The sequence below is a fragment of the Corynebacterium striatum ATCC 6940 genome, from assembly GCF_000159135.1.
GTDB lineage: Bacteria > Actinomycetota > Actinomycetes > Mycobacteriales > Mycobacteriaceae > Corynebacterium > Corynebacterium striatum.
The window spans coordinates 1-56,519 of record NZ_GG667531.1; the positions used below are offsets into that span (position 1 = coordinate 1).

Sequence of the window (56,519 nt, forward strand, 5' to 3'; positions counted from 1 at the left end):
TTGCTAACCTAAAATTCCTGAAGGGGAGTAGCTCCTCCGCGGCCCCCATGGCGGCGGATGGATGGTCGACATACTGGTGCCTATGCGCCCGGCCACCCAGCTTGCGAAATTCGTGAGTGAGCGATACCTTCGGTCCGTAGCTCCTACGTTGACCGGTCCTCCCCAAACCGCATACGGATGGCCGTGTCACGCCGACTAACCGAAGGTATCTGTATGGCACTCCCTTCCGAGCAGCTCCTGCTTGAGCGTTTCATGAAGCTGTCCATCGCGACGGCTGTTCTCACCATTGTCTTAAAGGTCCTTGCGGCCATGCTTACTGGTTCCGTCGGCTTCCTGTCTGACGCTTTGGAATCCGGAGTCAACCTCGTTGCCGCAGTCGTGGGCTTCATCGCCCTTCGTATTGCCGCGAAGCCGGCTGACGCGAACCATCAATTCGGCCACGGCAAGGCCGAGTATGTTTCCGCGTTGGTAGAGGGTGCGATGATCTTTGTCGCCGCAGCACTCATCATTTATACCTCTGCATTGCGCTTGCTCAACCCCCAGCCCTTGGAACAGCCAGGCATTGGTCTGGCGCTTTCGACGCTAGCTTCGGTTCTTAATCTGGCTGTCGGTCTGGTGTTGCTGAAAGCGGGCAAGAAATATCGTTCGGCAACGCTTCGAGCCGACGGCCATCACGTGCTGACTGACGTGTGGACTTCTGTTGGCGTCCTCGTGGGCATCGCGCTGGTTGCCCTGACGGACTGGCTGTGGCTCGATCCGATCGTCGCTTTTGCAGTGGGCATCAATATCCTGTGGACCGGTTACAAGCTGCTCAAAGAATCCTTGAGTAGCCTGCTTTCCGAGTCCCTGCCCAAGGAAGAGCACGCTGAGCTTGATGCGCGACTTACTGAGCTTGAGGAAGAATTCGGCGTGTTGTTCACGTCGCGGCGTACCATCGCATCGGGCCGTCAGCGCTTGGTCTATCTCACCATGGACGTGCCTGGTGAGTGGACAGTTCTTGCGGCCCACGACATCGCGGATCGCATCGAGGACAACATCGACGAGCTTTTCCCAGGCGCCGAAGTGTTCATCCACGTCGAGCCCGCCGGCACGGTGCATCGCCGCATCTTGCGCATGCCTTAAGCGGGTTCACGCAGGCTAGCCACGGCCATACCGTTTTCCATAGCCCACAGGCATGCTGCTACAGGCGCAGCGCCTTCATGGCCGCCATGCCCGTGGTGATGAGCTTCTGGAAGCGCTGCGGCGGCAGTAGCTCCGAGGGCGCCAGCGGGTGCAGCTTTTGCTCGGCTACGGTGCGCTCATTTGCCCACAGGCGCATGCCGGTAATACCGTGGCGGTGATTGAGGCCGGACTCCTTTACGCCGCCACCCGGCGCGGCAATAGAACCATATGCTGCGGCAAAGCCCTCGTTGATATTGACCATGCCCGCTTCTAACTGGGAAGCAACCTCCCAGCCGTGGCGGGAGCTGCCCGACCACACTGAGGCGCATAGGCCGTAGTTCGTGTCATTTGCTGCGTGGATGGCAGCAGCATCAGAATCGACCTCGTACACAGCCAACACTGGGCCGAAGGTCTCGTTAGCGAAGAGCTCCATTTCCTGCGTTACCCCAGTGAGCACCGTGGGCTCAAAGAAAAACGGACCGAGTTCCGGGCGATGCTTTCCGCCGTAGACAATGGTTGCGCCCTTGTCCACAGCATCGCGCACATGGGCTTGGACGACGTCGAGCTGCTTTTGCGAAGTTAGGGAGCCGATAGTTGCGGCATCGGAGAACGCCGCGCCCAGTCTCTGTTCGTCGAGGGCTTTCGTAAGCGCAACGAGGAAGTCCTCATAAATGTCTGTGTGCACGTAGGCACGTTCGGCGGACATGCACAGTTGACCCGAGGACGAGAAGGCCGTGCGCACGGCGCCGCGAGCGGTGGGCTCAAGGGGGGCGTCGTCAAGCACCAGCATTGGATTCTTACCGCCGAGCTCCAACATTGTGGGGATGAGACGTCCGGCCGCCTGGGCAGCAATGGACTTGCCCACCTTGGTGGAACCAGTAAAGGAAAGACCGTCGACGAGGGGGACCAAGGCGTCGCCCACCTCCGCGCCGTTGCCCGGAACTAGCTGCCAGGCAGCCTCCGGAAGACCGGCCTCAATCGCCAGCCGGCGGACCAAGATTGCCGTCAGCGTGGTCTGGGAATCAGGCTTGTGAACCACAGAGTTGCCAGCAGAAAGCGCCGCCAGCACGTCGCCCACGCCCAAGGAAAGCGGATAGTTCCACGGGGAGATGAGCCCCACGACGCCCAGTGGGTAGTGCTGGGTGCGCGTCTTGGTGAGCACCGGCAACGCGCCGGGATGGCGCGCCGAGCCAAAGGCCTTGCGTATGTTCACGCCATAAAAGCGCGCGCAGTTATAGAGGTCCATCACCTCGTCGTAGGCGTGCGAGCGGGACTTGCCGTTCTCAGCCTGAATGAGGTCGAGGATGAGCTCTTCATGTTTCCGGATTAGGTCGTGGAGCTTGAGCAGTATGCGCCCGCGATTGCCCTGGCCCACCCCGGCCCGTGCGGTGGTGACGGCAGCGGCGACGTCCTCGGGCGCGGCCGTGGGGAAGGAGAAAAGCTCTTCACCCGTAAACGGCATGAGTGCTGTGTGTTGAGCGCCGGAACCGCGCACGTCGCCTACCGGGTTGGTGGCCAGGAAATCAGAGACGCGCGGCGGGAGATGAGCATTAGTGAAAGTTTTCATGGGGTCTATAGTGCCAGAAATCTATTGTGATATATGTCGCAATCTTGGTGTGGATGTGAATAGTCATGACTTCATGGCTACGCTTTCAAAAACTTCGAGCCCGCAGCTCCGGGAAACTATCGCGCCACTCGTCAGGCCCGGCGAGGTGGCTGCTCCTCTTGGTGTCATTGACATTGTCGCCTTCAACTTCAACGCGGAACAAATGCTGACGCGTGCGGGTGGGCTTCCTATCCGCGTGGCGTCAAAGTCCTTGCGCAGCGTCGCCGCGTTGCGCCGGGCTTTCGAGCACGACGGCTACCAGGGAATCCTGGGGTTTAGCGTTCCCGAGGCATTGCGCCTCTACGAGGAGGGGTTTCGCGATATCGTCGTGGCTTATCCCAGCGTTCACCGTCCGGCCTTGGCGTGGTTAGGTGCCGACGCTGGTGTACGGGAAGCGATTACGGTCATGGTGGACTCCGTGGAGCTGCTCGACCTCCTCGCGCCGGGTATGCGAGTGGCCATCGACATTGACTGCACCTTGCACCTGCCCGGCGCGGTCATCGGTCCGCGGCGCTCACCCATCCGCACTCCTGAGCAGGTGGACCAGCTAGCCCGCGAGATTCTCAAACGGGATCTTCGCCTAGTGGGCATGATGGCCTACGAAGGCCAGGTGGCCTCTGTGGCAGACGGGGAGAAGGGGGCCGACTGGCGCCATCAAGCGTTGGCTGCGCACTAAAGCTATGGAGGATCTCGCGCCTGCCCGCGCCGGGATGGGCCACCGTCAACTCGGGCGGCTGGATTGTCTCCGGCCCGCCTGCCAAGGACCGCGTTCCCGTGCCGGTGTGACCAAAGGGCTTGAAGTACTCCGGAACGGAGGGCGCCGGCGAGGTGCAGTCACCGCTGCATGGCCCGGCTGCTAACGACCTGTTCGTGGAGGACCTCGTGTGGTTCCGTCACGCCAAGGCTGGCGAGATGACCGAGCACCTCGACGGGCTGCTGGCAGTGGATGAGAACAACAACGTTAAAAATTGGGATACCTATCGCGGAAAGGGCTGGACCTTCAGATGCGCAAGTTAATCGGCGCACGTGGCGCCAAGAATAAGGGCTTTAGTAACTGGTCGGGCTCCGTGCGCACCAACCCGCGGGAGTTTCTGCAGCCTCGGTCAATTGAGGAGGTATCCCAGGCAGTGCAGCGCGCGGGCAGCGTGCGTACCGTCGGCGCGGTACATTCCTTCACACCGGTGGCGGCCGGTGATGACGTGATGATGAACCTGGATCACCTAAGCGGCATGGTTAATGTGGACAGGCAGCTTAAGCGCGTGCGATTCCTGGCGGGAACCCGCCTGCGTGACGTGCCGCGTTTGCTGCGGCCATTTGGCTTGGCTTTGGCTAACCAGGGTGATGTTGATCCCCAGTCGCTGGCAGGCGCGATCTCCACGTCAACCCACGGCACAGGTATTGGTTTCACCGGCTTCGCGGGTACGGTCACGGGCCTTAGGCTTGTCGACGCCGACGGTCAGCTGCGTAGCTTCTCCCTCGACGAGGACCCGGAACAGCTCAGGCTCGTCGTGGTCAGCATTGGTGCGCTCGGCGTTGTGGTTGAGGTTGAGGTGCAATGCGTCGACGATGAGATCTTGGGCAACGGCGCCTAGGCGGCGTTATTGGGTATTGGGCGCGTGGTGCCGCGGACTATCCCGTCCTTCAATAAGTTTGCTACCTCGGTGATTTCGCACAATCGCTACCGCGCGAGCGCACACGAGGTCTTTGTTTCGCCGCGTCGCGTGCGTTTTCATGAGATGGAGTACACAGTGCCGTTGGCGGACGGGCCTGAAGCGGTGCGAGAGATCTGACGTTTTATTGATGCACAGGGCTGGCAGATTGCTTTCCCGCTGGAGCTACGCACCATGGCACCTGACGACGTCGCGTTGTCTACCGCCAACGGCCGCGAGTCGATGTACATCGCGTTCCACGTCCCGCGTTTCAAACCCCATACGAATACATGCCAAAGGTGGAACCCATTCTGAAGGATGTCGGCGGCCGCCCGCACTGGGGCAAGCTGAACACCTTGACGCGGGCAGACTTCTCCGCGCTGTATCCGCGCTTCGACGAGTTCTGTGCCCTGCGTGAGCAACTGGACCCGCAGTGGCACTTTGGTTCTGATTACACGCGGAGGGTCTTCGGTTAGAGCGTAGTTGTTCCCGTAAATGAAAACCATTATCATTTGCGGAATGACTACACCCGTGACTGTTCTTTCTGGATTCCTGGGCAGCGGCAAGACCACGCTGCTCAACCACCTGCTGGCTAACCGACAAGGCCGCAAGCTAGCCGTCATCGTCAACGACTTCTCCGAGGTAAACATCGACGCGGCGCTCGTTGCAGGGGAGGGCCACCTCGAACGCGGCGAAGACCGTTTCGTGGAGTTGTCCAACGGCTGCATCTGTTGCACCCTGCGTGAGGATCTCGTAGAGTCCGTTGCCCGCCTCGCGCAATCGGGCAAGTATGACCAGATCATCATTGAGTCGACCGGCATCTCCGAGCCGATGCCGGTTGCCGCCACTTTTGAGTGGGAATTTGAAGACGGATTCAAGCTGCAGGACTACGCGAACATTGACACTATGGTTTCTTTGGTTGATGCTTCCACGTTCATGGACCAGCTCCGGCGGGGCCGCAGCCTCGTTTCGCAGGGCATCGAGGCCACCCCGCAAGACGATCGGACAATCGCTGATCTCCTCGTGGACCAGGTGGAGTTTGCCGATCTCATCCTCATCACCAAGACCGATCTCGTCGAACCTGCCGAGACCGAGCGCGTCATCGCCACGGTCAAGGCGATGAACACCCGTTGCAAGGTAGTTCCCGTGACCAATGGCGTCATCGCTACGGAGCTCATCCTGGATGCCGGCCTCTACAACCTCTCCACGGCTGCGGCCTATCACGGCTACGCGGAAGAGCTCGCCAACCCTCACACCCCGGAGACCGAGGAGTATGGCATCTCCTCCGTGGTATTTCGCTCCGATAGGCCGTTCAATCGTGAGCGACTGCTCAAGGCGCTGCGCGCGAGTACCGGGCTGGTTCGCTCCAAGGGGTATTGCTGGATCGACACGGACTTGCGCGTGGCCCATGCCTGGCAGCAGGCGGGCCCTAACCTGCAGATCCAGCCGGCCTCACTGTGGGCCTCCAATGGAGTGACGCCGGGCTCTGAGGTCGTGCTCATCGGTGTGGAGTTCAACGCGGAGGAGACGCTGCGCAACTTCGAGGACGCAGTGCTTTCCGACGCCGAGGTAGCCGCTCTGCTGCCCAGCTAGTGCCATGCGCCGATTAAGGGTCTGATACCGTTTTAGAGTTCGTTTTAACTCCATATGCGTCAAGAAGGTGTTTCCTACGTCCGCTGAGCAGAAACTCATCACCCCAACATTCGTCTTTGCATGGCTGGTTAATTTTGCCCAATTCATGGTCTTTTACCTGTTGGTGACGATCATGGCTTTGTATGCGGTGCAACAGTTTGGTGCATCAGACACAGCAGGCGGCTTTGCCTCCAGCTCCTTCGTGGTCGGTGCGACCATTGCGCGACTGTTCTCGGGATATCTGGTTGATGCGGCAGGACGTAAAAAGTCCCTCTTGGTCTCGTTGGTTCTCGTGACCGTGGCATGTGCCGCGTATTTTGTTGCGCACTCGTTGGCACTGCTTATCGTCGTGCGCATCATTCATGGCCTGGGGTATGCGGTGGCGTCGACTGCCGTCATGGCCGTGGCACAGTCCGTCATTCCTGACCATCGCCGTGCTGAGGGCACGGGCTACTTTGCCTTGGGAACTACCCTTGCCACCGCTTTTGGCCCGGCGGCAGGACTGGCTATCGTCGGTGCGAGTGGCTACAACACCATCTTCGTTGTGGTGCTCAGCCTCACGGTATGTGCCTTGGCTTTGACACTGGCACTCAAGATTCCTACGCAGGAGCGCCCCAGCGTGACCTTTAGCCTGGCCAACATCGTCCACCCGGCGGTCGCGCCCTTTGGCTTCTTCATGCTTCTCATCGGCGTTGCTTATGCAGGCATCATCACGTACCTCAACGCTTATGCTGACGCGTCCGACCTGGCGACGGGCGCCAGCTTCTTCTTCATTGCCTATGCGATTGTCAGCCTCGCGATGCGCTTTGTCTTGGGCCGTGTCCAGGATCGCCACGGCGATAACGTCATCTTCTACGGTGCACTCGCTTCGTTCATGATTGGTCTCGTGGTGCTTGCTATCGCAGTAGCTGACTGGGAGGTCGTCATCGCGGGTGCTTTGGTTGGCTTGGGCTATGGCTCCATCATGCCGGCGGCGCAAGCGGTGGCCGTGCGCCTCGTGGCTCCGCACGAGATGGGCGCGGGTATTTCGACGCTCTTCTTACTCCTCGACATCGGAATCGGCTTTGGCCCTGTGGTCTTGGGCATGCTGATCTCTGCGCTGGGCTACTCCGCTATGTATTGGGTGCTTGCCGCAACCGTGGCCGTGGCGACGGTGCTGTACTACTTCGTGCATGGTCGGCGCGCATACGGCGAAACAGTGCACGTTACGGCTGCCACTGCTTAGCTCCTCGGTCTGCGGCTGGCGCAACACAGCCATTTCTTAGCGACCTGCGCAGCGTGAAACTTCAGTGCGGAAACTCCTGGGGCGGATGTCACAGTAATTGCTTACACTAGGCGGCACATGGTCAACGACTTTGCAGTTATACGCGACAGGAGACTGCCATGGAAAAGCCCGATACTTTCAATTTCGCCCCGCTGGTCGGAGTGGCGCTAGCAAAGCCGCGTCCGCTCAAGCTCAAGATTCGCAGCCGCAAAAAGCTACCGCATCTGGAGGCGCATACCCTAGACATCGCGTCTTTCGAGGGAGTACAGTTGCAGATGACGATGAGAGAGCTCATCGAATTCGCTCCTGCCGAACATGGCATCATCATCGATGGCAAACGCCTTTCCGCGCAAGAGGTGGATGAGCTGCGTCCCCAGGCCCGCACTCAACTTGAATCCGCGCGTCAGTGGGTCGAAGAAAAATACGGCGTTGCTCCTGCCGCGCCTGTTAATTACCAAGAGGGGCCTTACGACGGCCCCATCGACGCCGACCTGCCAGAGTTCGTACTGCGTGCATGCGGCGAAATCTACGAGGTCAGCGGGGAACTGCCAGCAAGCAAACGTGCAGAATTCTTGGATGCCCGTTATCGCAAAGACGATCCCCGTGGAGCGTGGCTCTCGCTGCACGGTAAGGCAGGACCTAACGGTTTTGTCCTCAGACCTAACTTTGCTTACCGCCCGGCGTGGTCGGTACAACCTAGCCCGCAGCAGTGGGTGGCCGACATAGAGACTTTCCCGCGCACCGCGGAATGGATTCCCGATTGGCTCGTGATTCAACTCCAGGAGGCACAGTAATGACTTTCGTTGATACTATCGACTGGGCGAGCCATGACCCGGAAGCCGTATTCTTCGATGCATCGCGTGTCCGTGACACTGCCGAAAGAGTTGAGGCACTCACGGCGATGCTTGAGTTCGGTTGGGCACCGCCAATCAAGCTGCTGCCGGAGCTGGCGGACAACCCAGAGCTCTGCGCGCAGGACGCCCCAGTCATTGAAAAGCTCATCGCTGCAGGCGCCGATCCCAACGCTGTCAATCGCTTTGGCGAAACCGTCTGGGTTCATTTGGTTCGCTCCCTAGCGTCGGATGAGGAGCAGTGGCCGGTGTACCAAGCGTTGCTGACTGTTGAGCCGGACCTTCAGATCAGCGCACGAAGCCTGTTCAATCCACTGCTCAACAAGCGCCACTTTGGCCTCCTAGCCTTGTTGCGCCCTTATCTTCCTGCACAATCGATCAGCGTCCCAGTCGATCCTGCGACTTTGTGAGCCTCCGCGTCGCTGCAGTTGCACTGCTGGTTAGCGCAGCATTGGCGGGCCACGTGGGTGCCACACAGGTGTGGAATACGTAACTTCGCCCGCACAATCGGGGCACGTTCGTGGTTGCCGGAGTTGGTGCTGCGTAAGCTTGCGCCTATAGAACGCAACGCGTAAATGAATAAAACACGACCCAAAGGAAGTAAGCAGTGACTCGCCGGATCGTCCAAGCGCCCCAACTATCTTCATTGCACCTGGAAGTGCGGGAAGGCCTGGGACTGGACGCGAGGGGAGTGTTTGAAAACGAGTGGTTCTCCGGCGAGTTTGAGCGCAACCTTCAAGGGATGTCACTGACTGGGTGCATGGTTGCTGATTCCTCACTCGACGGAATCGACCTTTCCTCATCCACTTTCACCGAGTGCGAGCTGACCGGCCTCGATGCGCCGGGATGGAGGATGGCGCGCACCGTGCTTCGCGACGTCGAGGTGGCTGATTCCCGCTTTGGCGCTGCAGACTTCGCCGAAGCGGACCTCTTTTCGGTGAAGTTCAGTGGGTGCAAATTCGCCTGGACTAACCATTCTGGTGGAACATTGCGGGATGTCCTCTTTGAAGACTGCGTATTCGACGAAGTCGATTTGTCCCAGGCGCAGGCCCAACGCGTGGCCTTCCGGGGCTGCCGCGCGCGGACCCTGCGGGTGGATGCGGCGCGGATGAAAGACGTGGACTTCCGCGGCCTCGACTTCGACGCTATCTCTGGTGTGGGCTCCCTCAAAGGCGCGGTACTCACTAACACACAGGCCATCCACCTGGCACCTGCCATGGCGGCCTTTCTGGGGGCGATCGTCGACTAGCGTACAGCCCACCGCCGACCGCCGCCGACCGAGTCCGACCGCCGCCGACCGAGTCCGACCGGTGCCGACCGAGTCCGACCGGCACCGAGAGTAACCGCAGCAAAACGAAGAAGACACCCCACTCAGTGAGGTGCCTTCCTGTGTTAGTGCCTTAGTTTCTTAGGCGGTGACGGACTCGCGATCCTTGGTTTCCATGAGGTCGGAGACGCCGTTCTCGGCAGCGTCCCAGACTTTTTGGTCCTGGATGCCTGCGCGCTTGGCCACGATGGTGGCGCACAGTGCTTGGCCCGTGACGTTGACTGCAGTGCGGCCCATGTCGATGATTGGCTCGATTGCCAGCAGCAGACCAACGCCGGCGAGCGGCAGACCCAGGGTGGACAGGGTCAGCGTGAGCATGACGGTTGCACCGGTGGTGCCCGCGGTAGCAGCAGAGCCGATGACGGAGACGAAGATGATGAGTAGGTACTGCGTCAGAGTCAGGTCAATGTTGTAGAACTGAGCGATGAAGATGGCGGCGATAGCAGGGTAGACCGAGGCGCAGCCATCCATCTTTGTGGTAGCACCCAGCGGGATGGCGAAGGAAGCGTACTCGCGCGGAACGCCCATGGCCTGCTCGGTGTAGCGCTCAGTCACCGGCATAACACCCATGGAGGAGCGGGTAACAAAGCCCAGGGAGAACACTGGCCAGACGCGCTTGTAAAAGCCCATGACCGGAATCTTGTTGAAGGCAAGAACTGCTGGGTAAACCACGCCGATGACGAGTGCGAGGCCCACGTACATCGCGAGCACGAACTTGCCCAGGGAGCCCAGCGCGTCCCAGCCGTAGGTGGCCACTGCCTTACCGATGAGGGCTGCGGTACCAATCGGAGCCAGGCGGATGATCCACCACAGGACTACCTGGATGACCTTGAGGAAGGACTCGGTAAAGCGCAGGAATGGGTCGGCAGCCTTGCCGGCCTTCACTGCAGCAATACCCAGTGCCAAGGAGATGACGAGCAGCTGGAGTGCGCCGAAGCCCAAGGACACTTCGCCGTCGTCAAAGGAGGCCTTCAGGCCGATGAAGTTGGACGGCACCAGCTGTTGCAGGAACGCAGTCCAGGAGCCGATGTGGGAAGGCTCGGCTGCGCTGGCGGCATCCACGGTGGTGCCCACGCCCGGCTTCATCACGAGTGCGACGAGGATGCCCGTGATAACGGAGAAGAAAGCGGTGATGGCAAACCACACCAGGGTAGAGATAGCCAGCGAGGCGGCGTTAGCTACCTTGCGCAGGTTAGCCACGGAGGTTACCACTGCCGCGAAGATGAGCGGCGGGACCATCACCTTGAGTAGCTGGACATAAGCGCTGCCCACGCCGGTGAGGGTCTGGGTGAGCCAGGAGCCCTTCTCATCGTCGGCAGGCAGACCAGCATCCATGCCAGATGCAATGAAACCCAGGATGAGGCCGATGATAAGGCCCGCGATAACCTGCGCGCCGAAGCCGGTTGCCCAGCCTGGCAGCTTGCGCGATTGCGTTGCTTTTTGAGTCACGAAAATTCCTTTTATTACGAACTTGTGAGAGTTCGGCGTTGTAGACAACTTTGTACGTATTTGAACTGTCTAGTCCATTGATTATGGACTGGTCGGTTCACTAATGACATCAACACTGTACGGCGTTTATAAATTCCCGTGCAACTATTGTGGGCTCGGACTCATGGTTGGGGCGCCCGGGGCATGCAAGGGGCGCTCCGTCAACCTTCGGGCCGCGTGGTGGTGCGGGTGATTTGAAAGGGAAATATCCTTCCGAAAACTTGCTGGAGCGAGGGGAATATCGGGAGAAACGGGTAAATCGGAAAAATACTTCCTGTTTTGTGATTTCGAGGCTATTTTAGAGTTTGAAAAGCGTAAAAGGGAAGGATATTTCCGATATGAATCGCATCGATGGCTGGTTGTCTGAACTCGGAACCGCACTGCGGGAAAGCCGAAAGGCGTATCAATTGACTCAGGAAGAATTGGGCGAGTTGGTGGGAGTGAGCGACAGAACGGTCCGAGATGTGGAGCTGGGGACCGGAAAAGCCAGCTTTTCCACCGTGTTAGAACTGCTCAGCGCGGTGGGGCTGCGTGTTGAGGTCGTGAACGCATGACGACTAATGCCGCTGAGCGGGAACTGCGATTTCGCCGGGCTGCTCTTGAACTCTGAGAAGAGCCGCGAAAGAATTACGGAATTCGCTTCGTCCACTCCTCGGTGGAGTACTTCTCGGAAACGAGGCGCTCGGCCTCGGCAAGGGGGGCGTCGGAAAGCGTGGCGTCCTTGGCGCCGTAGCGAGTGGCGAACTCGCGGGCCATGGTCTCGATGATCTCCTCGCGCGCCACGCCGGTCTGGCGGCGCAGCGGATCCACGCGCTTCTTGGCGCTGGCCAGGCCCTTGGAGGAGACCTTTACCTTGCCGATGCGCAGCACTTCCATCATCTTGTCGGCGTCGATGTCGTAGCTCATCGTGGTGTGGTGGAGCACCGCGCCCGCGCGACGCTTCTGCGCAGCGCCGCCGATTTTGCCGCCGTCGGAGGTGATGTCGTTGATCGGCACGTACCAGGCGTTCACACCGTGCTTGGCCAGTGCAGCAAGCACCCACTGGTCGAGGTAGGCATAAGAAGCCTCGTAGGAGTAACCGGCCACCAGGGACTCCGGGGCGTAAATGGAGTACGTGATGCAGTTGCCGCCCTCCATGAACATCGCGCCACCACCGGACATGCGGCGGACCGGGGTGATGCCATGCTTGTCGACGCCCTCCTGGTCCAGCTCGTTGGCATAGGACTGGTAGGAGCCGAACACGACCGCTTTGTCGTCCCACTCCCAGAAACGCAGCGTCGGACCACGTTTGCCCTCAGCCACCTCGTTGAGGATGACCTCGTCGAGCGCCACGTTCACTGGGGTAGGCAGCACGCCCGGCTGGAGGATCTCCCACTGGTGGTCTGTGAAGTCGGTGCCGCCTGAGAGTGCACGCTTAACAGCTACGGCCAAGTCGTGCGTGGAAAAGCCGTGGAGGGCTACAGGATGCTCCGCCTCAATCTTTGCGAGTGCGGCATCGAGCCGCGCGGTGATCTCTTGCGCGGAATCAGAAACCTTGGAGCCCTCCAGCGTGGGGCCGAGAGTCTCGAAGGCCTCTTCCGGCTCAAGGAAGAAATCACCCGAGACCTGCGCGGAGGAGATAGTGCCGTCGGTGACCTCGATGTCTATGACAAGGAGCTTGCCGCCCGGGACTTTGAGTTCGAAATGTGTTGGGTTATCCATACTTTGGTCAACGCTGTAGGGCGGCTGATTGTTCCAGAACTGGAGGCTCTAAGTTAGGCACGCCTTTCTAGCTTTAGGGGCTAGGTAGCACTAACTTTGACTGTATGTCTAAATTTAGTCCTCTCAACTGGCCAGTAGTGCGCCAGGTGCGTTCCAAGGACGCCTTCGGCAGGGACTTGAGCACCCAGTCGAAGAAGAGTAAAGAGCTCCACGGCAGGACCGTTGAGGCGGATCGCGTCGTGCAGTCTGTGTGTCCTTATTGCGCAGTGGGCTGTTCCCAGCGCGTTTATGTCAAGGACAACAAGGTCATTCAGGTCGAAGGCGACCCTGATTCCCCAATCTCGCGTGGCCGTCTGTGCCCCAAGGGCTCTGCTTCCGAGCAGCTGATCAACTCTGCGACGCGCCTGACCAAGATCAAGTACCGTGCGCCGTACTCCTCCGAGTGGGAGTATCTCGATACCGAGACCGCCATGGACATGATTGCCGATCGCTTTGTGGCATCCCGCAAGGCGCACTGGCAGGACACCGACGAAGAGGGCCGCACCCTCAACCGCACCATGGGCATCGCTGGCCTGGGTGGTGCGACCTTGGACAACGAAGAGAACTACCTGATTAAGAAGCTGTTTACCGCCACGGGCGCGATACAGGTCGAAAATCAGGCTCGTATTTGACACTCTGCCACCGTTCCCAGTTTGGGAACTTCGTTTGGCCGCGGCGGCGCAACCCAACCGCTGCAGGATATGGCGAATGCGGACTGCATCGTCATTGAGGGTTCTAACATGGCCGAGTGCCACCCAGTGGGCTTCCAGTGGGTAGTTGAGGCCAAGAAGCGCGGCGCGCGCATCATCCACGTGGATCCGCGCTACACCCGTACTTCGGCTTTCGCGAACCGCCACATCGGCATTCGCGGCGGTACTGACGTGTTCCTGCTCGGCGCGATCATCAAGTACATGCTCGACAACGAGCTCTACTTCCACGATTACGTGGTCTCGTACACCAACGCCTCCTCCATCATTTCCCCCGATTACCAGGACACGGAGGACTTGGATGGCCTGTTTTCTGGCTATGACCCAGAGACCGGCAAGTACGTCACCGACTCGTGGCAGTATGTCCGTAAGCCGGAGGGTTCTTCGTGGAACGTGGAGAAAGACGAGACTCTGCAGCACCCGAACTCGGTGTTCCAGATTCTCAAGCGTCACTACTCCCGTTACACCCCGGAGATGGTGGAGGAGACCTGCGGTATCTCGCAGGAGGACTTCTTCTATCTGGCTAACTCCATCGCGGATAACTCCAAGCCGGATCGCACCACGTGCTTCGCATATGCACTGGGCTTTACCCAGCACACCCTGGGCGCACAGTTCATCCGTACCGCTGCGATCCTGCAGCTGCTGATGGGCAACGTCGGCCGTCCGGGTTCGGGCATCATGGCGCTGCGTGGACACGCGTCCATCCAAGGCTCAACCGATATCCCGACTTTGTTCAACTCGCTGCCGGGCTACCTGCCGATGCCACATGTGGCTCTGCAGAACTGGAAGCAGTACGTGGACAGCTTCCGTAAGGAAGACCAGAAGGGCTTCTGGCAGATCGGTGAGAACTACGCCGTCTCCCTCATGAAGTCCTACTGGGGCGATGCTGCGACCAAGGACAACGAGTGGGGCTACAACCTCATGCCACGCATCTCTGGTGCGCACTCCACCTATGAGACGCTCATGGCCATGCTCAAGCACGAGGTTGAGGGCTACATTGTCTTTGGCCAGAACCCAGCGGTGGCACAGTCCAACGGCGGTATGCAGCGCCGTGGCCTGGCTGCGCTGAAGTGGCTTGTGGTCCGTGACTTCCAAGAGATCGAGACTGCGTCCTTCTGGAAGGATTCGCCGGAGATTAAGAACGGCGAACTCAAGACCGAGGACATCGGCACCGAGGTCTTCCTCATGCCGGCTGCTACTCACGTGGAAAAGGCGGGCACCTTCACCCAGACGCAACGCATGCTGCAGTGGCGTTTCCAGGCGGTCACGCCGCCGGGTGAGGCCACGAGCGACCTGTGGTTCTTCTACCAGCTAGGTAAGAAGATCAAGGAGCGCCTGGCTGACTCAACCGATCCGCGCGATCTTCCGGTACAGAAGATCACCTGGGACTACCCAGAAAACGAGGAAGGCGAGCCGGATTCCGAGGAGATCCTGAAGGAAATCAACGGCTATTACCTCGACGGACCGAAGAAGGGCCAGCTGTTGCCGGCCTTCGTCGAGATGAAGAACGACGGCACCACCTCCGGCGGCTGCTGGATTTACACGGGCGTCTTCAAGGACGGCATCAACCATGCCGCCAAGAAGGTCCCGGGTGCCGAGCAAAACGAAGTTGCTCTGGAGTGGGGCTGGGCATGGCCGGCCAACCGCCGCCTCCTGTACAACCGTGCTTCCGCCCGCCCAGACGGCACTCCGTGGTCGGAGCGCAAGAAGTACATCTGGTGGGATGAGGCCAAGGCCGCGTGGGTCGGCGACGACGTCCCTGACTTCCCAGTCAACAAGGCGCCGGACTATCGCGCGCCTGTCGACGCCGTCGGTCCTGCAGCGCTCGATGGTGATGACCCATTCATCATGCAGGCTGATGGCCTGGGCTGGCTGTTTGCGCCGAAGGGGCTTTCCGACGGCCCGTTGCCAACGCACTACGAGCCGCATGAGTCCCCAGTGCACAACCTGCTCTACAAGCAGCAGCAGTCGCCGACGCGTCTGACCATCAAGCGTCCTGACAACTTGTCGCGTCCTGAGCCAGGGGAGCCTGGTGCAGAGGTATTCCCGTTCGTGTTCTCCACGTATCGTCTGACCGAGATGTACACCTCCGGTGCAATGTCGCGCCGCCTGCCTTACTTGGCAGAGCTACAACCGGGCTTGTTCTGCGAGGTTTCCAAGGAGCTCGCGCAGCTGCGTGGTCTGACCAACGGCGATTGGGCGACCATCGTCTCGCCACGTGGCGTCATCGAAGCACAGGTGCTGGTCACTGGTCGTGTGCAGAAGCTGAAGATCAACGGCGAGGACTTCCACCAGATTGGTATCCCGTACCACTACGGCGAGTCCGAAACCACGGACGTGGCTGGCGACGGCGCGAATGACCTGCTCGGTCTCACGCTTGAGCCGAACGTGTGGATCCAGAACTCCAAGATTGGTGCTTGCGATATCCGTCCGGGTCGTCGTCCGCGCGGACATGCACGCATCGAGCTTCTCAAGGAGTACCAGGACAAGGCTCACCTCGACCTCGAGTCCGGCAACCAGCTGCTCGATGTCGGCGACGCATTCACACTAGAAGCGAGCGATAAAAACGCGAAGTCCATGGATGAAAACACCGGCGCTGATGACACCGCCGGCAACGTAGCCGACTATGAAGGCAAAGAAGGGTAGGTGAGTAGAGCTCATGGCTAATTTGCTTACTGAAAAAGCCGATCAGCACGGCTACGAGTCCTACAACCGCATGGCTTTCTTTACGGACACCTCGATCTGTATTGGCTGCAAGGCCTGCGAGGTGGCTTGTAAGGAATGGAACCGCAACCCGGTTGAGGGCTATGCGGTCACCGGTGACTCTTATGACAACACCGGTTCGCTGGGCGCGAATACATGGCGTCACGTGGCCTTTATCGAGCAGGACAATGATCGCATCGAAAAGGCACGTGAGGAAGGCCGTCAGTTGGTCTCCCTCGGCATGCCGGGGGTTGGCACCCAGCCCGCCGCGGTGGATACCACTCCGCCGGATACCGGCGATTTTCGCTGGCTGATGTCCTCCGACGTGTGCAAGCACTGCACCAACGCCGGTTGTTTGGACGTGTGCCCAACGGGCGCGCTGTTCCGCTCTGAGTTCGGCACCGTGGTGGTCCAGGATGACGTCTGCAATGGCTGCGGCACCTGCGTTGCCGGCTGTCCTTTCGGCGTTATCGAGCGCCGCGACGACGGTGGCGTGACACTGAAGACCGATAAGACCGCCACCGTGGACTACCAGCACGATGATCACGCGGGCATCAACGTCTTCAAGAAGCTCGCGCAGCTCAAGCCGCAAGGCGAGGACCACACGCCGGGCGAGAAGATGCCGATTAAGAATCTCGGCGTCGCTCAGAAGTGCACCATGTGTTACGACCGCCTTAAGATCGGCGAGCAGCCAGCCTGCGCCAAGACATGTCCGACTGACTCCATTCAGTTCGGCCCGTACGAGGAGATGCTGGCCGCAGCCGAGGCGCGCGTCAAAGTTCTGCACGAGCAGGGCCTGACCGAGGCACGCCTGTACGGCGCCAACCGCGAGGACGGCGTCGGTGGCACCGGCTCTATCTTCCTTATCCTGGATTCGCCGGAGGTCTACGGCTTGCCGCCAGACCCACGCGTGCCCACTGCGGACCTGCCGCAGATGTACAAGACCGCAGCTAAAGCTATCGGCGGCATGGCCTTGGCTGTTGCCGGTGCGTTCGTGATGGGAGGCCGCAAGTGAGCGAATTCGACGAGTACCGCCCGCCGCAAGAAGAGCGTGCGAACCGCTACCGCAAGTTTGATGGCACCAAGCCGAAGAAGAAGCGTAAGCGTCCTGGCGCCGGTGCGCAGGATGGTTCCAAGGAAGAGCGCATGGCGGAGGACTTCGAGTTCTCCTCCTACTACGGCAAACCCGTGGTCAAGGCTCCGCCATGGGAGTGGCCGATTGGCGCTTACCTGTTCCTAGGCGGCCTTTCCGGCGGCTCCGCTTTGCTGGCCGCCGGTGCATCTGCCACGAAGAATGAACCTTTGGCGTGCAGCACCCGCATTGCTGCATTCAGCGCCGCCGCTGGTGGCTCAGTATTCTTGGTCCTTGACCTTGGCCGCCCTGAGCGCTTGCTCAACATGTTCCGCGTATTCAAGGTGACCTCGCCGATGAGCGTGGGTTCGTGGATTCTGGGCTCCTTCGCCACTGCTGCGTCGTTGCCTGCATTGTATGAAGCCGACAAACTCACTAAGCAGAAGCTGCCGTTGCCGCGCTTTGCCCGCAAAGCACTGGGCGCTGCGGCTGGTCCTGCTGGTGTTGTTGCCGGTGTGCTGGGCGGTCCTTTGGCGGGCTATACCGCAGTGCTTTTGGGCAACACCTCGAACCCGACGTGGAACGACGCCAAGAAGCACCTGGCTTATGTCTTTGTTTCCTCGGCGTCGGCGGCCGCGTCTGGCTGCGCCATGGTGTTCACCCCAGTCGAGCATGCCGGCCCAGCCCGTGCCTTGGGCATGGCCGCCGCTGCTAGTGACTTGGCCGCGACCAAGATCATGGAAGAGAACATGGAACCAGAGACCGTGGCTCCTTTGCACAAGGGCAAGCCAGGCAAGCTCATGAAAGCCAGCGAGTACCTCATCGCCGCTGGTGGCGTGGGCACCGCCGTGGCAGCGGCCACGAAGTCCCGGACCCTCTCCGTGCTCTCGGGCCTTTCGCTCATGGCGGGTTCCGCCTGCACCCGTTTCGGCGTGCTCAACGCGGGGATCGAGGCGGTCAAGGATCCTGCGACCACCATCGAACCACAAAAGCGTCGCGCCGCGCGCAAGCGTGCGCAAGAAGGCCTGGCCCACTCGGTGGTCACCTCCAAGCACTAAGCCGCGCTTGCTTCTCGCGCTTTTGCGCGAAAACCCTCAAGCCGGGGCAGACCCTGGAAGTAACCACTGATTGCCCGCAGGCCTATCGCAACGTGCCGGATGACGCCTCAGCAGCGGGCCACGAGCTCATCGGCGGGCCCACCCGCGAGGGCGCGCGCATGACGTTTGTGTTCCGACGCGGCGAGGAGATCCTTGGCACGCACCCCACCGCGGAAAGGTCCGGGTGGGTATCACGCCTGTTTAAGAAGAAGGCCTAGACGGTCCAGCAGGCCACGGCCGAAACCGCAGTCTTACTTGATGGTGATGAAGGCGCTGTCCTCAGAACCATCGTGAGCCACGGTGCGTCCGATGACCGGGTAGCCAGGGACCTCACCGATGAGCAGCAGACCGCCGGAAGTCTGTGCATCAGCGAGGAAGACCAGCTCTTCTTCGCTCAGGCCAGCCTCGTTGGTTATATGCGGGTGGACCCAGTCTAGGTTGCGGCGGGAGCCACCGGGGATGAAGCCCTCGGCCAGCGCTTCCTTGGCACCCTCGACGGTCGGCACAGCGCTGAAGTCGAGCTCAGCAGCGACCCCGGAGGCACGCATCATCTTGTAGAGGTGACCCAACAAGCCAAAGCCCGTGACGTCGGTAGCCGCCGAAATGCCAGCCTCCACAGCTGCGCGGGAAGCGTCCCTGTTGAGTGTTGTCATCGAATCGACGGCAGCCTGGGAAACCTCGCCCGTAGCCTTGTGCTTGTTGTTGAGGATGCCCACGCCAATGGGCTTGGTCAGCGTAATCGGCAGACCCGCCTCAGCGGAGTCGTTACGCATGAGTTTCTCCGGCGCCACGATGCCGGTCGCTGCCATGCCGTAGATTGGCTCAGGCGAGGTAATAGAGTGGCCGCCGGTAACCGAAATGCCGGCCTGCGTTGCCACATCCATGCCGCCGCGCAGCACTTCGCGGAGGATATCTAGGGGCAGGACCTCACGCGGCCATCCCACTAGGTTGATGGCGGTTACCGGGGTGCCGCCCATGGCATAGACGTCGGAAAGAGCATTAGCGGCAGCTACTCGACCCCAGTCATAAGGGTCGTTGAGCATCGGAGTAAAAAAGTCGGCCGTGGAAATAACAGCGAGGCCGTCTTGAATCTTGACTGCGGCGGCATCGTCGCCGTCGTCCAAGCCGACGAGCACGTTGGGATCGGCCTTGCCAATGAGGCCCTCAACTGCCGATTCCAGCTCGCCGGGAGGGATCTTGCAGGCGCATCCGCCACCTGCTGCGAATGAGGTTAACAAGATGTTAGTCATGCAACTGAGTCTACAACCCCAGCGAATGCCCTACCCATCGTCTAAAAGCAGCAGCGAAGGCGCGCGGTAACGGAACTTAAGCCCAGCAGGCCACATCGCCGGGCACCTCACCTAGAGATTGACGTGTTTGTGCGTTCAAAGTGAAGCATGGCACCAAGGGAAGGGCTCCTACGTGTAAGCTTTCGCAACGGAGGCGTACGTGTCCTGGTGGGCGCCCCGGTCTTCAAAACCGGTGAGGCCGAGCATCTCGGTCTGGCAGGTTCGATTCCTGTCCGTCTCCGCCAAAACCTCTCGAGCTGGCGCCCGCCATGTCGCGCCCGTTTATCTTGCGATTGTGGCTTCTCTGGCTTCGATAGCTTTAAATCAAGGAGCGATTGTGACAGGCCACAGTGATTCGCGGCAGCAAGATGAGCGCCGCAACATCCCGCGTACCGACGAACTTCTCCGCCTTCCAGAGACTAAAGCTGCGAGGCGTAGGCTTGCGGAACATGCGCTAAAAGCACTAATTAAAGGCGTGGTTGGCCGCGCTCAGCGTGCTGAGATCGCCCCGCAGGATGTGCGCGCAGAGGTAGCACGCGTACTCGCTTCGGCCCGCCCGTATAGCCTGCGTCCAGTGCTCAACGCCACGGGGGTCATCGTCCATACCAATCTTGGGCGTGCATCGCTGCCAGAGGTTGCTAAAGCAGCGCTTTGCGACGCCGCTTCTTACACAGACGTCGAAATGGATCTGCCCGCTGGAGTGCGTTCCAAAAACCGTGGCCGCGGCGCAATCTCTGCACTGCTTGCCGCATGCCCAGGCGCCGAAGATGCCCTCGTGGTTAACAATGGTGCATCCGCATTGCTGCTGGCCACGGCAGCACTTGCGCCGCAACAAGAGGTTATCATCTCCCGCGGCGAGCTCATCGAGATTGGGGCTGGATTCCGTCTGCCAGAGCTTATTGAATCCTCGGGTACCCGACTCAAGGAAATCGGCGCCACGAACCGTACCCACCTCAGCGACTACGAATCCGCGTTGAGCACCCACACCGGCGCAATCCTGAAGGTGCATCCCTCCAACTTCCGTATCGAAGGCTTCACCACCTCCGTGGACGTGCCGCAGCTGCAGCAGCTTCTAAAACGGCACAACAAACAGCTAGGTGCGTCCGGCGAGCGTGTACATCTCATCGTGGACCTAGGCTCGGGGCTGCTTGTACCAGACCCGGCTCTGCCCGAAGAACCAGATCTGCAGGCGCAGCTGGCGTCTGGTGCCGACGTGGTTATTGCCTCTGGGGACAAGTTGCTCGGCGGCCCACAAGCCGGAATCATCTTGGGTACCAAGGAAGCGCTGTCCAAGATTAAGAAGCATCCGCTGGCCCGCGCGGTGCGCATCGACAAGCTGCGCCTGAATGCACTCGAGGCGGCGATTAATGCGCCATCGAATGCGGTCCAAGACAGCTTGCACATCGATCTAGCGGAATATGAAGGACGGACTCAAGACATTGCCGCCGCAGTAGGTGGGCAGGTCACAACTCACGCTGGACGTGTGGGCGGCGGCGGTGCGCCCGAGTACCCTCTCGAAGGCTTCGCTGTGTCTTTGCCGGAGCAGTTCGCGCAGCACCTGCGTACAGGTGAACCAGCAGTCCTGCCACGCGTACATCAGGGGCAGTGTCTTGTCGACGTGCGCTGTATCCCGCCAGCGCAGGATGCTCAGCTCATCGATGCCATCCTCGCCGCACAACAGGCACTCGCCGCACAAGGGGAGAAGTAGATGTTCGTCGTCGCAACGGCAGGCCACGTTGACCATGGTAAATCCACCCTGGCCAGGGCACTTACCGGCATGGAACCTGATCGTTGGGAAGAGGAGAAGCGCCGCGGCCTCACCATCGATCTGGGCTTTGTGTGGACGCGTCTGCCCTCCGGCGCAGATGTCGCCTTCGTGGACGTGCCGGGCCACGAACGTTTTCTTGGAAACATGTTGGCTGGCATCGGCCCCGCGCCCGTGGTGCTCTTTGTGGTTGCAGCAGATGAGGGCTGGCAGGCCCAGTCCACCGATCACCGCGATGCGATTGCAGCTCTTGGCATCAGCCACGGCTTGGTGGCCTTGACGCGTGCCGATCGTGCCGACGTGGCGCGCCGCTTGGAGGTCGAGGCGGACGTGCGCCGCCAGCTGCACGGCACCGCGCTTGCCGACGCCCCCATTCTCACCGTTTCCGCCAAGACCGGCGAGGGCATCGATGAGCTGCGTGCCGCGCTTGATGAGATTCTCGCTGCCGCACCGAGTCCCGACACCGAACAACGCGTGCGACTGTGGGTCGATCGCTCATTCAGCGTTAAGGGCGCAGGAACCGTAGTTACCGGCACGCTCGCGGCTGGCACCTTGAGAGTTGGTGACAGCCTCGAGTTGCTCAACGCGTCTGGCACAGAGCCCATTGAGGTCCGTGGTCTCCACAGCGAGAACACCGCAGTGGAGGCTGCCACACCCGTGACACGCGTGGCGGTCAATCTTCGTGGAATCGACGCCGAAGCGATTAGCCGAGGAGATGCCTTGCTCAGCCCCGGCACGTGGCGACAGGCAGAGCTCTTCGACGTTCGGCGCACCTCCGGCGATGCCCTTGACGCAATCGCGCAGGATTTGGTGGCTCACACTGGTACCGCTGGCGTCGAGGCGCACGTTCGCCCGCTTAGCGCCGACTTCGCAGGCATCCGCCTGAGTCAGCCGCTCGCGCTAGAGCTTGGCGACCGCTTTGTGTTGCGAGGCCCCGGCGCACGCCACGTGCTCGCCGGCGTCGAGGTCGTGGACCTGAACCCACCGCAGCTGCGGCGCCGTGGCGCGGCAGCGCGCTGGGCCGAGCAGCTCGCCGGGCAACAAGATTACAAGAGCCCCGCCTTGACCCTGCAACAACGCGGCTACGCCCTCATCGAAGACTTGCGCCGCGATGGCTACACCGTGGACGCCCCGCCCGCCGGTGTCATCGCGTTTAGTAAGTGGTGGATTACCGCAGCACAAGTGGGGCAGTGGAAGCAGCAATTGAGCGGCGCCGTAGCCGATCACGCCGCCGCGAACCCCCTCGCGGTGGGCCTGCCTCGCGGCGCGGCACGCGACGCCTTGGGCCTTAGCGAAGATGCATTGCTCAACCTTGCGGTGGCGGCAGCCAAGTTGGAATCCGTCGAGGGCGCAATCCGGGTGCCTGGTGCTGTGGCGTCGCTTGGCGCTGCGGAGGAGGGCGTCGCCAAGCTAGAACAGCGACTCCACAAGGAACCCTTCGCCGCGCCAGAAGCTGCGGATCTTAAGGATCTGCGTCTGGGGAGCAAGGAGCTCGCCGCAGCCGAGCGTGCCGGGCGAATCCTGCGCCTGAAGGACGGCGTCGTGTTGTTGCCCTCGGCCGTGGCTGAGGCGCGCACTCGATTGCAAGGCATCGACCAGCCTTTCAGTACGTCCCAGGCGCGACAGGCGCTGGGGACTACCCGCCGCGTGGCCATCCCGCTGCTGGAATATCTGGACGAAAAGGGCGTTACCCGCCGCTTGGACGAGGCTCAGCGCGAGCTGCGCTAGCTGGGCCTAGTCAAAATAGGCGTGGATGCCGGTGGCCGGAATCGTGCCGCCAGACTCACCAAAGTTGGCAAAAAGCGTTGAGCCGGAATAGAACAAGTTTTGGGTATCGAAAAGCGGCACGACCTTGGGCTGCTTTTCCTCAACCTCCAGCGTTTCCAGATTGACCTTGTAGCGTTCGGTGGACTCCTGTGTTTGGCCAGTGGCCAGGTAGAGTGACATGCCATCCGAAATCGCGGAGATACCCTCTTCCTTGTAATCCTCGGTTTCAAAGATCTTGGTCATGTCTTCGTTCGAGACTTCCTTGATCATTTCCCCAGATGCGAGGTCGATCACGCGGATTCCCTCGTCTTTATCCAACAGAGTGAGCTTGTTGCGCACCACAGTGCCGGTAGGGCTCGTGACCTTGGCGGGGTCATCGGGGTTGGCGGTGGGGAAGGCGTCGCCAAGCATGCGCGCGCCATGAGCCTCATCATAAACAAAGGTGGGGCGTGCCGCGTTATCCGAGATGCCGACCACAAAGTCGTTGTTGTGGAGGAACGTGTAGCCCTTTGTCTCCTGTGGCAGTTCCCCGTCGATGAATCCAGGAGCATTGGCGTCGACCAGTACCTTTTCCTCACCGCTCAGCGCATCGATGAGCAGGAGCTGGTCGCCTTCCTCGCCCGTCCGCTGAACTAGATATACGTATGTCTCACCCAGTGGAAACTCCTCTAAGCGGTGCTGCTCACCGCTAGCTTTAGGCTGCTCAAGTATCTTGGTTGTGGCGTCAGCCAGGGAGAGCGCGAAGATGCGCGGGGCCGCGGACTTTGCAACATCGGACTGGGAAAACACCAGTTCTTCGCCAACCTGCGAAACAGCAAAATCGGACAGCTTTGTGCCTGTAAATTCTTGGGGCAAATCGAAAGGCTGCGTGACCAGTGGCGTGCCATTGTGGCCGTCGAAGATGTAGAGCATCGGCCCAGTGACGTCATTGCCGTTGGACGCATAAGGAACGGTGGCCACGGTGGCAAAGACGTTTTTGCCCTCAAACTTGATGGGCGCGCACATACCGTCCCACGAAGAAAGGTCGGCCTTGTCGAGACCGTAGTCGACCTCAATTTCGTGGTCCTCCAGCGTCTGGGAATCCGCAATGGCCTGGAAGGTATCTCCTTTGAAATCGGGGCACTTTTTTAAGGCACCAGAAGCCAACGGGGCGCCATGTGCGGTGGGCAGGCCGTACTTGTCGGTGCCCAGGCCCTTAGCCACCTCGGAAGACACAAGATCGCTCATCGCACGGGTGATGGGTTCCCTCGGCTTCTTTTGATGCAAACCCTGAATGATTCGGGAGTTGGCAGATTCACTTTCGCCGCAGGCAGAAAGCAGTAGGCTGCTGGCCACAACGACGGCGCTCAGGCGTACCAAGCGGCGATGAGAAGAAAGCATGAAGGACCTTTCGTATCGGTTTAAAGTGCGGCGACCTAAGCGGGTTATTTGCGGTGGTTGCCACCGCGGCGGTGGGCGGCGTCGCGCTGGGAGCGGCGGGCCCTTACGCGGGCCGATTCGGAGGAGAAGCGGCCCGGTGCCGCAGCTGTGGGTAAATCGCGCCACGCTAGCGTTTGCTGGCCTGGCATGTGACTGACAAGGTCTGCTAGCTCTGCGTGCGCTTGACTTGGAGCAGCGGACTCCGGCTGGGCGGCGGGCTCTGGCCGGGCTGCCACGGGTTCTGGTTGGGCGGCCACGGGTTCTGGCTGTGCAGTAACGGGCTCCGGCTGCGGAGCAGTGGGGCTTGCGATGTGACGCATGCCGTGCGGCAAGTCAGCGCTGAAGTCCGCGGCGTCGAGGCCGGTCTCCCATGCCATGAAGGTGGCCGGCTCTACGGTGGCGGGTGGAATTGCTGGGCGGGATGGCGGAATGCCTAGTACCGGGACGCTGGCCGCAAAGAACTCAGTGGCGTCGGGGGAGGGAACGTCGACAGCAAGGCGCCGATCCGCGCTAAAAGCGCGGGCCGCAACCGTGGTGCCCTGGCCAGCTGCGCGCTCCAGAATGGCGTTGAGGTGCGGCTGCTGGCCAGCTGCGGCCACACCGCCCAGGACCGTGCCAGGAGTCGCAGCCACGATGTCGCCCTCCACATCATGCAGCGTGACAAACAGCTGTTGCGTGCCCATCTGGTCCAGCTGGGCGTCATTAAGCTGGCCTGAAGCCGTATCAACGAGCAGTCCCAAGCCCCCGCAGAGAAGCACCGAACCGGCTGGCTGGTCATTGTTAGGAATCATCCATGGCGCCAGCCCCAAGCTCACAGCGACGTCCACGCAGCCTTCCGTAGGGAGGATCTCAACCGTGGCCCGAGTAGATAGCTGCAGCCCTGAGGCACGCACGCGGTCGAGGGCGGGGTAGTCGGCGGCCTCTTGTGCATCGAGGTATCCCAGGATGCCAAAGTGGCTGCGCACGCGCCAACCACCGGTAAAGGCGTCAGCCTCCAAAGTCACGTCGAGCGCGAGCGGCGCTTCACTTAGCGTGGGCAGGGAGAGCGCGGTGGACAGCACTACGTTGTCGAGCACCGCAACGTGTTCGACACCAAAGTAGCTTTTCGCCAGCGGATACAAGTTTCCGTTCAACGGCGCCTCCCATGTTGTCCTGCACTAAGGATTGTATGTATCTCTAGCCTACGCACCTCGCAGTCGAGCAGGCACAGGCTGGTGTTCTATAGTCAGAGATGATGTACTCGCTGTCCACCTTAGCCATGGCTTTTGGCCTCACGCTTTTCGCCGGCTTGTCGACGTCCATCGGTGCCGGCATCGCAGTCAGCAAACGCAACCCTGGTCCGGCCTTCATGGCGGCGGCACTTGGCCTTTCTGCAGGTGTGATGCTCTATGTATCGTTCATGGAGATCCTCCCCACCGGTCTTGACCAGCTCACCGAGGCCTATGGCAGCGAGAAGACCGGCACCTGGGCGTTGGTATTGGCCTTCTTCGCGGGCATTGCGGTTATTGCGATTATTGACCGTCTGGTGCCGGAGGAGATTAATCCGCACGAGCCCGCGACTACTGAGGAGGCGGCGCGCCGCAAGCGCTTGATAAAGACTGGCGTGTTCACCGCGTGTGCGTTGGCGTTCCATAACTTTCCGGAGGGCTTCGCCACATTCCTCGCGGGACTAGAGGATCCGCGAATTGCGATCCCGGTTGCGGTGGCTATCGCAATTCACAACATTCCCGAAGGCATCGCCGTCGCCGTGCCCCTGCGCGAGGCAACTAGTTCGCGCGCCAAGGCCTTTTGGTGGGCCACCATTTCTGGTCTGGCAGAGCCAGTGGGTGCGGTAGTTGGTTTCCTCCTGCTGCTGCCTCTGATGGGGCCGGCCACGATGGGCTTTAGCTTTGCTGCCATCGCCGGCATCATGGTCTTTATTTCCTTGGACGAGTTGCTGCCCACGGCAGAGGAAACAGGGGAGCACCACTACGCCATTTACGGGCTCATCGCCGGAATGGCGATCATGGCGCTTTCCCTGTTGATGTTCTTATAAGGCGCGCCGCCTGTGTTGGCGCTGCTTAGGCGTGGGCGTCCTTGCCCGCGGACTTCTTCACGGCCATGATCACCGTGACGATGACAGCGCCGAGCAGGAAGCCGAAGAGCATGGAGAAGACGGTGTCGGCGGTCCAGGCGAGTGCGCCGTTGGAGATGGACTCGGTCAGGTGGTGAATGAAGCCATAAGGCTGCTCAGCACCGAACTCGTGGATTCCCTTGATGACGATGTGGCCGCCCACCCAGAGCATCGCGGCGGTGCCAATGACAGAGATGATATTCAAAACAATCGGCATGCCCTTGACTAGGAGGTTGCCCAGAGCGGACTTCCCGTTGTGGCGCTCTAGGAGCTTAATACCCAAATCATCCATCTTGACCAGCAAGCCCACGGCGCCGTACACAGCCAAAGTGATGGCGATGGCCACGACCACAAGCGTGCCCAAACGCAGCCAGAAGGGCTCGTTGATGACCTCGTTGAGAGAGATCACCATGATCTCCGCGGACAGGATGAGGTCGGTGGTGATGGCGGCCTTCACCAGCTTGTTCTCGGCGTCGGGGTCCTTTTCCTTGGGTTCCGCGTCCTCTTTATGCTCCTCGTGCGGCATGAAGTGGTGGAAAATCTTCTCCGCGCCCTCGAAACACAGGTAAGCGCCGCCGCACATGAGGATTGGAGTCAATGCCCATGGCGCAATCCAGGAAAGCAACAAGGCGATGGGCAAAATGATGACAAGTTTGTTGATCAGGGAGCCCTTGGTGATGCGCCAAATCATTGGCAGCTCGCGGGCAGGGGTGACTCCCGCGACGTATTGGGGGGTTACTGCGGCGTCGTCCACGACCACGCCCGCCGCCTTCACGGAGGTCTTACCGGCAAGAGCTGCTACGTCATCAACGCTGGCAGCAGCGGAGCGGGCGATGAGTGCGACGTCGTCAAGCAGTGCAAAAAGTCCACCAGCCATAGGTGTTATGCATCCTTCATTTGGAGAGTAATTTATCTCTCCATACTCTACGCACCTATTCAGCCGGAGTCAGGCTGACAGATTCAGCCCAGGAAAGTTCGATGCCCAGCGTGCGCAACCAAGCCATTGCATCATCGCCGTAACGAGTGATGCCCTCGACTGCAGTGAGGGTGCGTTCCATGGCGCGCTCGGCCTCCTCCGCGGAGATGAGGCCTGCGGAGGTGGCGGCGGCCAGCTCGTCGATGTCGAGGACGTCGATGGGCTCGCCGGTGTTAGAAACCAAGTCGACGTACAGATCACGCGTGGTCCACACACCATCGGTGTTATCGATGTCAGCGACATCGAAGTAGAAGTCTTGGCGCGCGTCCACACCCTCGCGGAAGTGGAAGATGTTTGCCCGCAAACCCAGTTTCGGAAGCAGCCATGACTCGAGGTAGCCGAAGCGCGGGTGATTGGCGCCGCGGGCCATGTAGAGGCCGAAGTCGGTCTCACGGTAGGTGTCTACCTCGCGGAGGAATCCTTTGGGGTCAACGTTGACGTTGCTTACCGTATTAAAGGTTTCTTGCTTGACTGGATGCAGGTCTGCGCTCATTAAATCACCTCTAGGAAGGCTGCGGTGGGCGGGAAGCTACACGTAGATTCTTGAGTGTTGACGGAGCCGGACAAAAGGGCCACGACTGTGCCCTTGCCAGTAACCGCGCGGCCCGAAACCGTGGTGGGGCCATCTTGGTTGATCCCGTTATTGAACAGTGGAGTGATGCCGGACTGGAAAGTGTCCAGGTTGAACCACCGTACGTTCATGTTTCCCTGCTCCTTGGCGGCAGGCGAGGTTCCCATTGCGGTGAAGAGGAAGACTGCTTCGCCCTCGCCGGCGCCAGGCGCAGGCATCTGGGTGGGGCCGGGGACCGCGATGGCGGAACCCACAGAGTTGGCTTGGCCGCCGATGCACTGTGCGGAGACAGTAGGCCAGTAGAACTGGCGGAAGGCGGGGCCTTGGCCCTCAGGCATTGCTACGCCGGCATCGCCTCCCTCACCCATGGAAAAGGCGAGGCCGGAGAGGATGGCGCTGCGCAGCTCCTGGGGCATCCAGGGTTGTGCGGCGAATTCGCGGATGCGGTTCTGGGTGTCTTCTTTCGGGCGGCCGAGCTCATCCAAAGGGGAGAGTGCAGCGGCCTGGGCCTCCAGTGAGGATAGGTCCGGCGCGTCTGCTTGTGCGGGGGCGACAAGTGGTGCGGCTAGACCGATGAGCGCCGTGGTGGCGGCAGCAATAACTCCGGAGCCCGCGCGGAGGCGGGGTCCGTGGTTGTGCTGAGCGCGTTTGGTGGTGCTCGGAGTGCTCACTGTTATCAGAATCCTTGTGTTGGGTGCAGTAGGGATTGCGGGCTTCGGCCCGGCGAGGTGCTTGGAAACAACGCTCGTCACAGAAGTCACAATAGTATCTGCAGTAACAATATTCACTTTTTCCTTGCGGTCAAGACCTAAACCTGACTGCTACGTCATATTTCGTTCGCGTATATCGTTTCGTTACAAAACCCTGGAACTTGTGTTTCTACAGCTCTTCATGCGCTTCAATGCTGCAATTCAAAGGGTGTCAGAGTATATTTAGACCCCGTTCAAAAATCTTCGCGCTTTCGCGCTCCCATTTTGCTTTTAAGGAGCACCCCACCAGTGACTAACACCGAGTTCCGTAACGTCGCCATCGTCGCCCACGTTGACCACGGTAAGACCACCCTCGTCAACGGCATGCTGGAGCAGTCCGGCGCATTCGGCGACCACGGCGAGCACACGGACCGCGTCATGGACTCCAATGACCAGGAGCGCGAGCGCGGCATTACCATTCTGGCGAAGAACACCGCCATCCACCGCAAGGGCCTTGGCAAGGACGGCGGAGACCTCATCATCAACGTCATCGACACCCCAGGCCACGCCGACTTCGGCGGCGAGGTTGAGCGCGGTATCTCCATGGTCGACGGCGTTGTGCTGCTTGTCGACGCCTCCGAGGGTCCGCTCCCACAGACCCGCTTCGTCTTGACCAAGGCGCTGGAAGCCAAGCTGCCGGTCATCATCTGCGTGAACAAGACCGACCGCCCGGACGCTCGTATCGACGAGGTCGTCAGCGAGTCTCACGACCTCCTGCTCGAGATCGCTTCCGGCCTTGAGGACGAAGAGGCAGCAGCTGCTGCTGAGACTCTGCTGGACCTGCCGGTTCTTTACGCTTCCGGCCGTGAGGGCAAGGCTTCTACCGAGAACCCAGGCGACGGCAACGTTCCTGCGGCTGAGGACCTGCAGGCGCTCTTCGACGTTATCTACGACGTCCTTCCGGAGCCTTCCGCTTCCGTCGACGGCCCGCTGCAGGCACACGTTGCCAACCTTGACTCCTCCGACTTCTTGGGCCGTATTGCTTTGCTGCGTATCTACTCCGGCAAGATCAAGAAGGGCCAGCAGGTCGCTTGGATTTCTTGGGACGACGAGGGCAACCAAGTTACCAAGAACGTCAAGGTCGCTGAGCTGCTGCGTACCGTTGGTTTCGAGCGTCAGCCGGACATCGAGGCAATTGCAGGCGACATCATCGCTATCTCCGGTATCCCAGATATCATGATTGGCGACACCATCGCTGATGTTGACAACCCCGTCGCACTGCCGCAGATTCACGTCGACGAGCCAGCAATCTCCATGACCATCGGCGTTAACACCTCTCCAATGGCAGGCCAGGGCGGCGGAGACAAGCTCACCGCACGTATGGTCAAGGCTCGCTTGGACCAGGAGCTCATCGGTAACGTGTCTATCCGCGTTCTGCCGACCGAGCGACCTGACGCTTGGGAGGTGCAGGGACGCGGCGAGATGGCTCTGTCTGTTCTGATCGAGAACATGCGCCGCGAGGGCTTTGAGCTCACCGTGGGCAAGCCGCAGGTTGTTACCCAGGTTGTTGATGGAAAGACGATGGAGCCTTACGAGATGCTCACCATCGACTCCCCGTCTGAGCACCAGGGCGCAATCACCCAGCTGCTCGCTGCTCGCAAGGGCCAGATGCAGTCCATGGACGTCCGCGAGGGTGACTGGGTTCGTATGGTCTTCCGTATCCCAGCACGTGGCCTTATCGGCTTCCGCACCCAGTTCCTGACCGAGACCCGCGGTGCAGGTATCGCGAACTCTATCGGTGACGGCCTGGATGTTTGGGCTGGTGAGATCAAGTCCCGCGCTACCGGCTCCCTGGTTGCTGACCGCTCCGGACAGATCACCGCATACGCTCTGCAGCAGCTGGCCGACCGCGGCGACTTCTTCGTCGAGCCAGGTATGGAGGCTTACGAGGGCATGGTCGTGGGCGCTAACAACCGTGATGAGGATATGGACATCAACATCACCAAGGAAAAGAAGCTCACCAACATGCGTTCTGCTACTGCAGATGCAACTGTGACCTTGGCGAAGGCTCGTACCCTTTCTCTGGATGAGGCCCTCGAGTTCTGTGGCACCGACGAGTGCGTCGAGGTTGCCCCTAACGTCATGCGTGTGCGCAAGGTCGAGCTGTCGGCTACCGACCGTAAGCGTGCGGCTTCTCGTGCAAAGCAGCTCAACAAGTAAGAGCTAGCAAGGCGCGGTCCCTTGAAAGGGGGCCGCGTTTTGTGTTTTCCGGGTCGGCGGGCGCAGCTTGTGTGCACAGTGCGAAAAGGGTGTTCCCAAATTGTGCACTCGAACCATCTAAGGCCCTGAAATTGACCAAACAGGCCCGCAAAGATGGTTCGAGTGCAGCAGAGCAAGAACCAAACTGCTAGCTTCTGCCCCAAGACAGGGAGAACTTGGGGGAGAGAATCATGGAACCTGGCCTTAGCCGCTCACAATTGGCAACGCTCATTCGCAAAGGCGAAATCACCAGGGTCGCACGGGGAGTTTACGCTCGGGGCAAGCCCACACCACGAGAGGCCCTCGCGCTGTTGCAATCCAAACATCGCTGCTGGGCCACGGGAACTACCGCAGCGCAGCTGCTAAAAGGTGAGGAACTCAGCTTTCCGGTGCACATCGCCGGCCCTAACAAGATGCGCAGTGGCCTGCTGTTTCGGTTCACGCGCAGCCAAGTCGTCGACTACACCGAGGTCAACGGGCTGCGGGTGCATAACCCACTCGTGGCAGTCTCCTTTCTTGACCACACCTCAGCAGTGCAGATGTTGGAGGCCGTCTATAGCGGCGCTAAGGGAAGGCGCAGGCTGGAGGAGGAGAGGCGTCGTTTAGCACGGATAAGCAAGCGCACCCAAAGGGCACTCTCAGACGCCGTTCTCTTTACGGACTCCTCAGCCGAGATAAAGGTTGCGCGGGCGCTCAAGGCGGTAGGCCTGGACGTGGAGTGCAACGTATTTATCGGGGTCTACCTGTGGGACATCGTGCTAAAGAAGCAGCGCATCGCCATCGAGATTAACGGTCGCAAGTTCCATTCCGGCCTCGATACCTGGATTAAGGACCACTGGAAGAACAACGATGCCATCGTGCGCGGCTGGCGAACGCTGCGCTACACAGGCCATTGCGTGGCGCATCATTTGCCGGCGATTGTGGAACAGGTACGCACCTTCGAGTATCCGGACTTCAGCAGCGATAGGCACAAGCTGGTCCGCACCTGGCACCTAGCCATCCTGCGGATGTTGGAGCCGCACTTGTTTTGGCACTGAGCGTTCCCAACGTGCACTTCGACCATCATTGCGTACCCACAGCCCCGCAAACCAGCAGAAAGATGGTTCGAAAGCAGCACAAGCTCAATAGCACGCCAATCACTTACTGAGCATTAACGCCGACTAGAGTAGTGCTAGTTCAACCAAGAAAGGCAGGCCTTCCGTGCAGAAGCTGAGCGCAGCGACTTTGATCGCATCCATGTGCGTCTTGACCTCCTGCATGGCCAACCCGGGTCCTCCACCGGTGGAGGAAAAACCCGCAGCCGAGAGCACGGAGACGGAAACGCCGACTCCTGTTGAGGAGGAAGAGAGCACCGAGCGCGAGACCGTCGCCATCGGCGTGGACCCACTCAGCAGCGGCCTCAACCCGCACCTTGTGGCAAATAATAATGAGTTAGTCAGCCAAATCGCCGAGCTCGTGCTACCTTCTGCCTTCCACGGCGAGCACATGGACACCGACGTCCTCGCCAGCGCCGAAGAGGTCCAGCCACCCGAGGGAGTGGCACAGCGAGTGGTCTATAAAATCGCCTCGCCCGCCCAATGGTCGGATGGCACGCCCATCAGCGGGAGCGATTTCCACTACCTGTGGACGCAGATGACCTCCACCGCAGGCGTCAGCGATGCCGCAGCCTACTACGCCATCAAAGAGGTCAATACTTCCTCGGCCGGCCGCGTGGTGACGGTGGATTTCAGCGAGCGAGTAGCCGATTGGCACAGCCTGTTCGCTCACTTGCTGCCCTCCCATCTTTTGCAGGACGCCGAATTTACTCGAGCGCTCGCAGACGGAATCCCGGCATCCGCTGGGCGTTATTCCGTCGCAGGCGTCGACCGCGGCAGGGGAGTCATTACCCTCAACCGTAACGATCGCTTTTGGGGAGCTGACCCTGCGCTTGTCGACGTCGTTCAGCTGCGCACCGTCCGCAACACCGGCCAGGCCGTCAATATGCTGCGCTCCGGTCAGGTGGGATTTGTCGATTTCACCCCAGAACAAACCTCCCTGGAGAACCTCAGCCTGCTCAGCAACGTCAATGCCGGAACCGTAACCCGCGGCAGGCAGCTGCGCCTGCACCTGTCCGCGCGACAGTCTGCATTACCGGACGAGCGCCAGCGACGCGCCCTAGCCTCGCTCATCGAAACCGACCAAGTAGCCCGCCTGGCCGCCGGCCGCGCTTCGGAGCTGCGCCCTGGCCAAAACCCTGTCAGCGGGGATGTGGAGCTCGCACCGCTGCGCGAGCGCGCCGGACGCAAGCCTTTGCGCATCGCCGCGGACCCCACCAACTCGGAGGCTATGGCCGCTGCACGCACCATCGTGGACGTCCTCGAAGCTCAGGCGATTGGCGCAGAGGTCGTATCCGAGCGCACCCAAACCATCACCGGCACGCTGCTGCCTCGCGGTGAGGTCGACGCCTTGGTCTCCTGGGAGTCCCTCGCCGTCAAGCCCGCAACAATGGCTAGCCACTTCTTATGCGAAGAGGCTGGAATGGTATTCAGCGATTTTTCTGGATTCTGCCCCGAGAACTCCGAGGCAACCGTCAGCGAGATTCTCTCTGGTCGCATCTCCCCGGAGGAAGGTCTGGAGCGAGTCCGTAAGCTGAACGCTGAGCAGGTGCTTTATGTCCCGTTGATGGACGAGGTGCGTATTCACGCGTTGGGCAGGGGTATCGTAGGGCCCGGTCAAAGCATCGAGGATTGGGATGCAGGGCTAGTTACAGCACCGACGTGGAGGAAAGATGAACAATAAGGATTTACAGGGCTACCGCGTGGTGGCTGTGCACGCGCATCCAGATGACGAGGTGCTGTTTACCGGCGGAACGCTGGCGGATATGGCTGCCCGCGGCGCCGATGTCACGGTGATTACCGCGACCCTCGGTGAGGAGGGCGAGGTTATCGGCGCTCCTTACCAAGGCCTATGCGAGTCCGATCAACTCGGTGGCTTCCGCGCTCGCGAGCTTTCCGACGCCCTGCGCATCCTCGGTGTGCAGGGAATCCAGCTCGGCGGCTTTGGCTACTTCCGCGATTCCGGCATGGAGGGCTCGCCGGCCCACGACAATCCCCGCGCGTTGGTCAACCGCGTGGATGAAGCAGTGGTGCTTCTCAAGGAACACTTCGCTCAGATTCAGCCACACATCGTTTTGACTTACGGCCCGGACGGCGGTTACGGTCACCCGGACCACATCGCCGTGCACAAGGCAGTTCACGCTGCGGCGGATCCGCGCCAGCGCATTTGGTGGGCCATCTTTGAGCGCAGCGCCCACTACGCCGCGCTCGAGCAGGTGGTCGCGCCGCAGGGCTGGGCCAAGCCAGACCAGGCGTACCTCGACAACTTCACCAACGAGTCACATGCGGTAGAGCATGCGCTTTCCGACGCCGCCCTCGCCGCCAAGCGCGCCGCCATGGTTGCCCATGCCACGCAGATTTGGGTGGCTGACGCAACAGTTACGGAGACGAATCCCGAGGCAGCCGTTGCGGGGATCGTTGACCCTGAGGTGGCTGTTGGTGCTTATGGTTTGTCGAATCTGCTGGTGATGCCGTTGCTGCGCGCCGAGCACTACCAGTTGGGTCAAGGCGAGCCAGCCATCAGCTTGCTGGAGGGGCTGTGATTTTAAACCAGTTCACGCGGGGCGAGCAGGTTACCGGCTTGGTGTGGTTGGCAGTCGGTGCATTGACCTCTTTGGTCTTGGAGGTTGTCTACCTCACGGCGCGCCTTCCACTGCCCGACGGCGCAAGTGTGGCGTTTCCCATCACTATTGTTGTGGCCTGGTGGTTCAATGGAGTGCTCACGCGCACAGCGCGGCTGTGGAGTGATAATGCCTACATTGGTCTCGTGCCTTTGGCTGCTTGGTTACTTGGCTACTTAGCATTCGCGCTGGGTGCGGCGGTAACTGGGGATATGTGGCTGGCAAATAATATTCTTTCGCTTCTGCTGCTGATAGCTGGAATCGGTGGCGGAATTTTCCCATTTTTCAAACAGAAGTGACATACTGTTAAACATCCCAAAACCCGTGAAAACAGGAGTTTTAGCACCTCATGACTTACACAATCGCGCAGCCGTGCGTCGATGTGATGGACCGCGCTTGCGTTGAAGAGTGCCCAGTCGATTGCATCTACGAAGGCAAGCGCTCCCTGTACATCCATCCTGACGAGTGCGTGGACTGCGGCGCTTGTGAACCTGCTTGCCCGGTCGAGGCCATTTTCTACGAGGATGATGTTCCGGACGAGTGGATCGATTACAACGACGCAAACGCTGCGTTCTTCGATGACCTGGGCTCTCCAGGCGGAGCAGCCGCGCTCGGACCGCAGGACTTCGACGCCCCGATGATTGCTGCGCTTCCGCCGCAAAATCAGGATTAATTTTAAATTCCCGGCCCATTCATGCGCTGGCGTGAACAAGGCCGGGGTTAATTGTTTGCTAGCCGCATATTCATCGCCATAACGCTCAAGGAGTTTTAGACTCATGGCTCGCCAACCGCTCGGAAACACACTGCCTGACTTCCCGTGGAATTCTCTTGCAGACGCGAAGAAGAAGGCACAGTCGCATCCGGACGGAATCGTTGATCTGTCTGTGGGCAACCCTGTGGACCCGGTTGCTCCGGGCGTCCAGCTGGCGCTGGCTTCAAATGCGGAGGCTCCTGGATACCCGACCACTGCAGGTACGGCCGCTCTGCAGGACGCGATTCGCGGCAATGTGCATCGCCGCACCAATGTGGAGCCAGAGGCTATCGGTGTGCTTCCTGTCATTGGTCTGAAGGAAGCCATCGCTTGGCTGCCGACGTTGCTCGGCATGCGCGGTGAGCGGGTGATTATTCCGTCTGTTGCTTACCCGACCTACGAGGTTGGCGCACTCATCGCCGGGGCGACTCCTGAGCGGAATGACGACCCAGCCGCGTTCGGCGATGCTGCGATGGCATTTGTGAATTCTCCCTCCAACCCCACGGGCAACGTCTTGAGCGTGGAGGAGCTGCGCGACGTGGTGGCTTGGGCACGTGAGAACGACGCTATTGTGGCCTCCGACGAGTGCTACTTGGCGCTGGCCTGGGACGATGACAAGAAGCCGGTCTCCATTTTGGATCCACGCGTAAACGACGGTGACACCACGGGTTTGATTGCTATGCACTCGTTGTCGAAGTCCCACAACTTGGCGTCTTACCGCACCGGTTTCTTCGCTGGCGATCCGAAGCTCATCGCGGAGCTGCTGGAGCTGCGCAAGCACGCCGGTCTCATCGTGCCGGGGCCGATTCAGGCGGCGATGGTTGAAGCTCTCAACGACGACGACTCCGAGAGCTTGCAGGTTCGTCGCTATGCTGCCCGCCGTGCGAAGCTGCTGCGTGCCCTAACGGAGGCAGGCTTCCGCATTGAGCATTCTGAGGCCAGCATGTACCTGTGGGCTACCCGCGATGAAGACTGCCGCACGACGGTGGACTGGCTGGCTGAACGCGGTATTTTGGTCGCCCCTGGTGACTTCTACGGCCCAACGGGGCAGAAGTTCGTGCGCATCGGCTTGAACGGCACCGACGAGCGTATCGACGCCGCTGTTGCCCGCCTCGCGCAGTAAATAGGTCGAGGGCCTGCCCATGGCTTTTCGACCGCCAGCGCGGGAGGGGATAAGCCCGCGGAAGGCGGTGCTGCATGGCACCGTTCCTGCCGCGCCGCAGTATTGGGCGGCCGAGGCTGGGGATTCTCCTTTTCCGGCGGGTGCACTCTTAGAGCCCGGAACGCGGCTGGAGTGCCCTATTCCTGCGTGGTACCACCCAGAGGTCCCGCCGGAGCCGCCCATTCCTTTCGACTATCAGGTGCTCTATGCCGATGAGCATCTTCTTGTCGTTGACAAACCGCATTTCCTGCCCACGACGTCGAATGGACGAATCGTGCGCGAGACTCTGCAGACTCGCCTGCGCGTGGATATGGACAATGATGAGATTGTTCCGTTGCATCGCCTCGATAGGCTCACGGCTGGAGTTGTGGTGTGTTCGGTGAACCCACGCACGCGTGGGCTGTATCAGCACATGTTCCAGGACAGGCAGATGCACAAGACTTATCGCGCTCGGGTGACGCAGCCACTCCAGTTTGAGGGCATGGTGACGCTGAGGATGGCTAAGCCGCACGGAAGCAGACAGGTTGTCGTGGATCCGGCGGGTACGCCGACGCAGACTTTTGTGCGTGCGAGCGGCAAGGACGTGGAGCTCCAACCGCTGACCGGGCACACGCATCAGCTGCGGGTCTTGTTGAACCACTTGGGTAGTCCCATCTGCGGGGATGACACTTATCCAGTGGATAAAGGGCTGGATCTCTATGACTTCTCGGAGCCTTTGCAGTTGGTACACGAGCGCTTAGAATTTATCGATCCGATATGTGGCGCGCGGCGTCAGTTTTTCGCTGCGCAAGGGTGAAGGACTAGACTCTAATAGGTTTTAATTTTAGACGACGCTAAGGGGCGAGCTATGGCGGATTTGACCTTTGCGCGGTTTGCCTCCAATTTTGGCCAGTTCATTAAGTTCGGCATGGTCGGTGGATCAGGTGTGTTGGTGAACCAAGCGGTGTTCATTGCCACCAAAAAGATCTTTGATTCTGCTTTTGGATTGCACTACTACGATCCTTTCTGGGCGATCCCGTTCACGGATTTCAACATCCGTTGGTACAACGTCTTCGCATTCATTGCCTTTTTGGTTGCAAATATTTGGAATTACCAGCTCAACCGCAAATGGACGTTTGGCTCGGTGGAGAAGGTGTCCTGGTTGCGGGGCTTTTTCCCATTCCTCATCACGGGCGTTGGTGCGATGATCGTTTCGCAGATTGTTATGGTCGCTTTGATCAACACGAACTCGCCGGTCCAGCTACCAAGCGATATCTTCGATGACTCCTCTGGATTAAGAAACAAGAGCTACTGGGCGAATGCGATTTCCATCGTGGTCGCTATGCCGATCAATTTTGTCATCAATAAGCTGTGGACATTCCGCTCGAAGCCAAAGTCGCCTGTCGTCGTTGCCCAAGAGGATCCGCTCTAAAAGTACTTTGGCGGCAGTAAGGTGAAGGTATGAATAAGCTCTTTTCTCTTCTTTCCTGCGCTGCCCTCGCTGGTGCGTTGACTGCCTGTTCGTCTGGTTCCTCCGACAATTCGCAGGATTCTGAGCCTAGTTTCGCTGCCGCTGTGTCTGCGACGGTGACGAGCTCGGCGACGTCGGAAGAGAGCACCCGTTGCACCGAGCCTGAAGGTTGTGGACGAACAGTACTTTATGGTTAATGAGATAACTTGGGTCGTGCTCATCCGCGACGGTTATTGCTTCGTTAAGCAGAGCGGCAGTTATGCAACTTGCCAAATGACAATGGTTGATACGCCACAAGTGGAAACCCCTGTGGGAATGGATTCGGCCGATACCGTCGCTAAGAGTGAATCAGGACAACTGGAATTTGTTAAGTCGATGACCGCAGGCCTACCGGGCGGCGGCCTGGCGGACTCGGCGCCTAAGACAATGGAACCGGGCACTCGCACCACCATTCAAGGCATCACACTGACTAATGACTTTGATGGAACGTTCGCCATGGAAAGCGGAGGCAGCGTCGCGACTTTTACTCCTGACGGACATGTGTCCATCAACTAGGAGGTCCTAAAAAGGCAGTAGCACCGGCGAGGGGCCGGTGCGATCTGTTGCGGATGGCTAGTCCTCGAGCTGCTTATTGAGGCGCTTTTCGACGTCGGGAAGCGGCAGCGTCGAGGTCGGGGAAATCCCGCGCATCTTCGCATTGATGACGCTGGCGACTGCGAGAATTGCAAACATCGCTGCGGCCGAGAGCAGCTGAACACGGGCACTGGCGTCGGTCAGCATGAGCACCGCAATGGCCGCGAAGATGGCCAGGGAGAACCACGTGAGGTACGGGAAAGCCCACATACGAATGGGCAGCGGGTGGATAGCTTCCAGGCGGCGGCGCAGGCGCAGCTGGCTCACCGCGATGAATACCCACACGATGAGCAGGGAAGCGCCAGCAGAATTGAGCATGAAGCGGAGCAACCAGCCCGTGTCGGCGTAGTTGAGCACGACCATGACCACAGAGAGGAGCACCGACAGGGCGATGGCGTTGGTGGGGACGCCGCGCTCGTTGGTCTTGGTAAAGATCTGCGGTGCCTCGTGGCGAGAGGCCAGCGAGTGCATCATGCGCGAGGAGGCGTAGATCTGCGCGTTGAATGCGGAGAGCAGTGCCAACACGATGATGACTTCCATGAAGCCGGCGGCCACCGGAATACCAGCGCGGTCGAGCACCTGAGTAAACGGCGATTGTGCTGCGGTGTCAGCGCCGCCGAGAGTGGAATACGGTAACAGGAAGGTGATGACCAGAACGGAGCCCAGGTAGAAAACCGAGATACGTAAGATGGTGGAGCGCACCGCGTTGACGAGGGACTTCTCAGGGTCCTCAGACTCGGCGGCCGCGATGGCTACTACCTCGATGCCGCCGAATGCGAAGGCAACGGCGAGCAGACCTGCAGCGACGCCGCCGAGGCCATTCGGCATGAAGCCGTCTTCGAGGAAGATCTTGGTACCGATGAACTCGTGCCCTGGTAAAAAGCCAAAAATGAGCAGGAAGCCCACGATCAGGAAGGCGACGATGACAATGACCTTGATGGCAGCGAACCAGTATTCAAACTCGCCGAAGAGGCGTACGCGCAGGAGATTGACGATGCCAAAGAATGCTACGCACACTGCGGCCGGAATCCACGGCGATACATTGAACCACGAACCTATGAAGCCGGCCGCGCCGGTGATTTCAGCGCCTAGGACTGCAACGGTAGCGAGCCAGTAAATCCAGCCTTGGGTAAATCCGGCCCAGCGTCCGATGCCGTGTTCGGCATACTCGGAGAAGGAACCGGAGGCGGGGATAACGGTGCCCATCTCGCCGAGCATCTGCATCACGAGGATGGCGAGGAAGCCAGCGATGAGGTAGGCGAGGAGCACAGCGGGGCCTGCGGCGGAAATACCAACGCCGGTTCCAAGGAAAAGGCCCGCGCCTATGGTTGAGCCGAGGCCCATCATGGTGAGGTGGCGGACCTTGAGGCCGCTGCCAAGAGAGCCTGATGAGGAAGATGTCGATGCAGTCACCTTCCCAGTTTAGAACGCGCCTGCGAGGGGGCTATGAACCGGGGGCTCGGCAGAAGCTTAGTTCTTGTGCAGGTCCTCGTTGAGGGCTACTGCATCGGCCTTCCACTCGGTGGCTTCGACGGCACCGGAGACGGAGTTGCGGCGCAGCAGGACGCCAGAAGCTCCGGAGAGCTGTGAGCCCTTGACGGTGTCGCCTTCCTTGACTCCAAGAGCCTCGGCGATCTTGCCGAACACGGCGATCTTCGTGCCAGCGGTGACGTAGAGGCCGGCCTCGACTACGGCGTCGTCGCCAAGCGAGATGCCAATACCCGAGTTGGCGCCCAGCAGGCAGCGCTCGCCGATGGAGATGACTTCTTTGCCGCCACCAGAAAGCGTGCCCATGATGGAAGCGCCGCCGCCAACATCAGAGCCGTCACCGACCACAACACCCGCGGAGATGCGGCCCTCAACCATGGAGGCGCCCAGGGTTCCGGCGTTGAAGTTCACGAAGCCCTCGTGCATGACCGTGGTGCCCTCAGCGAGGTGAGCACCGAGGCGGACTCGGTCGGCGTCGCCAATGCGGACGCCGGTCGGCACGACGTAGTCCACCATGCGCGGGAACTTGTCCACCGAGTAGACAGTAACGGGGCCGCGGGAGGACAGGCGGCCGCGGACCATCTGGAAGTCGGCAACCGCGCAAGGACCGTAGTTGGTCCACACAACGTTAGCCAGCAGGCCGAAGATGCCGTCCATGTTCAGGCCGTGCGGCTTGACCGCGCGGTGGGAGAGGAGGTGGAGGCGCAGGTATGCGTCGTAGGTGTCCACCGGGGCCTCATCCAGATCCTTGATGGCGGTCTCAACTGCAACGCGAGCCACGCCGCGCTCCTCGTCCGGGCCCACCAGCGCAGCGAATTGCTGTGGGGTCTGCTCCAAGCGGGTGGTGCCGGTCTTCGTGACGTTAGCGTCCTCGCCGATGTGAACGGCAGGGAACCATACGTCAAGGACGGTTCCATCGTGGGTCAGGGTGGCAAGGCCGCGGGCGGATGCAGAAGTCATATCTAGAAGTGAACCTTTTGATTGCCGGGAATCGCCCGAGAAACCCCAGGCGACATCTTTTACCGCTACAGCTTACACAGCTAGCTAGTTTCCGTAGCTACTTGGCGCGGTTTTGTGAACTGCGACGCAACGACGAGGAAGGCCGTTAGTACGAGCACGGCAATGACCTGGTTGCGGGCAGAGGGATCGAGGAGCATGAGCACGACCAGCACCGCCATGGCCAACAAAGTGGCCCATGGCAGTACCGGGTAGGCGATGACGCGGATGGTGGTCAGCTCGTTGTTGGCAGCCATGATGGGGTGCAGCTTCAGGTAGGAAGCAACCACGAAGGTCCAGATCACCAGCAGGCAGCCGCCGACCGCATTGAAGAGGAAGGCCAGAAGTCCTGGTGGGTTCCAGAACTGCAGGAGTACCGATGCGAAGGCGCAAACCATCGAGAGGATGACGGCAAAGACCGGGGAGCCGGAAGGGTTCTTGGTGAGGAAGACCTTAGGTGCGGAGCCATCCTTGGCCATGTCATGAACAAGGCGGGAGGTGGCGTAGATCTGCGCGTTGAACGCGGACAGCAGTGACAGGGCGATGATGACTTCCATGAAGCCTGCAGCGAATGGGATCTTGGCTGCTTCCAGAACCAGGGTGAACGGGGAATCCGCGGCAGCGTCGGCATCCTGAATGTCGGCGAATGGCAGGATCATCGTGATGACTACGATGGCGCCGATATAGAAGACCATGATGCGGAAGATGACCGCGCGGACTGCGGTTGCCACGTTGTGTGCTGGATCCTCAGACTCAGCGGCGGCAATGGTCACCACTTCAATACCGCCGAAGGCGAAGGCCACAGCAAGCAGTCCAGCCGCAAAGCCAGGTAGGCCATTAGGCAGGAAGTTCTCAGTGAAGTTTGTGCCGGCTAAATCGCCGTTGAATCCAGGCAGCACGCCCACGAACATGAGGACACCAACGACGAGGAAGGCGATGATAACCGCGACCTTGATGATGGCAAACCAGAACTCGAACTCACCGAATCCGCGGACTGCGGCGAAGTTCACCACGGCGAAGAAGGACACAGCGATGAGCGCTGGGATCCAGGGGGCGATGTCAAACCACGAGGAGATAATGGCTGCAGCGCCGGTAATCTCTGCGCCCATAACCATGACTAGCATGAACCAAAAAATCCAGCCCAAGGTGAAACGGGCCCAGTTGCCGAAAGCCTGTCCGGCATAGGTGGAGAAGGAGCCCAGGGAAGGGCGGGCTGCGGCCATCTCGCCGAGCATCCACATGATGACGGCTACGAGGGCGCCGGCTATCGCATAGGAGACGAGAACCGAGGTACCGGAAATCTGAATACCGAGACCAACGCCGAGGAACAGACCAGCGCCGACGGCCGATCCGAGACCCATCATGGTGAGGTGGCGAGTCTTTAGTTGCTGTGTGGCATCTGCCATATTCATCCGCCTTTTGTGACGCGCTTTAAGTTGACCAAGGGGATATTACACAATGCAGCAGACATCCGTGGACGCTACGATGGCGCTTTGTGACTTTAGATCTGTTTGCGTCCCCGATCGAATTGACCAAAGCGCTCGTTGATATTCCGAGCCCATCGCATCACGAGGAGGCGATTGCCGATGCTGTCGAAGCCGCCCTGCGCGGCCTCGACAGCGAAAAAGTCGAGGTAGTACGCTATGGCAATACCGTATGCGCGCGCACCAACTGGGGCAAAGATTCCCGTGTGGTCTTGGCTGGCCACATCGACACCGTGCCTTTGGCTGACAACGTTCCCCACCACATGGAAGGGGACATCATGTGGGGGTGCGGCACCGTCGACATGAAATCCGGCATGGCTGTGTATTTGCATGCTTTCGCCGCGCTTTACGACGCCCCAGAGCTCGCCCACGATCTCACCGTCATCGCCTATGAGGGCGAGGAGGTGGCCACCGAGTTCAATGGCCTGGGACACCTACAAAAGGATCATCCGGAGTGGTTGCACGGTGATCTGGCGCTGCTCGGCGAACCCTCCGGCGCCATGATCGAGGCAGGCTGCCAGGGCACCATCCGCCTGCGGGTCACGGCCCACGGCACCCGCGCCCACTCTGCCCGCGCCTGGCTGGGCTCTAATGCTGCCCACACGTTGGCTCCGGTGATGATGAACGTGGCCAACTATGTTCCGCGTGAGGTCACCATCGACGGCTGTACCTATAAGGAAGGCCTGAACATCGTGCACCTGGAGTCGGGTGTGGCCACGAACACGATTCCCGACGAGGCCTGGATGTTCGTCAACTTCCGCTTCGCGCCGGACCGCAGCCTGCCGGAGGCAATGGCGCACATGCGCGAGGTCATCGGCGAGCACGAGAACGTCAGCATCGAGGTTGACGACGAAGCTGGCGCGGCACTTCCCGGGCTGGGACAGCCTGCGGCACGCGCGCTTGTCGACGCCGTCGGCGGCCAGTTCCGCGCCAAGTTTGGCTGGACCGACGTGGCCCGCTTCTCCGAGATGGGCACGCCGGCCGTGAACTTTGGCCCGGGCGATCCCGGGTTTGCTCACAAGAAGGACGAGCAGGTCCCCATCGAGCAGATCACTACCGTATCCACTGCACTCCTGCAGTACCTGACCACCGCTTAGGCGCTACAGTCGTACAAGCCACCCTCCCGCAGTTACCCCAAGCGTCCCAAAGCACCCCGAAAACAAGGAAGTATCCCATGTCGCCTGAAAGAAACCGCACCCTCCGTGGCCCACTGCTTTTGCGTACCGATGGCCAGCAAGAGTCCACCTTCGATCAGCGCCTTTTGGAGTCCGGCGCTGACCACGAGTGGCAGCACGCCGATCCGTGGCGAGTGCTGCGCATCCAGGGTGAGTTCGTGGCCGGATTCGACGCTCTGTCCAAGCTGCCCAAAGCAGTTACCGTGTTTGGCTCAGCGCGCATGGGGGAGGGCACACCAGAGTACGACCTGGGCGTGCGCGTTGGCGAGGCGTTGGCCAAGTCGGAATATGCCGTCATCACTGGCGGTGGCCCCGGCGTCATGGAGGCCGCCAACCGCGGCGCATATGAAGCAGATGGGCTCTCCGTGGGCCTAGGCATCGAGCTCCCGCACGAGCAGGGGCTCAATGAGTACGTGGACCTGGGACTGAACTTCCGTTACTTCTTTGCTCGCAAGACGATGTTCCTCAAGTACTCTCAGGCGTTTATCTGCCTGCCTGGTGGCATGGGCACCATGGACGAGTTTTTCGAGGTGCTGTGCATGGTTCAGACCGGCAAGGTGACCAACTACCCAATTGTGCTCATGGGTACCGAGTACTGGTCGGGTCTCGTTGAATGGCTCAAGTCCACCTTGGCGGCGGGTGGTTTCATCAACCCGGAGGACCTCGATCTCTTCCTCGTCACCGATGACGTCGATGAGGCGGTTGCCCATATCGTGGAGTGCCACAAGGTGATGAGCGACAAGCGAGTCCGCAATGAGCGCTAGCCTCGCCCGAGTCATGGCGATTGTCAATCGCACCCCTGACTCTTTTTATGACAAAGGCGCCACCTTCGCGGAGGAACTTGCCATTGAGCGTTGCTCGGAGGTCATCAAACAGGGCGCCAGCATTGTCGACATTGGCGGCGTGAAGGCTGGGCCTGGCGAAGCCGTCGATGCACAGGAAGAAATCGATCGCGTGGTTCCCACCATCGCTGCGGCGCACGAACGCCACCCGGACGTGATCATCTCCGTCGATACGTGGCGTGCCAGCGTGGCCGAGGCAGCCATCGCCGCCGGCGCCACGCTCGTCAACGACACCTGGGCTGGATGGGATCCCGAGCTCATTGAGGTAGCCGGCCAGCGCAAGGTGGGCTACGTCTGTTCCCATACCGGCGGCGTGACTCCGCGCACGCGTCCGTATCGCGTGCACTTTGACGACGTCGTCGCAGACGTCATCGCCGAAACTACGGCGCTGGCGGAAAAGGCAGCCACGCTTGGCTGCCCGGAAGAGCTGGTCTATATCGATCCCACACACGACTTTGGCAAGAATACCTTCCACGGTTTGGAGCTGCTGCGTCGCATTGACGAGGTGGTGGCCACCGGTTGGCCGGTGCTCATGGCCCTATCAAACAAGGACTTCGTAGGGGAGACCTTGGATCGCGGCGTCGGCGAGCGCGTCTTTGGCACTCTGGCGGCCACGGCTTGGTCTGCCGCGCATGGCGTGGCAGCATTTCGCGTCCACGAGGTTGCGGAAACCCTCGACGTCATCCGCATGACCGCCGCCATCCAGGGGCACATGGCGCCGCTGAACACAACACGTGGGCTTGCATGAACGTCAGCGTTATCATCCCCGCGTTGAATGAGGAAGCCACCGTCGCCGATGTCGTACGCGCCTGCCGTGCGGATAACCCGGCAGAGGTCCTCGTCATCGATGCCGACTCCGTCGATCTCACTGCGCAACGCGCGCGTGACGCCGGGGCGACGGTGCACAACTGGCGGGACATCCTTCCCGACATTTCTCCTCGCCCAGGAAAAGGCGAATCCCTATGGCGCGGGGTAGCTGCCGCGCGAGGAGACATCGTGGTTTTTGTCGATGCAGACTTAGAATCTGCCCGGCCGGGAATGGTCAAGGAGCTTGTTGCTCCGTTTACTGAACCGCGAATACAAATGGTGAAGGCTACCTACCGCCGCACTATCGACGGCGCTCCCAGCGGCGGTGGCCGCGTCACGGAGCTCACAGCAAAGCCGTTGTTGCATATGTTTTTCCCTGAGCTCAGCGTCATCTCCCAACCGCTGGGCGGGGAGTATGCGCTGCGACGCGACGTCGCATGTGCCCTGCCGTTTGTCTCCGGGTACGGGGTCGAAGCAGGACTGCTAATCGACGTCGCCAAGCGCTACGGCGTGGAATCAATCGCCGAGGTGGACTTAGGAGAGCGCGTGCATCGCAACCGACACCTCCACGAGCTTGCCCCCATGGCTGATGTCGTGGCGCAGACAATCCTCTCGCGTGCCGCAGTCGTAGGTCCTATTGATCAACGCCTCGCCCTTAACAGTAAGCTCTAGCCTATGCTGTCGTGGATTTTGTTAATTGCAGTTTTGCTCGCGCTCGTGATCCTAGGAACCTGGGTGTGGGGTTCTATTTTTGGGCGTGGCGAGGTGTTTTCCGACCTTGACGAACGCCGTGACCTTGTTGAAGACAACCGGAAGGCGTTGCGCGAGGATCGCTTTGATGACATCCGCTTTGACGTTGTCTCTTATGGCTACCGTCAGACCCAAGTCGACGCTCTCCTTAACGAACTGGAAAAACGTCTGACCTCCACAGGCACCAATTCTGAAGCTTCCACCGGTGAAACGGCTGCAGCAACAGAGGAATCCGCCGAATCTGGAAAGCAAGGCCTATCTGCGCCGCTTAAAAACACTAGTCCGCAACGTGACTAGGAAAACGGCGTAGAGTGGTTGGGGTAACCCAAATAATTTGAATCCCAAAGGAGCGGAACAACTATGGCAGCTATGAAGCCACGCACGACAGGTGGGCCAATGGAAGCAGTTGAGGAGTCCCGCAAGATTGTTATGCGAATCCCCTCCGATGGTGGTGGTCGAATCGTCGTTGAACTCACCAAAGAGGAAGCAGCTGAACTCGGTTCACTCCTAACTGAAGTTTCCAGCTAGTCTGAAAGCATGCTTTCACACATCATCGATGTTCTGGCCGACCCCAACGATGGCTCTGCTCTCACCGGTGCGGATGATTTCACCCGCCTGGTATCGGGATCGGGCCATTCCTTTGATGTAGCCAAGCAAGGTTACGTCACGCTCTCGGCAGGCGCAGGGCTTAAACATAAGGGCGACTCCATCGAGATGGTCAATGCCCGCGAGACCTTCCTCTCCCTCGGGCACTTTGCGCCGTTCGTGGAAGCAGTCACTGGCGCGGTCCAGGATGCACTGGATGCAGCCGAACTGCCAGAAACCGTTGCCCCGACTCTGCTTGAAGTAGGTGCTGGCACAGGCTATTACCTAGCGCACACCCTCGACTCCATCGCGGACGCACGCGGCATCGGCCTCGATATTTCACCACATGCTGCCAAGCATTTGGCAAAGTGCCACCCACGCGTCGGCGCAGTTGTAGCGGATGTGTGGGAACGCCTTCCGTTGCAGGACGATTCGGTGGATGCGATTTCCGTAGTCTTTGCCCCTCGCAACCCAGCCGAGTTTCAACGTATTTTGCGCCCGGGCGGCGAAGTTATCGTCTTGACCCCTGGTGTGGGCCACTTGGATGAATTGCGCGAACCTCTAGGAATCTTGGGCGTAGAGGAAGGCAAGATTGAGCGCATGTACGAGCAAGCCGCAGGCCATCTCGAACAAGCAGCCGACCCTGTGGACCTATCCTTCCCGATGAAACTCGACCGCGCTTCCATCGCAGCGCAGGTGGGAATGAGCCCTTCGGCCCGCCACCTGGGCGCTGAAGTTCTTGCAGAACGGATGGAGCTGCTTCCTGAATCTATGACGGTTACTGCGCGTGCGCGTCTCGACCGATTGCGCGCAGTATAACCCAATTAAAAGGCGTGAATCCCCGGACCCTAGGTTAAGGGCTAGGGAGGGACATGCAGAAGGGCTGGAGACCACGTGGGGGTCTCCAGCCTTTTAGTCTTTAAATGTTGTGCCTTAGAGCTTAGAGCCCTTGCGCTGCCAGGATTGCTCGATTACAGCATCGCCGGAAGTCTCAACGATGACATCGGAACAGCCCTTCTCGAAGTAGACCCGGGAGCCCATTGCTACCTGGCCGCCGTCGGCGTAGACCTCCACAGTGGCGCCGTCGACTACGACGGTTAGGGAATCAGAGTCGCCTTCCGCGAGTTGAGCTATGGCCGGCTCGGAGTCCTTGAAATAGGAATCAAAAGCCTTAGCCATAGAACGATCAAGCGTCAAGGTGCTGCCTGCGTGGGTGACCACGGCCGCTGGTTCACCGTTGCCGTCCAACAGAGTTACCGTGACGGAAGAGCCCTCTGGGACGTCCAGTACGCCGGTCCAGGAACGGGCGCGTTCAGACTGACGGATTGCGTCCGGTAGGCCACGCGGCGGAGTCTGGAAGAGCTTTCCACCCTGCAGGGTCAGGTGGCGCGGCAGCGCCAGCGTATTGGCCCACCCCTCCTCCTTGAAGGATGGGTGCAGCGTGGGATCGTCGCCGCGGCCATTGCCGTTGAGCAAGCCGAAGATGAGGGCTTCGTCGTAACGCGTCTCCTGCGGAATGGTTCCATCAGTGGTGTTGGTATTGCGCGGCCGCGAGAAGTCATGGCCGAAGTCAATGCGCTGGAAGCCAGACGCAATAGTAAAGGTGGTTCCTTCCAAGCGGCCCACCAAGTATCCGGACACGTCGCGATTGTTGCGTTCAAGGGTAAGAAGGAGGACGTCGTAAATGCGGCCGTCCACCTCGTCACGCAGGCGCACCAAGCGAGGGGAAACGACGGGCGGAATAGAGGAGTTCGCCGGCACCTCGCCCTCGTTGAAACCTGGCTCGCCATTGAATTCGAGCGGGCCCTCGACTTCCCAGGATAGACCGTCTGCAGAACGGAGAATTACCGGAAGCGGCGCATCAGAGTGCCCAGTCAGTGCAAGCATGAGCCAGCCCTCGTGGCCCTCGTCGCGGTCCTTTGCCGCCCAATCCGGAACAACCGAAGGGGAGCGGAAGCGCGAGTAGTTGGTGACGGAGCTAGCCACTTCGCCATAACGGACAACGTTTGGATCTAACGAGTGACTGTCATCAGAAATCTCGCACACGTCTTGGAAGTCCGTGAAGCGGGCCAAACGCACCGAAGTGCCGGTGGAGGTCACCGAGGTGAAGTAAAGATTGATGGCGTCTTCCCCCGCTGCCACGGAGCCCGCGCGCAGGGAAAGCTCGCCGCCGACAGGGGCCAGGACGTCGTCGCATTCCAGCCAGTCGAAGGGGAGTTCTTCAGAATATGTGTGGCCCCAATGCGCCGGAGCAGAAAGCTCATGACGGTACTGGAAGAACAGATGCCAAGTGCTGCCATCGAGAAGGACACCGGCAGGTGCTTCAAGAATTCCCGATTCCGGAACAAAGTGCAGTTCAGGACGATGAGTTGTCACGAATAACCTTCCTAAAAATGTGCCTATACGAGGGCGCGGTAGATGTCGACGGTTTGGGAAGCGATGGTGGCCCACGAGAACTCGTCGACTGCGCGTTTGCGGCCAGCTTGGCCGAATGCAGCAGCCCGCTCTTTGTCAGTAGCAACCTGATTGACAGCCGCGGCGAGGTCCGACTCAAAGGTAGCTGTATCGTTCTGGTCGTAGTGAACCAGCACGCCGGTCTCACCATTCACGACAACCTCGGGGATGCCTCCGACGTCAGACGCGACGACGGCGGTGCCACACGCCATGGCTTCGAGGTTCACGATGCCGAGCGGTTCGTAGATAGAAGGGCACACGAAAACTTCGGCGCCCGAGTAGACCTCCTGGATAAGGCTGCGCGAAAGCATCTCTTGTACCCAGAAGACTCCGTCACGGGTGGACTGTAGTTCCTCGACCAGAGCCTTGGTTTCCGCAGCGATTTCAGGGGTATCTGGAGCACCGGCGCAGAGGACCAGCTGGATGTCCTTGTCGAACTGGGCTGCAGCCTTTAGTAGGTGCTTTACGCCCTTTTGGCGGGTGATGCGGCCGACGAAAGCAACGACGGGGCGCTGCTTGTCGACGCCCAGGGTGTCGAAGTAGTCAGCCTGGCGCGGCTGCCACAGCTGGGTGTCAATACCGTTGAGAACAACGTGCACCTTGGACTCATCGATGCGGGGATAAGCATCCAAGATAGCGCCCTTCATGCCGGCAGACACAGCGATGACGGCATCGGCATATTCCATGGCGTTCTTCTCTGACCACGAGGAAATCTCGTAGCCGCCGCCGAGTTGCTCACGCTTCCATGGGCGATGCGGCTCCAAAGAGTGCGCAGTGACTACGTGCGGGATGTCGTAGAGGCGCGCCGCAAGATGCCCAGCCAAACCGGCATACCACGTATGTGAGTGTGCAATATCGATATCGGAGGCGGCAGTGGCCATGCGCAATCCGGTGGACAGCGTTTGGATAGCGGGGTTAGCTTGCGTCAGCTCCGGATCAACCCCGTGGGTGAAGACATCTTTTTCGTCGCGGGGCGCGCCAGTGCAATGCACTGATACGTCGATGAGTTCGCGCATAAATCGGGTCAGTTCGGCGACATGTACGCCTGCGCCACCATAAATCTCTGGTGGGTATTCTTTGGAAAAAATTCCGGCTCTCATGCCCTCCCAGAATACGGATTAAGTTAACCGTGTGCAGAAAAAGATCGCGGGGGTAGTTTCACAGATATTTCTCCTGCGAAACGTTTGAAAAGTGAATAGGTTGGAACATGTGAAAACGCAGCCTAATGTCCTTGCCATTGTCCTCGCCGGCGGCGAAGGTAAGCGTCTCTTCCCGTTGACGGAGGATCGCGCGAAGCCCGCCGTTCCCTTCGGCGGCTCCTATCGCTTAATCGACTTCGTCTTGTCGAATCTCGTCAACGCGGGTTATCTCAAGATTGCAGTCTTGACTCAGTACAAGTCCCACTCCCTCGACCGTCACATCTCGCAGGCCTGGAATTTGTCGGGCCCTACTTCCCAGTACATCGCTTCCGTTCCTGCACAGCAGCGCCGTGGCAAGCGTTGGTACAGCGGTTCTGCGGACGCCATCGTGCAGTCTCTCAACCTTATCTATGACGAGAAACCTGACTATGTCATCGTCTTCGGTGCTGACCACGTCTACCGCATGGATCCCCGGCAGATGGTCGAAGAGCACATCGCCACCGGCTTGGACTGTTCCGTTGCTGGTATTCGCGTACCGCGCTCAGAGGCGTCTGCATTCGGTTGCATCCAGGCTGATGGCATGGGCTCAATCACTGAGTTCTTGGAAAAGCCAGAGAACCCGCCATCAACGCCAGATGATCCGAACATGACTTATGCGTCGATGGGTAACTATGTCTTCACCGCCGACGCTTTGATTGAGGCGCTGCTTGAGGATGAGCAGAACGAGAACTCTGATCATGACATGGGTGGGGACATCATCCCTTATTTCGTTGAGCGCGGTCAGGCTCATGTTTATGACTTCATGGCTAACGAGGTTCCTGGCTCAACTGAGCGTGACCACGGCTACTGGCGCGACGTAGGTACCATCGACTCGTTCTACGAGGCGCACATGGACCTCATCTCTGTGCACCCAATCTTCAACTTGTACAACAACCGCTGGCCGATTCACTCCACCGATGAGTCCAACCTGCCGCCAGCAAAGTTTGTGCAAAATGGTATCGCACAATCGTCAATGGTGGCTCCTGGCTGCATCGTCTCTGGCGGTACGGTCCGCAACTCCGTCCTTTCTTCGGACGTCCATGTTGCAGACGGTGCAACGGTAGAGGGCTCCGTCCTTTTGCCAGGTGTGCGCGTAGGCAAGGGGGCGGTGGTTCGCCACGCCATCTTGGACAAGAACGTTGTTGTTTCCGATGGCGCAATTATCGGCGTTGACCGCGAGCGCGATGAAGCCCGCTTCAAGGTCTCTGATGGCGGCGTAGTGGTTGTGGGCAAGAACGAGACTGTATAAAATCGCCTCTTAGGACTTGGGCTGCGATTAAAGCCGGGGTGGAGCTTCCTTTCAAAGGTTGGCTCCGCCCCGGCTTTTGTGCCCAGTTCGTCGCTAGTCTTTCAAGAGTTGTGACCGCTAGCTACTGCTTGGTGATGAGGGTAAGTCCCGAGCCCAATGGAAGACGCGTGACAATCGCGCCCTCGAGGGAGCGCGCGAGTTCATCTGCCTCGCGGGCTGCCGCAGTGTCGCGGTCAGTACGCGTGGTGTCTGCGAGCGTTCCGTCGAGGAGGGAATTGGCCAGTACCAAGGTGCCGTGCTGGCGCAGCAGTGGGAATGCGGCGTTGATGAGTGCAGGCATATCCAGTGCAGGAACGTCGGCGAAGATGAGCTGGTAGGCGTCAGTTGCAAGGCGGCCCATCACCTCGAGTGGACGAGAAGGCAAGAAGCGTGCACGCGTGGTGGCGAATCCAGCCTCACGGAAGGTGGCCTTGGCCATGGCCTGGTGCTCTGCCTCCGGGTCGATACAGGTGACGATGCCGTTTTCGGGCAAACCCTGGAGGAGATAGATTCCTACCACGGCGGCAGCCGGGGTGATTGCTACTGCCTGCGCGCGCTCAGCACCAGTACTGGTGGCGGTGAGGGAGGTAAGCAGCTGTCCCGTTGCTTCATCAGGAACGGACAGGCCGTATTCCTCAGCATGGGAGCGTGCTCCGGCGAGTGCCTCAGAAACGTCGCTGGTGGATTCGATGTAAGAACGCAATGCGTCGTATGCCGTAATAGTCACAACCTAAACCTTAGGTAATTTTATACGTGCGCGGTGTCATGACGCCAGGATTGTTACTGATGAGATAAATGATTTCTCTTCACAGAGTCTTAACAGAATAATGTCTGGCGTTTTGAAGCTAGGTATAGAAAAATGATCGGCATGACAAAGAAGCAGATCGTTGAATCTTCTCTCGGCGAAGCACACGAGGGGGCTCCTGCATCCTTCGCTGATGCTCAAGAGGAACTGACTGGAACGGCTGCTTTTGACGCGGGCACTGCAGCCATGCCCTCCTGGGCTGAGCTGGTGGCTGAGCACGCAGACTCCGTTTACCGCTTGGCGTACCGCCTTTCTGGTAACCAGCAAGATGCGGAGGATCTCACTCAAGAAACGTTCATGCGAGTCTTCCGTTCACTGGATAAGTACCAAGCCGGCACCTTTGATGGATGGCTGCACCGCATCACCACGAACTTGTTCCTTGATATGGTCCGTCACCGCGCCAAGATCCGTATGGAAGCTTTGCCGGAGGACTACGAACGTGTCCCAGGAACGGACATGACCCCGGAGCAGGCCTATTCTGTGGCGAACTTGGATCCAGTTCTGCAAAAGGCTTTGGATGAGCTTGCCCCTGACTTCCGCGTCGCCGTGGTCCTTTGTGATGTTGTGGGCATGAGCTACGACGAAATCGCAGAGACTCTGGGTGTGAAATTGGGTACTGTTCGTTCCCGCATCCACCGTGGCCGTTCGCAGCTGCGCGCTGCCTTGGAGAACGCGGCACAGACTAACGACGACGCTCGCGTGCTGTTGCGCACTCGCTAGCGTTCCACACCGAGCGCCGTTCGGCGTCTATGGTGGGAGATAGCAACGCGCTGCAAAATAACGGCGACGCCTCGATAAGAAAGAAGGTGGGAATAGTTCATGGAATCCTTCGAACGTAAACGCCGCGCCGCCTTCTCTCTGCGTGGGGTGGTGGGCACTGAAACCAGCATCGATAGTGCCCATGCCAAAGCTCGCGATAAAGCCAAAGCTAAAGCGCGGCGTGGCGACACCATTGGTCACCTTGGGCCAGAAGCTGTGGCAGCCTTTGTCGACGGTGAAATGGAGCCGAAGGCAAAACACCGCGTGCGAGTGCACTTGGTTCATTGCTCGGAGTGCCGTGCAGACGTCCACGAGCAGCGGCACGCTTCCGAGTGGCTGCGCCAGTGCAACGTCGATGCCCAGGTCCGCGCGCCCAAAGATCTGATGGCCAAGCTCGCCGGCATTGCTAGTGACGCCGCGACCGTAATGCGCACTTCTAACGAAGCAAGGGATGAAGAGGTTTGTCAGGCAGCTTCACCCCAGGATTTCCTCGATAAGTTTGAGATGGTTATCCGCGCGGTTAAGCACAACCAAGGCCGTAAATAGCTTCGTCCCCATAATTGGTGGAGGTGTCGCCTCAGCAGAAGACGGCTGAGAGGGATAAGATGACACCGTGTTTTCTTCAATCGGTTGGCTCGAGATAGCGTTCATCGTTCTCATCGGAATTGTTGTCATCGGCCCGGAGCGCTTGCCTGGGGTTATTACCGATATTCGGGCTGCGATCTATGCCGCGCGCAAGGCCATCAACAACGCCAAAGCAGAGCTGGAAGGCGATCTGAGCGGCTTGGGTGAGGAATTCGACTCACTGCGTGGCCCCATCAGCCAGGCCGCAGAGTGGACTCGCATGGGCCCACGTGGCGTTATCACCAAGGCGCTTTTCGACGGCGATGAATCCGCGTGGGATGACTTCGACCCTAAGAAGATGACGGAGGGCCTAGGCAAGCCGGTGATTTCAAACCAGCCGCAGCAGCCAGCCTCGGGTACGCAGAGCTCGTCCACCCCAACGCAGAATAGGCCGACCTTTGATTACTCGCAGGTTTATGCGCCCCAGCAAAACACCTCGCACTCCAAGCCCAGCCAGCAGGGCCAACGAGCGCAAACACAGGCGCCACAGGGGCATGAAAACGCCCAAAAGCCGAAACCTTCCGATGACGGGGGTCATGCAGCAGGTTCCGGCTTCTCCTGGGCTGACGTAACCTAGCTCGTCCGAGCCCGGCTCGTGGCTAGTGGCGGGTAACCCCGAGTCCGAGGGTCTTGCCTACGAGTGAGTCGGAGCGGATGGCCAGCTTATCGGCTAGCCCCTTGACCGCCTGCGCGGAGGGGGACTCAGGCGCGGCCTTAACGATCGGCTCGCCAGCGTCGCCACCAGTGCGCAGAGCGGGGTCGAGTGGGATCTCAGCCAAGACCGGCACCTCGTAGCCGAGGATGGTGGACAGGCGCTCAGCCACGACCTTGCCGCCGCCGGTGCCGAAGATATCCATCGTGGAGCCATCTGGTAGCACCATGGCGCCCATGTTCTCAATGACACCAGCAACGCGTTGACGGGTTTGCTGCGAGATGGAGCCGGCACGCTCTGCAACCTCAGCGGCTGCGGCCTGCGGGGTCGTCACGATGAGTAGCTCGGCGTTGGGGATGAGCTGCGCAACGGAGAGCGCGACGTCGCCAGTGCCGGGCGGAAGGTCGAGCAGGAGCACGTCTAGGTCGCCCCAGAAGACGTCCGCCAGGAACTGCTGTAGTGCACGGTGCAGCATCGGTCCACGCCACACCACAGGGGCGTTGCCCTCCACGAATTGGCCGATGGAGATGTGCTTGATGCCGTGAGAGATAGGCGGCAGAAGCATCTCATCATCGAGCACCGTGGGGCCAGCGGTAGAACCTAGAAGACCGGGCACGGAGTGACCGTAGATGTCAGCATCGACGATGCCTACTTTAAGGCCCTTGGTCACCAATGCGGCAGCCAGGTTAACGGTGGTGGAGCTCTTGCCGACGCCGCCCTTACCGGAGGCGACCGCAAAGACGCGGGTGGTGGAGTCCGGTTTGGCGAAAGGAATTTCTGGCTCTGCCTGGCCGCCGCGCAGCTTCTGCTTGAGTGCGCGACGCTGCTCGTCGCTCATTGCGTCGAGTGCGACGGATACTTTGCCCACGCCCTCGAGATCCTCGAGGACAGCGCGGGTGTTGGCTTCGATGGTGTTTTTCATCGGGCACCCAGCGATGGTGAGATAGATTTCTACAGCGACGTCATTGCCGTCAACGTTGACGGACTTGACCATATCGAGTTCAGTGATAGGGCGGCCGATCTCGGGGTCTTCAACCCTGGAAAGGGCCTCCCGAACGGCGGATTCTGTGATAGCGCTAGTCATAACCCGTCCCATCTTAGCCCTTTATTTAACACAGGAAAACGCTGGGATAAGGCGGCGTCGTTAAGCGCAAATGCGCAGTGTAGAATTTCAGGGACGTGATGACCCTTGTTAACTGACTGATGTCATCTTCTGGAACATCTATTAGGAGACTGTGTTGATGCAAACCCGCGCATTTCTCGCGATGCTGGCCACCGCAGGACTAGCCTTGGGCACGGCCAGTTCCTGCGCAAGGTTTGATCCTTCTGCTGATGCCAAGGTGGGTGTGGCTCAAACAGTGACGATCGCAGTTGATGCGCAGTCCACGCGCCAATTGGTGCTGGCGGAGCTCTACAAGCAAACCCTCGAGTCGGAGGGGCGCGCAGCTAACATAGTCAACAACGATGTACTTTCGGAAGATCCGAGTTTGAATGAAAAATTGCCGCTGTTCCAAAGCAGTGACGGGACAAGCAACCTCTACATTGGATGTACGGGTCAGCTCCTGAACGCGTTTAATCCTGATGAAGCCAGGAAGCTATCGCAGCGCTTTGTTGCGGACGAAAAGGAACCCTCTGGTGAAGATTTCCTAGCCACTACGCATATTGCATTGATGAATGCTCTGCCGCCTGAATTGGCGGTCGTGGAACCGGCCAGTGCTCACGGTTGTGAAGGCTCTGATGTGGAACTTCCAGAGAATTACGTGGCCTTGTACTACA

At 59.8% G+C, this 56,519-nt stretch carries 54 protein-coding genes, 1 tRNA gene and 2 pseudogenes (1 of these 57 running past the window's edge); 41 read left to right on the top strand and 16 right to left on the bottom strand.

Annotated features, from left to right (window positions below):
- Positions 1-213 precede the first annotated feature (213 nt).
- Positions 214-1,122, top strand: a complete 909-nt coding sequence (locus HMPREF0308_RS11550) for a cation diffusion facilitator family transporter (protein WP_005531810.1) — start codon at positions 214-216, stop codon at positions 1,120-1,122.
- Positions 1,123-1,180: 58 nt separating this feature from the next.
- Here HMPREF0308_RS11550 and HMPREF0308_RS11555 read toward each other — a convergent pair whose 3' ends face one another.
- Positions 1,181-2,728, bottom strand: coding sequence for a succinic semialdehyde dehydrogenase (locus tag HMPREF0308_RS11555; protein WP_005531812.1), 1,548 nt, complete (start codon positions 2,726-2,728; stop codon positions 1,181-1,183).
- Between the two features lie 73 nt (positions 2,729-2,801).
- Here HMPREF0308_RS11555 and HMPREF0308_RS11560 point away from each other — a divergent pair, with 73 nt between their 5' ends.
- From HMPREF0308_RS11560 to HMPREF0308_RS11590, 9 genes and pseudogenes are all read left to right on the top strand, one after another.
- A complete protein-coding gene (locus HMPREF0308_RS11560) occupies positions 2,802-3,443 on the top strand; it encodes a type III PLP-dependent enzyme domain-containing protein (RefSeq protein WP_248630705.1) in 642 nt (213 codons plus the stop codon).
- A gap of 119 nt (positions 3,444-3,562) precedes the next feature.
- Positions 3,563-3,784 carry a hypothetical protein gene (locus HMPREF0308_RS14255; RefSeq protein ID WP_005531815.1) on the top strand — a complete coding sequence of 74 codons (222 nt, stop codon included), beginning with the start codon at positions 3,563-3,565 and terminating at the stop codon, positions 3,782-3,784.
- Positions 3,772-4,359: an FAD-binding protein gene (locus HMPREF0308_RS14260; RefSeq protein WP_005531817.1), complete on the top strand. Its 588-nt coding sequence runs from the start codon at positions 3,772-3,774 to the stop codon at positions 4,357-4,359. Before HMPREF0308_RS14255 ends, HMPREF0308_RS14260 begins: the two co-directional genes overlap by 13 nt.
- A gap of 27 nt (positions 4,360-4,386) precedes the next feature.
- A pseudogene (locus tag HMPREF0308_RS14265) lies at positions 4,387-4,892 on the top strand (D-arabinono-1,4-lactone oxidase).
- A 43-nt stretch (positions 4,893-4,935) separates the two neighbouring features.
- Entirely contained in the window at positions 4,936-6,009 is a 1,074-nt protein-coding gene (locus tag HMPREF0308_RS11570; protein WP_034657610.1) for a GTP-binding protein, read from the top strand.
- Positions 6,010-6,076: 67 nt separating this feature from the next.
- Positions 6,077-7,273: an MFS transporter gene (locus tag HMPREF0308_RS11575; protein ID WP_005531827.1), complete on the top strand. Its 1,197-nt coding sequence runs from the start codon at positions 6,077-6,079 to the stop codon at positions 7,271-7,273.
- A 158-nt stretch (positions 7,274-7,431) separates the two neighbouring features.
- The gene (locus HMPREF0308_RS11580) at positions 7,432-8,106 is read left to right on the top strand and encodes a calponin homology domain-containing protein (RefSeq protein WP_005531829.1); all 675 of its coding nucleotides are present in this window, start codon (positions 7,432-7,434) and stop codon (positions 8,104-8,106) included.
- Positions 8,106-8,573, top strand: coding sequence for a hypothetical protein (locus tag HMPREF0308_RS11585; protein WP_005531831.1), 468 nt, complete (start codon positions 8,106-8,108; stop codon positions 8,571-8,573). Before HMPREF0308_RS11580 ends, HMPREF0308_RS11585 begins: the two co-directional genes overlap by 1 nt.
- Before the next feature lie 197 nt (positions 8,574-8,770).
- Positions 8,771-9,412, top strand: a complete 642-nt coding sequence (locus HMPREF0308_RS11590) for a pentapeptide repeat-containing protein (protein WP_049062652.1) — start codon at positions 8,771-8,773, stop codon at positions 9,410-9,412.
- Between the two features lie 159 nt (positions 9,413-9,571).
- On the opposite strand, the gene HMPREF0308_RS11595 is transcribed toward HMPREF0308_RS11590, so the two are convergent.
- Positions 9,572-10,939 carry a dicarboxylate/amino acid:cation symporter gene (locus HMPREF0308_RS11595; protein ID WP_005531835.1) on the bottom strand — a complete coding sequence of 456 codons (1,368 nt, stop codon included), beginning with the start codon at positions 10,937-10,939 and terminating at the stop codon, positions 9,572-9,574.
- Positions 10,940-11,316: 377 nt separating this feature from the next.
- Here HMPREF0308_RS11595 and HMPREF0308_RS11600 point away from each other — a divergent pair, with 377 nt between their 5' ends.
- Positions 11,317-11,532: a helix-turn-helix domain-containing protein gene (locus tag HMPREF0308_RS11600; protein WP_005531838.1), complete on the top strand. Its 216-nt coding sequence runs from the start codon at positions 11,317-11,319 to the stop codon at positions 11,530-11,532.
- Positions 11,533-11,605: 73 nt separating this feature from the next.
- On the opposite strand, the gene lplB is transcribed toward HMPREF0308_RS11600, so the two are convergent.
- Positions 11,606-12,679: a lipoate-protein ligase small subunit gene (gene lplB, locus HMPREF0308_RS11605; protein WP_005531840.1), complete on the bottom strand. Its 1,074-nt coding sequence runs from the start codon at positions 12,677-12,679 to the stop codon at positions 11,606-11,608.
- A gap of 104 nt (positions 12,680-12,783) precedes the next feature.
- On the opposite strand from lplB, the gene fdnG reads away from it, so the two are divergent.
- From fdnG to HMPREF0308_RS13745, 4 genes and pseudogenes are all read left to right on the top strand, one after another.
- Entirely contained in the window at positions 12,784-16,071 is a 3,288-nt protein-coding gene (gene fdnG, locus HMPREF0308_RS11615; protein ID WP_141276829.1) for a formate dehydrogenase-N subunit alpha, read from the top strand.
- A 13-nt stretch (positions 16,072-16,084) separates the two neighbouring features.
- Complete coding sequence (locus HMPREF0308_RS11620) at positions 16,085-17,143, top strand: 4Fe-4S dicluster domain-containing protein (RefSeq protein ID WP_005531846.1); 1,059 nt, start codon at positions 16,085-16,087, stop codon at positions 17,141-17,143.
- Positions 17,140-18,258: an NrfD/PsrC family molybdoenzyme membrane anchor subunit gene (gene nrfD, locus HMPREF0308_RS11625; RefSeq protein ID WP_005531853.1), complete on the top strand. Its 1,119-nt coding sequence runs from the start codon at positions 17,140-17,142 to the stop codon at positions 18,256-18,258. The genes HMPREF0308_RS11620 and nrfD overlap by 4 nt, the downstream gene beginning before the upstream one ends.
- A gap of 41 nt (positions 18,259-18,299) precedes the next feature.
- Positions 18,300-18,515 (top strand): annotated as a pseudogene (locus HMPREF0308_RS13745) (sulfurtransferase TusA family protein); the annotation flags it as partial.
- 33 nt (positions 18,516-18,548) lie between these two features.
- Here the strand turns inward: HMPREF0308_RS13745 and selD are convergent.
- Positions 18,549-19,547, bottom strand: coding sequence for a selenide, water dikinase SelD (gene selD, locus HMPREF0308_RS11630; RefSeq protein ID WP_005531856.1), 999 nt, complete (start codon positions 19,545-19,547; stop codon positions 18,549-18,551).
- Between the two features lie 189 nt (positions 19,548-19,736).
- Here selD and HMPREF0308_RS11635 point away from each other — a divergent pair.
- The 3 genes from HMPREF0308_RS11635 to selB all read left to right on the top strand — a co-directional run bounded on the left by HMPREF0308_RS11635 (position 19,737) and on the right by selB (position 23,079).
- Positions 19,737-19,831: transfer RNA gene (locus tag HMPREF0308_RS11635), tRNA-Sec, on the top strand.
- Between the two features lie 92 nt (positions 19,832-19,923).
- Positions 19,924-21,294, top strand: coding sequence for an L-seryl-tRNA(Sec) selenium transferase (gene selA / locus HMPREF0308_RS11640; protein ID WP_005531858.1), 1,371 nt, complete (start codon positions 19,924-19,926; stop codon positions 21,292-21,294).
- Positions 21,295-23,079 carry a selenocysteine-specific translation elongation factor gene (gene selB, locus HMPREF0308_RS11645; protein ID WP_005531860.1) on the top strand — a complete coding sequence of 595 codons (1,785 nt, stop codon included), beginning with the start codon at positions 21,295-21,297 and terminating at the stop codon, positions 23,077-23,079. It abuts the gene before it with no gap.
- 6 nt (positions 23,080-23,085) lie between these two features.
- Here the strand turns inward: selB and HMPREF0308_RS11650 are convergent, their stop codons facing one another.
- The gene (locus tag HMPREF0308_RS11650) at positions 23,086-24,498 is read right to left on the bottom strand and encodes a hypothetical protein (protein WP_005531861.1); all 1,413 of its coding nucleotides are present in this window, start codon (positions 24,496-24,498) and stop codon (positions 23,086-23,088) included.
- Between the two features lie 44 nt (positions 24,499-24,542).
- Complete coding sequence (locus HMPREF0308_RS11655) at positions 24,543-25,670, bottom strand: hypothetical protein (RefSeq protein ID WP_005531863.1); 1,128 nt, start codon at positions 25,668-25,670, stop codon at positions 24,543-24,545.
- Positions 25,671-25,771: 101 nt separating this feature from the next.
- Between HMPREF0308_RS11655 and zupT the strand changes: the two genes are divergently transcribed.
- A complete protein-coding gene (gene zupT / locus HMPREF0308_RS11660; RefSeq protein WP_034657613.1) occupies positions 25,772-26,572 on the top strand; it encodes a zinc transporter ZupT in 801 nt (266 codons plus the stop codon).
- Between the two features lie 25 nt (positions 26,573-26,597).
- Here the strand turns inward: zupT and HMPREF0308_RS11665 are convergent, their stop codons facing one another.
- From HMPREF0308_RS11665 to HMPREF0308_RS11675, 3 genes are read right to left on the bottom strand one after another with little or no spacing between them, the layout of a single operon-like run.
- Entirely contained in the window at positions 26,598-27,527 is a 930-nt protein-coding gene (locus HMPREF0308_RS11665) for a DUF808 domain-containing protein (protein ID WP_005531865.1), read from the bottom strand.
- Positions 27,528-27,582: 55 nt separating this feature from the next.
- Positions 27,583-28,119 (bottom strand): ribonuclease FAU-1 family protein, encoded by a 537-nt coding sequence (locus HMPREF0308_RS11670; RefSeq protein WP_005531866.1) that lies wholly within the window; start codon positions 28,117-28,119, stop codon positions 27,583-27,585.
- Positions 28,119-28,796: an Rv1157c family protein gene (locus HMPREF0308_RS11675; RefSeq protein WP_049062672.1), complete on the bottom strand. Its 678-nt coding sequence runs from the start codon at positions 28,794-28,796 to the stop codon at positions 28,119-28,121. The genes HMPREF0308_RS11670 and HMPREF0308_RS11675 overlap by 1 nt, the downstream gene beginning before the upstream one ends.
- Positions 28,797-29,195: 399 nt before the next feature.
- Between HMPREF0308_RS11675 and typA the strand changes: the two genes are divergently transcribed.
- The 10 genes from typA to HMPREF0308_RS11725 all read left to right on the top strand — a co-directional run bounded on the left by typA (position 29,196) and on the right by HMPREF0308_RS11725 (position 38,778).
- Positions 29,196-31,106, top strand: a complete 1,911-nt coding sequence (typA, locus tag HMPREF0308_RS11680; protein ID WP_005531868.1) for a translational GTPase TypA — start codon at positions 29,196-29,198, stop codon at positions 31,104-31,106.
- Positions 31,107-31,336: 230 nt separating this feature from the next.
- Complete coding sequence (locus HMPREF0308_RS11685) at positions 31,337-32,182, top strand: type IV toxin-antitoxin system AbiEi family antitoxin domain-containing protein (RefSeq protein WP_005531869.1); 846 nt, start codon at positions 31,337-31,339, stop codon at positions 32,180-32,182.
- A 163-nt stretch (positions 32,183-32,345) separates the two neighbouring features.
- The gene (locus tag HMPREF0308_RS11690; protein WP_034657580.1) at positions 32,346-33,923 is read left to right on the top strand and encodes an ABC transporter family substrate-binding protein; all 1,578 of its coding nucleotides are present in this window, start codon (positions 32,346-32,348) and stop codon (positions 33,921-33,923) included.
- Positions 33,913-34,782, top strand: coding sequence for a PIG-L family deacetylase (locus HMPREF0308_RS11695; RefSeq protein ID WP_005531872.1), 870 nt, complete (start codon positions 33,913-33,915; stop codon positions 34,780-34,782). The genes HMPREF0308_RS11690 and HMPREF0308_RS11695 overlap by 11 nt, the downstream gene beginning before the upstream one ends.
- Complete coding sequence (locus HMPREF0308_RS11700; RefSeq protein ID WP_005531874.1) at positions 34,779-35,159, top strand: hypothetical protein; 381 nt, start codon at positions 34,779-34,781, stop codon at positions 35,157-35,159. The genes HMPREF0308_RS11695 and HMPREF0308_RS11700 overlap by 4 nt, the downstream gene beginning before the upstream one ends.
- Positions 35,160-35,209: 50 nt before the next feature.
- Positions 35,210-35,533 carry a ferredoxin gene (fdxA, locus tag HMPREF0308_RS11705; protein WP_005531876.1) on the top strand — a complete coding sequence of 108 codons (324 nt, stop codon included), beginning with the start codon at positions 35,210-35,212 and terminating at the stop codon, positions 35,531-35,533.
- A 103-nt stretch (positions 35,534-35,636) separates the two neighbouring features.
- A complete protein-coding gene (gene dapC / locus HMPREF0308_RS11710) occupies positions 35,637-36,734 on the top strand; it encodes a succinyldiaminopimelate transaminase (protein WP_005531878.1) in 1,098 nt (365 codons plus the stop codon).
- 19 nt (positions 36,735-36,753) lie between these two features.
- Positions 36,754-37,569: a pseudouridine synthase gene (locus tag HMPREF0308_RS11715; RefSeq protein ID WP_005531880.1), complete on the top strand. Its 816-nt coding sequence runs from the start codon at positions 36,754-36,756 to the stop codon at positions 37,567-37,569.
- Between the two features lie 51 nt (positions 37,570-37,620).
- The gene (locus tag HMPREF0308_RS11720) at positions 37,621-38,184 is read left to right on the top strand and encodes a GtrA family protein (protein ID WP_005531882.1); all 564 of its coding nucleotides are present in this window, start codon (positions 37,621-37,623) and stop codon (positions 38,182-38,184) included.
- Between the two features lie 210 nt (positions 38,185-38,394).
- Positions 38,395-38,778, top strand: a complete 384-nt coding sequence (locus tag HMPREF0308_RS11725; RefSeq protein WP_005531884.1) for a hypothetical protein — start codon at positions 38,395-38,397, stop codon at positions 38,776-38,778.
- 57 nt (positions 38,779-38,835) lie between these two features.
- On the opposite strand, the gene HMPREF0308_RS11730 is transcribed toward HMPREF0308_RS11725, so the two are convergent.
- From HMPREF0308_RS11730 to HMPREF0308_RS11740, 3 genes are all read right to left on the bottom strand, one after another.
- On the bottom strand, positions 38,836-40,203 hold the full coding sequence (locus HMPREF0308_RS11730) for an amino acid permease (protein ID WP_100618608.1): 1,368 nt from the start codon (positions 40,201-40,203) through the stop codon (positions 38,836-38,838).
- A 123-nt stretch (positions 40,204-40,326) separates the two neighbouring features.
- Positions 40,327-41,304 (bottom strand): 2,3,4,5-tetrahydropyridine-2,6-dicarboxylate N-succinyltransferase, encoded by a 978-nt coding sequence (dapD, locus tag HMPREF0308_RS11735; protein WP_005531889.1) that lies wholly within the window; start codon positions 41,302-41,304, stop codon positions 40,327-40,329.
- 80 nt (positions 41,305-41,384) lie between these two features.
- Positions 41,385-42,746 (bottom strand): amino acid permease, encoded by a 1,362-nt coding sequence (locus HMPREF0308_RS11740; RefSeq protein ID WP_034657582.1) that lies wholly within the window; start codon positions 42,744-42,746, stop codon positions 41,385-41,387.
- 89 nt (positions 42,747-42,835) lie between these two features.
- Here HMPREF0308_RS11740 and dapE point away from each other — a divergent pair, with 89 nt between their 5' ends.
- From dapE to HMPREF0308_RS11770, 7 genes are all read left to right on the top strand, one after another.
- Positions 42,836-43,921 carry a succinyl-diaminopimelate desuccinylase gene (gene dapE, locus HMPREF0308_RS11745; RefSeq protein WP_034657583.1) on the top strand — a complete coding sequence of 362 codons (1,086 nt, stop codon included), beginning with the start codon at positions 42,836-42,838 and terminating at the stop codon, positions 43,919-43,921.
- Between the two features lie 77 nt (positions 43,922-43,998).
- Positions 43,999-44,763, top strand: coding sequence for an LOG family protein (locus HMPREF0308_RS11750; protein WP_005531895.1), 765 nt, complete (start codon positions 43,999-44,001; stop codon positions 44,761-44,763).
- Positions 44,753-45,589 (top strand): dihydropteroate synthase, encoded by an 837-nt coding sequence (gene folP, locus HMPREF0308_RS11755; RefSeq protein ID WP_005531896.1) that lies wholly within the window; start codon positions 44,753-44,755, stop codon positions 45,587-45,589. The genes HMPREF0308_RS11750 and folP overlap by 11 nt, the downstream gene beginning before the upstream one ends.
- On the top strand, positions 45,586-46,320 hold the full coding sequence (locus HMPREF0308_RS11760) for a glucosyl-3-phosphoglycerate synthase (RefSeq protein WP_005531898.1): 735 nt from the start codon (positions 45,586-45,588) through the stop codon (positions 46,318-46,320). The genes folP and HMPREF0308_RS11760 overlap by 4 nt, the downstream gene beginning before the upstream one ends.
- A gap of 3 nt (positions 46,321-46,323) precedes the next feature.
- Positions 46,324-46,695, top strand: a complete 372-nt coding sequence (locus tag HMPREF0308_RS11765) for a hypothetical protein (protein WP_005531900.1) — start codon at positions 46,324-46,326, stop codon at positions 46,693-46,695.
- Positions 46,696-46,758: 63 nt separating this feature from the next.
- The gene (locus HMPREF0308_RS13425) at positions 46,759-46,926 is read left to right on the top strand and encodes a DUF3117 domain-containing protein (protein ID WP_005531903.1); all 168 of its coding nucleotides are present in this window, start codon (positions 46,759-46,761) and stop codon (positions 46,924-46,926) included.
- 9 nt (positions 46,927-46,935) lie between these two features.
- Complete coding sequence (locus HMPREF0308_RS11770) at positions 46,936-47,802, top strand: methyltransferase domain-containing protein (RefSeq protein ID WP_005531905.1); 867 nt, start codon at positions 46,936-46,938, stop codon at positions 47,800-47,802.
- A gap of 114 nt (positions 47,803-47,916) precedes the next feature.
- Here the strand turns inward: HMPREF0308_RS11770 and HMPREF0308_RS11775 are convergent, their stop codons facing one another.
- Positions 47,917-49,359: a GH32 C-terminal domain-containing protein gene (locus tag HMPREF0308_RS11775; protein ID WP_005531907.1), complete on the bottom strand. Its 1,443-nt coding sequence runs from the start codon at positions 49,357-49,359 to the stop codon at positions 47,917-47,919.
- A 23-nt stretch (positions 49,360-49,382) separates the two neighbouring features.
- Positions 49,383-50,537: a glycogen synthase gene (glgA, locus tag HMPREF0308_RS11780; protein ID WP_005531908.1), complete on the bottom strand. Its 1,155-nt coding sequence runs from the start codon at positions 50,535-50,537 to the stop codon at positions 49,383-49,385.
- Between the two features lie 109 nt (positions 50,538-50,646).
- On the opposite strand from glgA, the gene glgC reads away from it, so the two are divergent.
- Complete coding sequence (glgC, locus tag HMPREF0308_RS11785) at positions 50,647-51,864, top strand: glucose-1-phosphate adenylyltransferase (protein WP_005531910.1); 1,218 nt, start codon at positions 50,647-50,649, stop codon at positions 51,862-51,864.
- 121 nt (positions 51,865-51,985) lie between these two features.
- Here the strand turns inward: glgC and HMPREF0308_RS11790 are convergent, their stop codons facing one another.
- Positions 51,986-52,630: an O-methyltransferase gene (locus HMPREF0308_RS11790; RefSeq protein ID WP_005531912.1), complete on the bottom strand. Its 645-nt coding sequence runs from the start codon at positions 52,628-52,630 to the stop codon at positions 51,986-51,988.
- 132 nt (positions 52,631-52,762) lie between these two features.
- On the opposite strand from HMPREF0308_RS11790, the gene sigE reads away from it, so the two are divergent.
- The 3 genes from sigE (at position 52,763) to HMPREF0308_RS11805 (ending at position 54,668) form a co-directional block, all read left to right on the top strand.
- Positions 52,763-53,428: an RNA polymerase sigma factor SigE gene (gene sigE / locus HMPREF0308_RS11795; RefSeq protein WP_005531914.1), complete on the top strand. Its 666-nt coding sequence runs from the start codon at positions 52,763-52,765 to the stop codon at positions 53,426-53,428.
- A 99-nt stretch (positions 53,429-53,527) separates the two neighbouring features.
- Positions 53,528-54,013 carry an anti-sigma factor family protein gene (locus HMPREF0308_RS11800; protein ID WP_005531916.1) on the top strand — a complete coding sequence of 162 codons (486 nt, stop codon included), beginning with the start codon at positions 53,528-53,530 and terminating at the stop codon, positions 54,011-54,013.
- A 67-nt stretch (positions 54,014-54,080) separates the two neighbouring features.
- Complete coding sequence (locus HMPREF0308_RS11805; RefSeq protein WP_005531919.1) at positions 54,081-54,668, top strand: twin-arginine translocase TatA/TatE family subunit; 588 nt, start codon at positions 54,081-54,083, stop codon at positions 54,666-54,668.
- 22 nt (positions 54,669-54,690) lie between these two features.
- On the opposite strand, the gene HMPREF0308_RS11810 is transcribed toward HMPREF0308_RS11805, so the two are convergent.
- Positions 54,691-55,827 carry an Mrp/NBP35 family ATP-binding protein gene (locus HMPREF0308_RS11810; RefSeq protein ID WP_034657584.1) on the bottom strand — a complete coding sequence of 379 codons (1,137 nt, stop codon included), beginning with the start codon at positions 55,825-55,827 and terminating at the stop codon, positions 54,691-54,693.
- Between the two features lie 181 nt (positions 55,828-56,008).
- Between HMPREF0308_RS11810 and HMPREF0308_RS11815 the strand changes: the two genes are divergently transcribed.
- A protein-coding gene (locus HMPREF0308_RS11815) for a hypothetical protein (protein WP_211205704.1) crosses the window boundary here: on the top strand, positions 56,009-56,519 show its 5' portion. Its footprint extends 251 nt past the window's final position; the window shows 511 of its 762 coding nt (coding positions 1-511); it begins with the start codon at positions 56,009-56,011; the stop codon falls past the right edge of the window.

Coding starts and splice junctions, on each gene's coding strand:
- HMPREF0308_RS11550 (WP_005531810.1), top strand. CDS start 214: ATGGCACTCCCTTCCGAGCAGCTCCTGCTTGAGCGTTTCATGAAGCTG.
- HMPREF0308_RS11555 (WP_005531812.1), bottom strand. CDS start 2,728: ATGAAAACTTTCACTAATGCTCATCTCCCGCCGCGCGTCTCTGATTTC.
- HMPREF0308_RS11560 (WP_248630705.1), top strand. CDS start 2,802: ATGGCTACGCTTTCAAAAACTTCGAGCCCGCAGCTCCGGGAAACTATC.
- HMPREF0308_RS14260 (WP_005531817.1), top strand. CDS start 3,772: ATGCGCAAGTTAATCGGCGCACGTGGCGCCAAGAATAAGGGCTTTAGT.
- HMPREF0308_RS11570 (WP_034657610.1), top strand. CDS start 4,936: ATGACTACACCCGTGACTGTTCTTTCTGGATTCCTGGGCAGCGGCAAG.
- HMPREF0308_RS11580 (WP_005531829.1), top strand. CDS start 7,432: ATGGAAAAGCCCGATACTTTCAATTTCGCCCCGCTGGTCGGAGTGGCG.
- HMPREF0308_RS11585 (WP_005531831.1), top strand. CDS start 8,106: ATGACTTTCGTTGATACTATCGACTGGGCGAGCCATGACCCGGAAGCC.
- HMPREF0308_RS11600 (WP_005531838.1), top strand. CDS start 11,317: ATGAATCGCATCGATGGCTGGTTGTCTGAACTCGGAACCGCACTGCGG.
- lplB (WP_005531840.1), bottom strand. CDS start 12,679: ATGGATAACCCAACACATTTCGAACTCAAAGTCCCGGGCGGCAAGCTC.
- HMPREF0308_RS11620 (WP_005531846.1), top strand. CDS start 16,085: ATGGCTAATTTGCTTACTGAAAAAGCCGATCAGCACGGCTACGAGTCC.
- selD (WP_005531856.1), bottom strand. CDS start 19,547: ATGACTAACATCTTGTTAACCTCATTCGCAGCAGGTGGCGGATGCGCC.
- selB (WP_005531860.1), top strand. CDS start 21,295: ATGTTCGTCGTCGCAACGGCAGGCCACGTTGACCATGGTAAATCCACC.
- HMPREF0308_RS11650 (WP_005531861.1), bottom strand. CDS start 24,498: ATGCTTTCTTCTCATCGCCGCTTGGTACGCCTGAGCGCCGTCGTTGTG.
- zupT (WP_034657613.1), top strand. CDS start 25,772: ATGTACTCGCTGTCCACCTTAGCCATGGCTTTTGGCCTCACGCTTTTC.
- HMPREF0308_RS11665 (WP_005531865.1), bottom strand. CDS start 27,527: ATGGCTGGTGGACTTTTTGCACTGCTTGACGACGTCGCACTCATCGCC.
- HMPREF0308_RS11670 (WP_005531866.1), bottom strand. CDS start 28,119: ATGAGCGCAGACCTGCATCCAGTCAAGCAAGAAACCTTTAATACGGTA.
- HMPREF0308_RS11685 (WP_005531869.1), top strand. CDS start 31,337: ATGGAACCTGGCCTTAGCCGCTCACAATTGGCAACGCTCATTCGCAAA.
- HMPREF0308_RS11695 (WP_005531872.1), top strand. CDS start 33,913: ATGAACAATAAGGATTTACAGGGCTACCGCGTGGTGGCTGTGCACGCG.
- fdxA (WP_005531876.1), top strand. CDS start 35,210: ATGACTTACACAATCGCGCAGCCGTGCGTCGATGTGATGGACCGCGCT.
- dapC (WP_005531878.1), top strand. CDS start 35,637: ATGGCTCGCCAACCGCTCGGAAACACACTGCCTGACTTCCCGTGGAAT.
- HMPREF0308_RS11715 (WP_005531880.1), top strand. CDS start 36,754: ATGGCTTTTCGACCGCCAGCGCGGGAGGGGATAAGCCCGCGGAAGGCG.
- HMPREF0308_RS11720 (WP_005531882.1), top strand. CDS start 37,621: ATGGCGGATTTGACCTTTGCGCGGTTTGCCTCCAATTTTGGCCAGTTC.
- HMPREF0308_RS11730 (WP_100618608.1), bottom strand. CDS start 40,203: ATGATGGGCCTCGGCTCAACCATAGGCGCGGGCCTTTTCCTTGGAACC.
- dapD (WP_005531889.1), bottom strand. CDS start 41,304: ATGACTTCTGCATCCGCCCGCGGCCTTGCCACCCTGACCCACGATGGA.
- HMPREF0308_RS11740 (WP_034657582.1), bottom strand. CDS start 42,746: ATGGCAGATGCCACACAGCAACTAAAGACTCGCCACCTCACCATGATG.
- HMPREF0308_RS11750 (WP_005531895.1), top strand. CDS start 43,999: ATGTCGCCTGAAAGAAACCGCACCCTCCGTGGCCCACTGCTTTTGCGT.
- folP (WP_005531896.1), top strand. CDS start 44,753: ATGAGCGCTAGCCTCGCCCGAGTCATGGCGATTGTCAATCGCACCCCT.
- HMPREF0308_RS11760 (WP_005531898.1), top strand. CDS start 45,586: ATGAACGTCAGCGTTATCATCCCCGCGTTGAATGAGGAAGCCACCGTC.
- HMPREF0308_RS11765 (WP_005531900.1), top strand. CDS start 46,324: ATGCTGTCGTGGATTTTGTTAATTGCAGTTTTGCTCGCGCTCGTGATC.
- HMPREF0308_RS13425 (WP_005531903.1), top strand. CDS start 46,759: ATGGCAGCTATGAAGCCACGCACGACAGGTGGGCCAATGGAAGCAGTT.
- HMPREF0308_RS11770 (WP_005531905.1), top strand. CDS start 46,936: ATGCTTTCACACATCATCGATGTTCTGGCCGACCCCAACGATGGCTCT.
- glgA (WP_005531908.1), bottom strand. CDS start 50,537: ATGAGAGCCGGAATTTTTTCCAAAGAATACCCACCAGAGATTTATGGT.
- sigE (WP_005531914.1), top strand. CDS start 52,763: ATGATCGGCATGACAAAGAAGCAGATCGTTGAATCTTCTCTCGGCGAA.
- HMPREF0308_RS11800 (WP_005531916.1), top strand. CDS start 53,528: ATGGAATCCTTCGAACGTAAACGCCGCGCCGCCTTCTCTCTGCGTGGG.
- HMPREF0308_RS11810 (WP_034657584.1), bottom strand. CDS start 55,827: ATGACTAGCGCTATCACAGAATCCGCCGTTCGGGAGGCCCTTTCCAGG.